This is a genomic window from Gilliamella sp. B2828 (assembly GCF_026537125.1).
Taxonomy (GTDB): domain Bacteria; phylum Pseudomonadota; class Gammaproteobacteria; order Enterobacterales; family Orbaceae; genus Gilliamella.
In genome coordinates this window covers 1-57,671 of record NZ_JAFNMU010000011.1, presented here as the reverse complement: position 1 = coordinate 57,671, position 57,671 = coordinate 1, and the positions used below count along the sequence as shown (strand labels likewise).

Annotated in this window: 46 protein-coding genes, 2 tRNA genes and 2 pseudogenes (1 of these 50 running past the window's edge); 29 read left to right on the top strand and 21 right to left on the bottom strand. The window is 34.0% G+C overall.

All coding sequences use genetic code 11. The features are described from left to right. The 6 genes from J3U19_RS09570 to J3U19_RS09545 form a co-directional block, all read right to left on the bottom strand. Positions 1-272, bottom strand: the 5' end (the start) of a protein-coding gene (locus J3U19_RS09570) for a PTS mannose/fructose/sorbose/N-acetylgalactosamine transporter subunit IIC (protein ID WP_267340922.1). The gene continues 535 nt to the left of window position 1, outside the view; 272 of the gene's 807 nt are visible here — the first part of the coding sequence; the start codon lies at positions 270-272; the stop codon falls past the left edge of the window. A gap of 41 nt (positions 273-313) precedes the next feature. Beyond that, positions 314-787: a PTS system mannose/fructose/N-acetylgalactosamine-transporter subunit IIB gene (locus J3U19_RS09565; RefSeq protein WP_267340920.1), complete on the bottom strand. Its 474-nt coding sequence runs from the start codon at positions 785-787 to the stop codon at positions 314-316. Positions 788-797: 10 nt separating this feature from the next. After that, positions 798-1,229, bottom strand: coding sequence for a PTS sugar transporter subunit IIA (locus J3U19_RS09560; RefSeq protein WP_267340919.1), 432 nt, complete (start codon positions 1,227-1,229; stop codon positions 798-800). A gap of 292 nt (positions 1,230-1,521) precedes the next feature. Beyond that, entirely contained in the window at positions 1,522-2,367 is an 846-nt protein-coding gene (locus tag J3U19_RS09555) for a MurR/RpiR family transcriptional regulator (RefSeq protein WP_267340918.1), read from the bottom strand. 250 nt (positions 2,368-2,617) lie between these two features. After that, positions 2,618-2,691 (bottom strand) — tRNA-Cys (locus tag J3U19_RS09550). Positions 2,692-3,534: 843 nt separating this feature from the next. Beyond that, a complete protein-coding gene (locus J3U19_RS09545; protein WP_267340917.1) occupies positions 3,535-4,416 on the bottom strand; it encodes a LysR family transcriptional regulator in 882 nt (293 codons plus the stop codon). Positions 4,417-4,430: 14 nt separating this feature from the next. Here J3U19_RS09545 and J3U19_RS09540 point away from each other — a divergent pair, with 14 nt between their 5' ends. From J3U19_RS09540 to J3U19_RS09495, 10 genes are all read left to right on the top strand, one after another. After that, a complete protein-coding gene (locus J3U19_RS09540) occupies positions 4,431-4,607 on the top strand; it encodes a hypothetical protein (protein ID WP_267340915.1) in 177 nt (58 codons plus the stop codon). Further along, positions 4,579-5,541 (top strand): aldo/keto reductase, encoded by a 963-nt coding sequence (locus tag J3U19_RS09535; protein WP_267340913.1) that lies wholly within the window; start codon positions 4,579-4,581, stop codon positions 5,539-5,541. The genes J3U19_RS09540 and J3U19_RS09535 overlap by 29 nt, the downstream gene beginning before the upstream one ends. Before the next feature lie 326 nt (positions 5,542-5,867). After that, positions 5,868-6,698 carry a MetQ/NlpA family ABC transporter substrate-binding protein gene (locus tag J3U19_RS09530; RefSeq protein WP_267340912.1) on the top strand — a complete coding sequence of 277 codons (831 nt, stop codon included), beginning with the start codon at positions 5,868-5,870 and terminating at the stop codon, positions 6,696-6,698. 768 nt (positions 6,699-7,466) lie between these two features. Next, positions 7,467-8,366: an endonuclease/exonuclease/phosphatase family protein gene (locus J3U19_RS09525; protein ID WP_267340911.1), complete on the top strand. Its 900-nt coding sequence runs from the start codon at positions 7,467-7,469 to the stop codon at positions 8,364-8,366. A 181-nt stretch (positions 8,367-8,547) separates the two neighbouring features. After that, a complete protein-coding gene (locus tag J3U19_RS09520) occupies positions 8,548-9,453 on the top strand; it encodes an endonuclease/exonuclease/phosphatase family protein (RefSeq protein WP_267340909.1) in 906 nt (301 codons plus the stop codon). A 659-nt stretch (positions 9,454-10,112) separates the two neighbouring features. Next, positions 10,113-12,014: an enterotoxin gene (locus tag J3U19_RS09515; RefSeq protein WP_324123821.1), complete on the top strand. Its 1,902-nt coding sequence runs from the start codon at positions 10,113-10,115 to the stop codon at positions 12,012-12,014. Positions 12,015-12,855: 841 nt separating this feature from the next. After that, positions 12,856-13,323 (top strand): ester cyclase, encoded by a 468-nt coding sequence (locus tag J3U19_RS09510; RefSeq protein ID WP_267340907.1) that lies wholly within the window; start codon positions 12,856-12,858, stop codon positions 13,321-13,323. A gap of 338 nt (positions 13,324-13,661) precedes the next feature. Continuing rightward, a complete protein-coding gene (locus J3U19_RS09505) occupies positions 13,662-16,022 on the top strand; it encodes a TonB-dependent hemoglobin/transferrin/lactoferrin family receptor (protein WP_267340905.1) in 2,361 nt (786 codons plus the stop codon). Positions 16,023-16,217: 195 nt separating this feature from the next. Beyond that, positions 16,218-16,343 (top strand): hypothetical protein, encoded by a 126-nt coding sequence (locus J3U19_RS09500; RefSeq protein WP_267340903.1) that lies wholly within the window; start codon positions 16,218-16,220, stop codon positions 16,341-16,343. A 127-nt stretch (positions 16,344-16,470) separates the two neighbouring features. Next, positions 16,471-17,103 carry a hypothetical protein gene (locus J3U19_RS09495; RefSeq protein WP_267340902.1) on the top strand — a complete coding sequence of 211 codons (633 nt, stop codon included), beginning with the start codon at positions 16,471-16,473 and terminating at the stop codon, positions 17,101-17,103. Positions 17,104-17,197: 94 nt separating this feature from the next. Here the strand turns inward: J3U19_RS09495 and J3U19_RS09490 are convergent, their stop codons facing one another. Continuing rightward, positions 17,198-18,523: an MATE family efflux transporter gene (locus J3U19_RS09490; RefSeq protein ID WP_267346143.1), complete on the bottom strand. Its 1,326-nt coding sequence runs from the start codon at positions 18,521-18,523 to the stop codon at positions 17,198-17,200. Between the two features lie 279 nt (positions 18,524-18,802). Here J3U19_RS09490 and rhlE point away from each other — a divergent pair, with 279 nt between their 5' ends. Beyond that, positions 18,803-20,107, top strand: coding sequence for an ATP-dependent RNA helicase RhlE (gene rhlE, locus J3U19_RS09485; protein WP_267340900.1), 1,305 nt, complete (start codon positions 18,803-18,805; stop codon positions 20,105-20,107). A gap of 26 nt (positions 20,108-20,133) precedes the next feature. Beyond that, positions 20,134-20,475: a YggL family protein gene (locus J3U19_RS09480; RefSeq protein WP_267340899.1), complete on the top strand. Its 342-nt coding sequence runs from the start codon at positions 20,134-20,136 to the stop codon at positions 20,473-20,475. A 64-nt stretch (positions 20,476-20,539) separates the two neighbouring features. Here J3U19_RS09480 and J3U19_RS09475 read toward each other — a convergent pair whose 3' ends face one another. Continuing rightward, positions 20,540-22,132, bottom strand: coding sequence for an ABC-F family ATPase (locus J3U19_RS09475; RefSeq protein WP_267346142.1), 1,593 nt, complete (start codon positions 22,130-22,132; stop codon positions 20,540-20,542). A 1,010-nt stretch (positions 22,133-23,142) separates the two neighbouring features. Here J3U19_RS09475 and J3U19_RS09470 point away from each other — a divergent pair. Then, complete coding sequence (locus tag J3U19_RS09470; protein ID WP_267340895.1) at positions 23,143-24,000, top strand: carboxylate/amino acid/amine transporter; 858 nt, start codon at positions 23,143-23,145, stop codon at positions 23,998-24,000. Here J3U19_RS09470 and J3U19_RS09465 read toward each other — a convergent pair. Then, complete coding sequence (locus tag J3U19_RS09465) at positions 23,997-24,941, bottom strand: AEC family transporter (protein ID WP_267346141.1); 945 nt, start codon at positions 24,939-24,941, stop codon at positions 23,997-23,999. The genes J3U19_RS09470 and J3U19_RS09465 overlap by 4 nt on opposite strands. 19 nt (positions 24,942-24,960) lie before the next feature. After that, the gene (gene yaaA, locus J3U19_RS09460; RefSeq protein WP_267346140.1) at positions 24,961-25,734 is read right to left on the bottom strand and encodes a peroxide stress protein YaaA; all 774 of its coding nucleotides are present in this window, start codon (positions 25,732-25,734) and stop codon (positions 24,961-24,963) included. A gap of 74 nt (positions 25,735-25,808) precedes the next feature. Between yaaA and J3U19_RS09455 the strand changes: the two genes are divergently transcribed. The 3 genes from J3U19_RS09455 (at position 25,809) to J3U19_RS11590 (ending at position 27,265) form a co-directional block, all read left to right on the top strand. Next, on the top strand, positions 25,809-26,036 hold the full coding sequence (locus J3U19_RS09455; protein WP_267340890.1) for a YccJ family protein: 228 nt from the start codon (positions 25,809-25,811) through the stop codon (positions 26,034-26,036). Positions 26,037-26,042: 6 nt separating this feature from the next. Further along, positions 26,043-26,960: a ribonuclease Z gene (rnz, locus tag J3U19_RS09450; protein ID WP_267340888.1), complete on the top strand. Its 918-nt coding sequence runs from the start codon at positions 26,043-26,045 to the stop codon at positions 26,958-26,960. A gap of 194 nt (positions 26,961-27,154) precedes the next feature. Next, a complete protein-coding gene (locus J3U19_RS11590) occupies positions 27,155-27,265 on the top strand; it encodes a winged helix-turn-helix transcriptional regulator (protein WP_416380294.1) in 111 nt (36 codons plus the stop codon). Between the two features lie 45 nt (positions 27,266-27,310). Here the strand turns inward: J3U19_RS11590 and argE are convergent, their stop codons facing one another. Continuing rightward, positions 27,311-28,474, bottom strand: coding sequence for an acetylornithine deacetylase (gene argE / locus J3U19_RS09445; RefSeq protein WP_267346156.1), 1,164 nt, complete (start codon positions 28,472-28,474; stop codon positions 27,311-27,313). Between the two features lie 254 nt (positions 28,475-28,728). Between argE and J3U19_RS09440 the strand changes: the two genes are divergently transcribed. From J3U19_RS09440 to J3U19_RS09430, 3 genes are read left to right on the top strand one after another with little or no spacing between them, the layout of a single operon-like run. Beyond that, positions 28,729-29,802 carry an HlyD family secretion protein gene (locus J3U19_RS09440; protein ID WP_267340886.1) on the top strand — a complete coding sequence of 358 codons (1,074 nt, stop codon included), beginning with the start codon at positions 28,729-28,731 and terminating at the stop codon, positions 29,800-29,802. Positions 29,803-29,815: 13 nt separating this feature from the next. Then, a complete protein-coding gene (rbbA, locus tag J3U19_RS09435) occupies positions 29,816-32,614 on the top strand; it encodes a ribosome-associated ATPase/putative transporter RbbA (protein WP_267346139.1) in 2,799 nt (932 codons plus the stop codon). Between the two features lie 5 nt (positions 32,615-32,619). Further along, positions 32,620-33,750, top strand: a complete 1,131-nt coding sequence (locus tag J3U19_RS09430; protein ID WP_267340884.1) for an ABC transporter permease — start codon at positions 32,620-32,622, stop codon at positions 33,748-33,750. 1,211 nt (positions 33,751-34,961) lie between these two features. Here the strand turns inward: J3U19_RS09430 and J3U19_RS09425 are convergent. From J3U19_RS09425 to J3U19_RS09415, 3 genes are all read right to left on the bottom strand, one after another. Next, positions 34,962-35,783, bottom strand: a complete 822-nt coding sequence (locus J3U19_RS09425) for a helix-turn-helix transcriptional regulator (RefSeq protein WP_267340883.1) — start codon at positions 35,781-35,783, stop codon at positions 34,962-34,964. A 117-nt stretch (positions 35,784-35,900) separates the two neighbouring features. Further along, positions 35,901-37,166, bottom strand: a complete 1,266-nt coding sequence (locus J3U19_RS09420) for a Y-family DNA polymerase (RefSeq protein ID WP_267340882.1) — start codon at positions 37,164-37,166, stop codon at positions 35,901-35,903. Beyond that, positions 37,163-37,609 (bottom strand): LexA family protein, encoded by a 447-nt coding sequence (locus tag J3U19_RS09415; RefSeq protein ID WP_267340881.1) that lies wholly within the window; start codon positions 37,607-37,609, stop codon positions 37,163-37,165. Before J3U19_RS09415 ends, J3U19_RS09420 begins: the two co-directional genes overlap by 4 nt. Positions 37,610-38,541: 932 nt before the next feature. On the opposite strand from J3U19_RS09415, the gene J3U19_RS09410 reads away from it, so the two are divergent. From J3U19_RS09410 to yegQ, 3 genes are all read left to right on the top strand, one after another. Beyond that, the gene (locus J3U19_RS09410) at positions 38,542-39,525 is read left to right on the top strand and encodes an AEC family transporter (protein WP_267340880.1); all 984 of its coding nucleotides are present in this window, start codon (positions 38,542-38,544) and stop codon (positions 39,523-39,525) included. Between the two features lie 1,064 nt (positions 39,526-40,589). Then, entirely contained in the window at positions 40,590-40,790 is a 201-nt protein-coding gene (locus J3U19_RS09405; RefSeq protein WP_267340879.1) for a hypothetical protein, read from the top strand. A gap of 356 nt (positions 40,791-41,146) precedes the next feature. Then, positions 41,147-42,490 (top strand): tRNA 5-hydroxyuridine modification protein YegQ, encoded by a 1,344-nt coding sequence (yegQ, locus tag J3U19_RS09400; protein WP_267340878.1) that lies wholly within the window; start codon positions 41,147-41,149, stop codon positions 42,488-42,490. 52 nt (positions 42,491-42,542) lie between these two features. Here yegQ and proA read toward each other — a convergent pair whose 3' ends face one another. The 4 genes from proA to gpt form a co-directional block, all read right to left on the bottom strand. Next, a complete protein-coding gene (proA, locus tag J3U19_RS09395) occupies positions 42,543-43,796 on the bottom strand; it encodes a glutamate-5-semialdehyde dehydrogenase (RefSeq protein ID WP_267340877.1) in 1,254 nt (417 codons plus the stop codon). Between the two features lie 701 nt (positions 43,797-44,497). Continuing rightward, on the bottom strand, positions 44,498-45,607 hold the full coding sequence (gene proB, locus J3U19_RS09390) for a glutamate 5-kinase (RefSeq protein ID WP_267340875.1): 1,110 nt from the start codon (positions 45,605-45,607) through the stop codon (positions 44,498-44,500). Positions 45,608-45,633: 26 nt separating this feature from the next. After that, positions 45,634-46,890, bottom strand: coding sequence for an esterase FrsA (gene frsA, locus J3U19_RS09385; protein WP_267346138.1), 1,257 nt, complete (start codon positions 46,888-46,890; stop codon positions 45,634-45,636). 17 nt (positions 46,891-46,907) lie between these two features. Continuing rightward, the gene (gene gpt, locus J3U19_RS09380; protein ID WP_025315517.1) at positions 46,908-47,441 is read right to left on the bottom strand and encodes a xanthine phosphoribosyltransferase; all 534 of its coding nucleotides are present in this window, start codon (positions 47,439-47,441) and stop codon (positions 46,908-46,910) included. Positions 47,442-47,591: 150 nt separating this feature from the next. Here gpt and J3U19_RS09375 point away from each other — a divergent pair, with 150 nt between their 5' ends. The 6 genes and pseudogenes from J3U19_RS09375 to serC all read left to right on the top strand — a co-directional run bounded on the left by J3U19_RS09375 (position 47,592) and on the right by serC (position 55,344). Beyond that, a complete protein-coding gene (locus tag J3U19_RS09375) occupies positions 47,592-49,055 on the top strand; it encodes an aminoacyl-histidine dipeptidase (RefSeq protein WP_267340872.1) in 1,464 nt (487 codons plus the stop codon). Between the two features lie 214 nt (positions 49,056-49,269). Further along, entirely contained in the window at positions 49,270-50,280 is a 1,011-nt protein-coding gene (gene argC, locus J3U19_RS09370) for an N-acetyl-gamma-glutamyl-phosphate reductase (RefSeq protein ID WP_267346137.1), read from the top strand. A 63-nt stretch (positions 50,281-50,343) separates the two neighbouring features. Beyond that, complete coding sequence (gene argB, locus J3U19_RS09365) at positions 50,344-51,123, top strand: acetylglutamate kinase (protein ID WP_267340870.1); 780 nt, start codon at positions 50,344-50,346, stop codon at positions 51,121-51,123. Between the two features lie 107 nt (positions 51,124-51,230). Then, positions 51,231-52,448 (top strand): annotated as a pseudogene (locus J3U19_RS09360) (argininosuccinate synthase); the annotation flags it as partial. 270 nt (positions 52,449-52,718) lie between these two features. Then, entirely contained in the window at positions 52,719-54,092 is a 1,374-nt protein-coding gene (argH, locus tag J3U19_RS09355; protein ID WP_267340868.1) for an argininosuccinate lyase, read from the top strand. 166 nt (positions 54,093-54,258) lie between these two features. Beyond that, complete coding sequence (gene serC / locus J3U19_RS09350; protein WP_267346136.1) at positions 54,259-55,344, top strand: 3-phosphoserine/phosphohydroxythreonine transaminase; 1,086 nt, start codon at positions 54,259-54,261, stop codon at positions 55,342-55,344. 64 nt (positions 55,345-55,408) lie between these two features. On the opposite strand, the gene J3U19_RS09345 is transcribed toward serC, so the two are convergent. Then, positions 55,409-55,768, bottom strand: coding sequence for a DUF4156 domain-containing protein (locus J3U19_RS09345; protein ID WP_267340866.1), 360 nt, complete (start codon positions 55,766-55,768; stop codon positions 55,409-55,411). A 213-nt stretch (positions 55,769-55,981) separates the two neighbouring features. On the opposite strand from J3U19_RS09345, the gene J3U19_RS09340 reads away from it, so the two are divergent. Further along, positions 55,982-56,058 (top strand) — tRNA-Ile (locus J3U19_RS09340). Positions 56,059-56,084: 26 nt separating this feature from the next. On the opposite strand, the pseudogene J3U19_RS09335 reads toward J3U19_RS09340, so the two are convergent. Together J3U19_RS09335 and J3U19_RS09330 are read right to left on the bottom strand one after the other, a co-directional pair. Further along, positions 56,085-56,292: pseudogene (locus J3U19_RS09335) on the bottom strand (hypothetical protein); the annotation flags it as partial. A 1,107-nt stretch (positions 56,293-57,399) separates the two neighbouring features. Further along, a partial coding sequence (locus tag J3U19_RS09330; protein WP_267346134.1) for a hypothetical protein occupies positions 57,400-57,671 on the bottom strand: 272 nt, incomplete at its 5' end.

The following is a 57,671-nucleotide window of genomic DNA, read 5'->3' as shown; positions in this document are numbered from 1 at the left end:
CCCGCAGCAATTCCACCTTGAGTCGCAATGCCTAACGATACACCAATTATTGAGCCTGCAACAATATCGGGTGCTGAATAAGCACCCACGTTACCAATACCCATCCACATAAGTTCAAGTGTGGCACTGATTGCAAGTCCTTGAATCAGATCGCCCATAATAATGCCAGCTATAGTTCCTGTTAATAATGGTCTACGTAACATTTGTGGACCAACGTCATCCAATGAACAAATTCCCGCCCATATGGCGACAAAAATAGCCTGTGTTAACATAGGTTAACCTCCAAATATAATCAATAAATAGCTAATTAAGATTAATTAATCAGTGTATTGAGCAAAACAACTGGATCTTTGGGAACCATTTGAACCTCAACAATCACATTTTTTTCAATGAGACTTTTGAATGCTTGTTCTTCTTCAGGTGTGACGGAAACAGCTCGTGATAATTGATGGCGTCCTTCTTGCATACGCATACCTCCCACGTTGAGCTTTTCGATCTCTAATCCTTCTGATACAAGCGTATTGACATCGATGCTGTTGGTGAACAATAACATAGTCCGTTTTTTGATAGGCGTTTTTTTGAGGATTTCAATAAATTGTTGAACGCCAAAAACTAACACTTTTAATTCTGGTGGGGCAGACATGGTTAATACCGATTGTTGAACTTTATCGTTAGCCACTTTATCGTTAATAATCAGGACTTGTTCTATATTGTAGTTTTTTACCCAAGTGGTGATAACTTGTCCGTGAATAAGACGATCGTCGATTCTTGCTACATGAATTGGCATATTGTTCTCCTTACAAATCAGCAAATTGTTCACGTTGTGAATTCAGTACTTGCGCAACGTCAACACAGCTTTGCGAAAAAACTTCTTCAATGGCAGATTTAACGTCGTTAAGGGAGCCTGCTCGATGATTTAGAACTTCAAGCAATACTGGAATGTTGAATCCACTAAAGAGTAGTACATTACCATGTTGTATTAAAAGTTCACCAGCAAGATTACATGGTGTGCCGCCCATGAGATCTACAAGAATAATAACACCGTCACCTTTATTTAGGCGCTGATAACTTTCTGCCATCTGTTGCCGAAGAAGATCGATATTGCTATCGACGAAAACTGTTATTACTTCGATGTCTTGCTGTTGTCCCATAAGCATTTGAGCACACTCAAGCGCGCCTTGAGCAAAGGGTCCATGACTGGCTAAAATAATGGGTAATTGTCGTTCCATTTTAAATTTCCTTCATTCAAACACATTTAATAAGATGTAATAATGTTACTTAAAATTATTTATTATTTAGTAATAAAATTACATCGAAGTGCAAATTAAGTCATCTTTTTTTTAAAAATTTTTAGGAATTTGTGAACTGGATCATGTTTGACTTGAAAAATTATTGAATAACATAATGTTATATTAATGATATGATTTATTGAGAAGGGAAAAGAAACAACATTAAAGTCGATACAGTAAATAGCACTAATGTATTTTCAAATGGTCATGGTCAAACTCTGCTTTAAAACCATTATTTATGATGGGGATATTTACGTTTTTCGCGACTTTGCGTTTGCTCAAGCAAATGCTCATCGTATTTTCTGATAAATAAATTGGTCAGTAACATATTCATAACCGATATTTGCGAAATTTTAGAGCGAATAGGAATCAGTCGAGAAGCATGCTCCATTGAGGTAGTATGTAAAACAATGTTCGCTAAGGACGATATCTGACTTTGCCCCATTTTAGTGATGGCAATGGATGCCACTTTTAAATTTTCAGCCAGTTTTAATAATTCCACGCATTCAGGTGTTTCGCCTGAATGAGAAATAATAATGATCAAATCATTTTTACCAAGTGTGCTGACAATATTTCGGCTGATGTGCGCGTCAAAATGACAGTTAACATTTTTTTTGATTTTAATGAGTTGATATTCCAATTCTTTTCCAACTAAACCGCTGCTGCCCACACCAAAAATAACGATTTTTTTACTTGCTATAATCAAATCAATAGCATTATCGAATGCTTTAAGATTTACCATTGAGTGTGTCTCATCGATAGAGGATTTTTCCATAGCCTGAACTTTTCTATTCACATCTTGCAAGGTGTCATTAAGATTAATATCATCTTGTAAAATATCGGAACTTAATTTTTGAGGTGATGACGAAATAAGATCAATTTTAAAATCGCTAAATCCACTGTAACCCAGTTTGTTGCATAATCTTAAAATTGTGCTGGTACTAACATGGTTGAGTTTTGCTAAAGTTTGAATACTCATATTTTTTACAGCTTGAGAATGGATCATAATGTACTGTGCAACTTCTAATTCTTTTAACGACAGATCATTTTTTACTTCCCTGAGTTTCAAATTAATCATAGCTCACCTCGAAATTGAAATATTTAAACGTCAGTATAGTAAATAAGTTCTAAAATTGAAAAATATTTTAAATTGCCTACAAAGAAGGTAAGAATCAACATTGAATCTGTTATTGACCCTAATAATACTTAGAGTAACAAAATTGATTGATGTTTATCTCAGTTTGATTCGGTTCCTTCATCTAAATAAAGAAAATAAATAATAACTCGAAGGAAGTGGGTATTAGTGATATGCTCTTTTGAGATGTTTGTGGAGGCGCGTCCCGGAGTCGAACCGAGGTAGACGGATTTGCAATCCGCAGCATGGCCACTCTGCCAACGCGCCGTAGTGCTCTGTCTCAACAGGCTGCAAATATTAGCATTGGCTTCATTAATCGTCAAGGCTAAATAGGCTATAATTACAGCAGTCATAATAAATTGATTTAAAATGAAGGTTTTTTTTGTAAAAAAACTTCAGGTCATGCCAACGTTTCATTAATTAATCAAGTTTGAGCCCCTAATGGCTGTTATCCTACCGAATCAAAAAATGGTTTTTCCGTTTATTTCAAATAAATTCACCCATTCTTTTACGGCAAACATGGATGATTGAGATAGTCAAAGTAAAATTATTGAATAGGAAGATATAAATATACGCTTTCTGGTTCATCTGAATTTTCAATAGTAAGCCCTGATATCCATTTTATAATGATTGGTAGATTAGATTTAAGTCAAAAATACGAATCAGAAGTGAGTAGTTTAAGGATTGAACATAATATTGTTAAAAATCTTTTTATGTCACTCTGTGAAATTGAAAATAAAAAATAATCCCCCAACTTGTCAAGTTAAACTGACTGCAATATAAATGATTCAGGGCTGTTTGTTCATGTGATGAAATCAGCAATTTTTTTATATAAAAAATTTAAAAACAGCGTATATCTACAACTTGAATGTAAAAAAAATAAAATGAAACGGTATAGACTCCTAAATATTTTTTACAGATTTATTTGTTACCGGAGTAGTTTAGTTTAAATCCTTGCCTAATGGGTTATGAACAATTAAACTTTATTGATGGTTTATTTAAATCATCGAAAAATCATAGAGTTGTATTAAGATTGTTTTGTTAAAAAGTTTCAGATTATATATACGTTTTAGTAAAAAATTGGATTTTTTTGTATTTAACGCTCATGATTTAGTCTTTCAATGCTTCTAACACAAGTTTGAATACATTTGAATGACCTTTTCGACTGGGATAATAGATATAAAAAGGTTCATAGGTGATGGCAAAATCCGTTAATAATTCAACTAAAGTTCCTTCAGCTAATTCTTTCTCAACTTCTCGCCGACCGACCCAAGTAATACCTAAACCGTCTAATGCAGCCTGTTTGCGAAGATGATTATTAAGAACTAATTGTGAAGAAGGCTGATAAATCACAGTGTTGCCATTGTCGTTAAATTCCCATGATAATTCTACACCATGATGAGAAGAGATCTTTAATCCTATCAATTTATGGCAATCTAATTCATTAATTTTTTTGGGTTTTGTTGTGTTTTTTAAATAATCTGGGCTGGCAACTAATGCCATTTTCAACGGTTCTGATATTTTTACCGCAACCATATCTTTAGCTAGATCGTTACCTATACGGCACCCCATATCAAAACCTTGCTCAACAATATCCACCCAATTATTGTCAGCTTGAATTTCAATCTTTATTTGAGGATATTGAATTAAAAAGTCGCGTAATTTGGGATATAGAATCGTTTCTACTGCAAGATTGGTTGCATTAATTCTAATGGTTCCCGAGGGTGTATCAAGAAAATTCGCTAAAGCATTGACTTCATCATTAATGGACTTGAATAATGGTGCAATTTGTTTAAATAATTGTTCACCTGCTTCGGTCAATGACATACTTCTGGTTGTACGATTAAATAATCGTAAATCAAGGCGGTTTTCTAAATTACGTATACTATGACTCAGTGCCGATGATGAGACATGCAGAGACTTTGCCGCTTTTACAAAACTATTTGTCTGGGCGATGGTGATAAAATAATTCAGTTCATTAAAGTTATACATATTGGGCAGAATTAATGAATTTTATTCATGATACTATAAATCAATACCCTGTTTATCTCAATAAAATTACTGTTTACAATCAGCTTATCAACACAATATTATTGGCTTTTATTGAAGCTAACGTTTACCTCAGTCAATTTAGTAGCAAGAAAGGAGGAAGTTATGGATTACATAAAACTTGGCACGTCTAACATTGAAGTGTCTCGGTTTTGTTTAGGGTGTATGAGTTTTGGCGATCCGGCCAGTCAAATGCATGCATGGACACTTAATCCTGATCAAAGTGAGAGCATTATTAAACATGCCCTTGATTTAGGCATCAATTTTATTGATACCGCAAATACTTACTCTGCTGGTACGAGTGAGGAATATGTAGGACGTGCAATTAAAAAAAATATTGCCCGAGACAAAGTCGTTATCGCCACAAAAGTTTATTTTAATGAAGGTCACCTTTCCAAAAAAGCGATCGAAACAGAGATCGATGGATCACTTAAACGTCTTGGTACCGATTACGTGGATTTGTATATTATCCACCGTTTTGACTACAGCACGCTGATAGATGAAACCATGGAAACATTACATAATTTGGTTAAAGTAGGAAAAGTTCGTGCATTAGGTGCGTCAGCGATGTATGGTTATCAATTTCATAATATGCAATTAGTGGCTAAGCAAAATCACTGGACGCAGTTTGTTTCTATGCAAAATCATTATAATTTATTGTACCGGGAAGATGAACGTGAACTCATTCCCGTTTGCAAACAATTTAATGTTTCATTAACGCCATATAGCCCTTTAGCCGCGGGCAGATTATCACGTTTAGAATGGCAGACTGATACATTACGCAGCAAAACCGATAAAACCGCGGTTGCTAAATATGACCGTTACCAAAAAACAGATGCCAACATTGTACAAAGAGTACATAAAATTGCTGAAAATTATGATGTCACTATGACACAAGTGGCTTTAGCATGGCAGTTTGCTAAAGGCGTCGCATCACCTATAATTGGTGCAACGAAAACTCAATATCTAGACGATGCAGTAGGAGCATTGAAGATTAATTTAACTCAAGAAGATGTCACTTATCTTGAGGAACTTTATGTGCCACATCCTATCGTAGGCGCTTTATAATTCGAATCAATTGATTCAATGCGTTACCCCTATCAGGGTCTGATATCATTTTAGGGGTAATGATTAACTGAATTGAAATAAGTAAGAAAAGTCATTGGACAAGGGTTAAAGGGTTTTGGGTACAATTATAAATTATTGATAGCTGTAGCGTTTGTTGAAATGTGACTCTATTTATCTAAACCAGTTCTAGTTCCTATATATCCAATTCGCATAAACATATCATTTTTTGGTATTAACTTATTGCTGTATTACTCATTATAATGTCAGCTATAGAAATAATAAATATCATAGTATAGATTTAATCTACGGAAATATAAGGATTAATAATGCGAATACCGTTTAATTTGGTCATTTCAATGATGATTGGTTTCTTTTTATTTGGTTGTGAGCAAAAATCAATTACTGAGCAAACCAATAATATTGACAAAAAAGAAATTGCAGTGGGTTTACCGCCGAGTATGCACAATATTTTGATGGAGCGAGTAGTAAAACCAGAGCTCGAACAGAAAGGCTACGTGGTTAAACTGGTTAATTTCAGTTCTTTAAGAGATTCAAATACGGCTTTAGTTGAGGGAAGTATTGATATGAATGCGGCTCAGCATCAAGCGTATTTAGATGTTTATAATCAAGAAACAAATAACAATTTAGTATCATTAGTGCATATTCCATCCATTTCAGCTGCACTGTTTTCACAATTGCATGATTCAATTAATGAGATTGCACAAAATCAAATCATTGCAATCCCTAATGATCCCTCCAATACAGCGAGAGCGCTATTATTATTGCAAAAGTTAAATTGGATCACACTTAAACCTGACACAAAATTTGGTACGGCAACGATTAATGATATCGCTGAAAATAAGTATGATTTGAGATTTAAATTATTATTATCCGAAATCATACCGAGAACCTTAGGTGAAGTGGATTATGCCATTATGCCTGGTGGTGTAGCATGGTTAAGTAAGATACCCGCTGAGAATGTTTTATTTCAAGAACAGTTATCCCCTAATTTGGAATTAATGGTAGTTGTAAAAAAAGACAATGTAAACGCGATATGGGCTAAAGATGTTAAAGCGCTTTATCAATCAGAGATTTTAAAAAGATTTATCAATGAAGATCCTGATGCTAAAGGTCGATTCATTTGGCCTCAGCAGTAGATTAGATCATTGAAACTTTTTTGAAGAAGTTGCGTGATGATTAATAGTAAAATAGAGACTGAATCATTTTTTATCTATTTTGTTTTTTTTCAATCGTTTAAGAATGACCTGATTTTGTCAAGGTTAGAGGTGAAAAGTCCTATCATGCGCAAACAAGTAAATTAAATGGTGACTAGGATTTCCTTGCTACAATGAATTTGAAAAGACAGATGAAAAAATGATTTTTCTATACTCCTAGACAGTTTTCCGAAATCAAAAAAACAGGTATTATCAACAATTGATTTAGATAAAATTGAATCTAAAGAGCGTTGCGAAGTTATGATTTTGCAACCAAATGGTTATCATGAATTTTATTCTACAACAGATCGTCAATCCGGTAATGTTTATTCACAGTTAACTTCACGCGATACTTTCCATAAATCCTAAAATAATCAGGAGTTGTTCAATTGGAGGTGAAGACCTTAAACACAGTTTTCAATTGGCGATCAGAATTCACTCAATGGGCATAAATCAGTTTAAATTTATGCCCATGTTTATTTAACCTTATTAAATCCCAGTCCGTTAAATAATCATCCAGTAATATTTAAAAAATAGGTTTACAGTATTCCTGAATTTAAGGCTTGAAGTGAAAGTTAAATAATCCAACCAATCCGATGTATTTTGAATAAAATTATTGAACTGTATCACACAAATTATAAAAAAAGATTCCTTTATAAATCATTCAATATAATATCTATGAAAAGTATAAATAAATGAAAGGAATAACGTATGATTAACATTAAATTGAAATTCGCGGCTATTATCGGTGCTATTATTCTGAGTTCTTCGGCAGCTTTCGCATCAATTGAAGAAGCAAAAGAATTAAAAATCATTAGCTATAATGTCTATAATGGCATGAAATTGGATGAGTCAAAAGGGAAACAAAAATTCATTGATTGGGTCAAAATGCAAAATGCCGATATTATTGCTTGGCAAGAGATGAATTTTTTTACTCGTGAAAAATTGGAAAAATTTGCAGCGAGTTATGGACACAATTACGCCGTACTATTAAAAGAATCACCTAATGATCCTGCTGTCTTCCCTGTAGCGATCACTTCAAAATACCCAATTGTTAACGTCAATAAAGTTGTTGATAATCTATGGCATGGTGCTTTGTATGCGGATGTGGGTAACTATCATTTTGTCATAACGCATATGAATCCATTTTGGACTTCAAAAAGAATAGATGAAATCAATTTAATTATTGATTCAATCAAATACAGTTCCGATCCTAAAGGAAACTGGATTATTGCTGGCGATTTAAATTCGTTTTCACCGGCAGACAAAATTGAATATGACAACAGTCATTTATTGGAAGATATCAAAGAGAAACAAAAGAAACGTCCAATTTTAGATAATCTTGTTAATGGTCAATTAAGTTACACTGTGCAACAAAATCTACTTGATGCGGGTTTTATTGATGCTTTAAAATTGAAAAACAAATCATTCATTTCAACTGCGCCAACTAAAGTATTTTATGATCAGGCATCAACACCATTGCGCTATGATTATATTTATGTATCTGAGAAACTTAAAAATAATGTCATTGATGTGAACGTTTTGAAAGATGAATTTACTGATACTTATTCCGATCATTATCCAGTACAAATGACAATTTTTAATAAATAATCTTAAGTCCATTTAAATTGTCAATACGCCATGCTGCAATAGCATGGCTATTTTTAGCTACGTTAATTTTAACACTAAAAACGTTGGGTTGTGATAAAAATCTCAAAAACAAACTATCATTTAACGTAATATAACTATTGAGTAATTTTAACTCGCTGAATCTTTTATAAGGATAGTTAACGTGAAAAAAAATTTTTTGATAGTTACTTTTATGGGGTTGTTTTCATTCTGTTTTAATGTTTATGCCGATGAAGATCTGGTGAAAACACAATTTCAAAGTTCGCCTAATAAAATTTATGCAGAAGGTGAACAACCTCAAATAACCGTTGCCAATTACAATATTGCAGGTGGACTAAGAAAGCACAAAGTTGATCTGGATTTAGTCGCTAATGCCATTAAAGCCATGAATGCTGATATTGTCACACTTGAAGAAGTTGATCAAAAAACCTCTCGTAGTAATGGAGTAGATCAGGCAAAAGTTTTAGCTGAAAAAACCGGAATGCATTATGTTTATGGAAAAGCAACGGAAATGAAAGGAGGAAATTACGGTAATGCGATTTTGTCAAAATATCCTATCGAAAAAAATAAAGTTTTTTTGTTGCCATCCGGTTCTTATGAGCAAAGGTCTCTTATGCTTAGCAAAATTAATGTACCGGGCTTTGATTCACCTGTTTATATCTTCAATAGCCATTTTGATTGGCATGAAGAAGAAGAAGTGAGAATGTCACAAGCTCGATTTATTAATAGTATCGTTTTTGATGATCTTGATTTAGACAATGAATTCCCTAATCTAGCTAGTGGCATTATGATCTTGCTAGGAGATTTTAATTCTGTTGAAAGTGACAAGGTTATTAAAGAATTGGGTAAATATTGGAATCGAGTTAAAAAAGAGGGTGTTGATACTCGCACTTGGCCAGCGGGTAATCCTGGATTAGATCTGGATCACATCTTTACCAGTCGTAATCAAATATGGCATGTAGATCAATTGATCATCCCTAATGATGGTAATGAGTGGAAGGGCATCAAATGGCCATTAGTCAGTGACCATATCCCCGTGATAGCTAAGTTAAAATTATTAGAACAATGATAAATGGGTTATGTGCCCATTTTTATTTTTTTAAAGTATCGATTATTCGCCATCATTTAACAATTAAATGATGGCAATTTGATGTTTTCCAGAAAATTTTTTTGGGAGTTTACGTAACAACTGTGTTTTTTTTAAAAGAAGAGTAATTTATCGCTCATCAAAAAGAGAGCCGTTTATTTTTACTCATCGGTAAATCCTAGTATTAGGGGTTACAGGCTAAAATGACAGATACTTTTTATTAGCAAAAATTATCTTCAGCTTGAAAATGATGATCAGAATATTGAGCGTATTTTAAACCAATTGGATCAATGTAATTTTTTAAAATGAGTATGCTGACTGATTCTAAAATTTTTATATTGTGAGGTTCATCACATTGCATGATAAAAGTAACGGTGTCTTTGAAAATTTAAAAGGCTTGCGTTTTGTTACTTTTTTAACTCACGGTAAATTAATTAAATTTCTTCTATCCACTATTTATTAGGTTAGGTTCACTCTTTCCTTTTGATATACACAAAAGTCTTTCTGAGAAATGTTAACAAATTACAAACTGCTATCACGATCACAATTTAAGTGTTCTAACCGAATTATACTGATTATTGAATTTGTTAAATTTTTCTTTAAGTTTTATTGTCAAACGTGAGGGAGTAATGAAAAAATATATGAAAAATTGGATAACAGTCGGGGTATTATCGGCTCTGTGTTTGCCTGTCTATTGTGCTTGGGCTAAGGACTATCAATTATCCGGAGAAAATACTATCATCAAGATTTCGGAGAGTGACGTTAAAAAAAGTATTACTTCTTTAGATTTTATTAATGTTAAAAATAGTCATCAAATCAAAGTTGATACTTTATTTGAAATTACATTAAGTTCGGGTGAAAAACTGACTGATAAAGATTTTCAATTAGAACAATTTTATCAGAAAGATAATAACATGACATTAATGTACACTGGTCATGATATTGATGTTCAAACAATATTATCTTTAAATGATAAGCATCATTTTGCGAGTTTTGAACTGCAAATCACCCCTAAAAGCAAACCGCTTTCAATGACGGCTGTTTCATTAATGCCGTTCCATTCACAGTCGCCTTTTGTTTATGGTTCTGTAGTGAGTTCACCAATAATAAGTGACACTTTTTTTATTATTCCTGAAAATCCGCTTACCCATACCATTGCTTACGAGGGAGGTGTATTGCAAAAAATTCCTCAGGCAATTCCTTTACAAATAAATCATACTTTAAGTTACAAAACGTATATTGGTACTTTTGAAATGGGTCAGCTAAGACGTCATGTTAACCAATTTATTAATGCTGTACGCCAGCGGCCTTATGCACCTTATTTGCACTATAATTCTTGGCTTGATATTGGTTTTTTTAATCCTTATACCGAAAAAGAAGCATTATTACGTATCAATCAGTATGGACAAGAATTGGTAGAAAAACGACATGTCAAACTTGATGGTTATTTATTTGATGATGGATGGGATAACTTAAAAGGTAATTGGGGGTTTAGTATCAATTTTCCTAACGAGTTTAAAAAACTAAAAAGTGCTTCTGAAAAATATCATGCTGCACTTGGTATTTGGTTATCACCCTGGGGAGGGTATAACAAACCTAGAGATACTCGTGTTAAAAATGCATCTGAGTTTGGTTATGAAACCATGGATGGAAAATTGGCACTATCCGGTCCTAACTATTATGCTAATTTTCATAAACGCATTCTTGACTTAATTAATCAACAAAATATCAACATGTTCAAACTTGATGGCACCGGTAATGCTGATAAAGTTATTGCAGGAAGTCAATTTACCAGCGATTTCGATGCTGCGATTGATCTAATTCAAGATATGCGTCGAGCTAATCATAATTTATATGTCAATTTAACAACCGGTACACAAGCCACACCATCTTGGCTGTTTTATGCTGATTCAATATGGCGAGGAGGCGATGATGTGAACTATTATGGTCCAGGTACAAAAGTTCAACAATGGTTGACGTATCGTGATGCAGAAACTTATCGTTCAATTATTATGAAGGGTCCTTTATTTCCATTAAATTCATTAATGTTACATGGCATTGTCTATGCAAAACAGGCTAAACATCTACAACACGAAAGCGATACGGATTTTGCTGATCAAGTATGGAGTTATTTCGCAACCGGTACCCAATTGCAAGAAATGTATATTACTCCTGAATTACTTTCTACCACAAATTGGGATACTTTGGCTCAAGCGGCAAATTGGGCGAGGAATCATCAACATATATTATTTGATACGCATTGGATAGGACAAGATCCTACTAAACTGGCTGTTTATGGCTGGGCTAGCTGGACTAAGGATAAATCAATTGTTACCTTACGCAATCCCTCTGATAAACCGCAAGTTTACTACCTTGATTTACGAAATGATTTAGAACTGCCTGCCAATGCCGTTCAAGATTTTCAAATCACGATTGATTATGCAAGCCAATTTCATGCAGATAAACCTGCCACAATTGAAAAAACCGCAATGATCACTTTAGCACCATTTGAAACCGTTATTATGTCTTTAACACCTCAGTGAGAATAAAATATCTTACCTTATTTTTGTTAAGGTAAGATGTTATTTTTTAGGCTATTAAACCACGTATTTATCGAGTTTGAAATATTCGCTAATCTATATAACTTCGTTGAATTATTAACAATGGTTAATAGGTAGTTTATCAACATCAGAATAAAGAAATATCCCTTCTAATAGTTTCATTACGCCCTGCTGAGAGGGAAAACAATGCTTTATCATATTAGGGAAAAAGTTTTAGCGAGAAAGTAAGGTAAATAAGTTAAAATTTGCCCGCTTGGTTGTCCGATTATCCAAATGATTTTTTAAAAACAGCTTTTTATCTACTTTTGTTCTAACAAGGTAAAACTTTATAATGAGTTCTATGGATAAGCGTATTGGTTGGTATTGAACAGGATCGTCCTAAATTTGATTAAGCATACACAACACCGGATGAAACTTTGGCATCCCTCTTTTTACAATCTAACCATTTTTTCCGGAGGTCTTATATAGGAAAGCAGATTTGTTGAGAAATACCACCAAATTTCACTGTAACACATTAAAACGTATAGTTTCGTTATCAAATGTTTTTTAGATTATTTAACTTGATTGGTCCACCTTCTCAGGATCGCATTACGAATCAGATAAGGATGATCAAATTGGACTGGAATGTGATTAAATCATTAGGTTATTTAACTCTATTTTCTCCTAATAATTTAAAGCGTCACATTAAATCGACCATAGCTGCACTATGGTTATTTATTGTTTTCGTCCAATTTTACTGTTACCATTTAATGAGTCTACATCATAGACTAATAGCAATTAATCACACGAATTCTTTGGTTTAAATAATTATTTAGGAGTCGATATGAGTATAGTAAAAAACGGTATTATCGCATTATCATTATTATTTATATCAAGCACTACAATAGCCATTGACAAACCAAGTCGTGATATTGTCCAAGAAGAAAAAAACAGAACATTGGTCATTAATTTTTATAATGATTTTTTTAATAAACATCAAACTAACGGAGCGATGAATCTTCTTCCTGAAGATTATAAACAGCACAATCCTTATGTTCCAGATGGTCGAGCCCCATTTATTGCTTACTTTTCCTCATTTTTTAACGAACATCCGCAATCGAGTGCACGCATTATTCGTACAGCTGTTGATGGAGATCTTGTTTGGCTTCATGTTCATATCAAAGAAGATGAAAAAGATCCTGGCAAAGCTGAACTTGATATATTTCGCGTCAAAGACGGTAAAATTGTTGAACATTGGGATGTAATTCAAAATATTCCTTCAACTGCTGCAAATTCTAATACCATGTTTTAATTAATACCATGTGGTAGCAATATTTAAATTTAATAAAAGCACTTAATGGGTGCTTTTATTCATTTTCTTTGCCAGATTCTATTTTTGCACTAAATGAATTCTTCACTACTTAATATGTCGAAATGATATAAAAATATTCATTTTTCGCTGGATTCAAAAACTCCATCATAACTTATTTAACAAGCTCAAACAGCGATATTTTTCTTTTCATTTGTCACTAAACCGAATATACTTTCCAACTTATTGAATGATAATAATTATCATTATTAATTGCGTGGTTAATAGTTAATAATTATTTATCATCTAAATATTGATTAATTTTATGGAAGGAATTAAATATGAAATGTAAAAAGGCAGGTATAATCGTACTCTTTGTGAGCTGTTCCCTCCACGCCGAACCATTAATAGGTGAGAATCTCACGCCAGATAATGATGAAAAGCAATCAAAAGTAACCAATAAATCTCGTTCATCTAAGTTAAATAAAACGGACTCTTCGAATGATGATATTGACGATGTTATAACCGTTTTTGCTCGATCGACTACTCAAGATGAACGGAAAAAGATGAACAGTGTTATTGCTGGGCGTTCTACACTCTCCTCAGGGTTAATTGAACAAAAACAGGCCGATAATGTAGCGGAATTACTTAATACATTACCTGGTGTTAGTTCTGCTGGTTCGGTAAGACCAGGTGGACAAACTTTGAATATTTGGGGATTTGGCAAGGTTGAAGATGTCAAAATTATTGTCGATGGTGCCCAAAAAGGCTTTCAAAAATATCAACAAGGTTCGGTGTTTGTTGAGCCGGAATTGCTGAAACAAGTTGAAGTGAATAAAGGTCCGCATGATGTAAAGTTTGGTAATGGCGGTTTTGGTGGTGTGGTTACAATGGAAACTAAAGATGCAATAGATTTGCTTGATCCTGACCAATATGTAGGTACCTTGGTAAAATACAGTTTTCATTCTAATAATCATCAAAATATGGTGACAAGTGCCGTTTATGGGCGAACGCAAGATGATAGGTTTGATGGTCTGGTTTATTATACCAATCGAAATAGCGGTAATTTCAAACGACCTGATGGCTCCAGATTTGTTTTTTCTCAGGACGATATGGATACGTATATGGGAAAGTTAAATTTTAGACCCAATGAAGAACACACGTTTACAGTTTCCGGTATTCGATCTCAACGTGATTCATGGCAACCATGGGCTGCAAAATATGTCGAAAAAATGACGCCACCCACATCCGATCAAATTAAAAAATATGGTTATAAAGCTGCATGGTTACGAAAGTTGGTGAAACGTGATCAACAAGACGAATCTGCACAATTTAAGTGGAATTATCAGCCAACTTATAATCCGCTAATCAATTTGACGTTACACGCCACGTATTCAAAAACAAAACAACATGATACCCGCCCTAAAAAATATAATCCGGTGGCTTCGTTAGGGACAATGGGTAATGAAAGTTGGGTGAGTTATACCGACAAAACTATCGATCTTGAAAATGTGAATCTATTTAATACCGGTGCTATCGATAATGCATTAAAAATTGGATTGCAAGCACATTTACATGATCGTGATACGTTAATGTATTACAAAAATTATGCTAAAAAACCAAATTATAACTATGGATATTTTCAACCCGCTTATATGCCATCAGGTAAACAACAAAACTATGGTTTTTATATACAAGATGAGCTTTCAATTGATACTTTTGTTCTCACACCATCGCTTCGTTATGATTATGTTCGTAATCACGGTAAGCAAAATTATGCCTCAGCTTACAATGATCCAGAACCGCGTTTTGGTCATGACTATTCACCTGTAAATTATTCAGGTTGGACCCCAAGATTTGGAGCCTATTGGCAAACAACACAAAATGTCGGTTTTTTTAGTGATATGAGTTACGCTTGGCAAGCGCCGACAATAGATGAGACTTATGAGGTACAATTTACACCTAAAAATGGCGGTTCGGGTAAAATTAGTGCAACGAGTCGTAATTTAGAAAAAGAGCGTAACTTGTCAATCCGAGTGGGTAATATACTCGATTTCAGTAGTCTGTTTTCAGAAAACGATAAACTACAAATTAGGAATACTTTATTTAGACAGCAAGTTAAAAACGAAATTTTTGTTACCCGTGGCTTTAATGGTTCAATTTGTGGTCCTCATAAATTATGTCCACTTGGTCAATCCAATTATCACAATGTGCCGGGGAAATTAGTGATACAAGGTTTTGAATTAGAAGCTTTTTATGATAGTAAATATTGGTTTGCTAGTGCCACATACTCTATTCAAAAAGGGGAACGCGATTCAACTCCACAGGCACCATGGATGCATAACAAAACTTATGTGGCAACAATTGCCCCACGCACCGCTACACTAACAACCGGTATTAAAATTCCAAAATGGAATGTCAGAGCCGGGTGGAATGCCCAATTTGTACGCAAACAAGATCGCACAGGATTAGAAGATAGAAATCATGACGGATTAAATGATCTGGGCGCTTATGGATTAGGGCGATCGTCGGGGTATTCAATACACAATCTTTTTGCGAGTTGGCAACCGACTTTTCTGCCTAAAGCCGAAATTAAGTTAACCGTTGATAATCTATTTAATAAAGATTATCGACTTTATTTAGGCGAAAACACCTATGGACTCGCCCGAAATTTTAAAGCAAGTGTTTCATACCGGTTCTAAACTTTATTTCAATTTGGATACTGCCAGTTTACTGGCAGTGTTTAGAGAATAAAAAATTGAATATTTCTTTTCTCAAATATTGATCAATTTTTATTGGTTACCATATGTGTTTATAAATTAATATGTTATTATTTTTTTTAGGTAATTTAATGCTCTAAAATGAAAATTAGTTTTAGTAATAAATGGTGTTTCTATATGAAAATGATTGATGAAGAATTTGTAAGAAAAATAGATGATAAATTGATCGGCGATGGTGTGATTTTGCATGCAAGAATTTTGCGTGTAGCAGTAGAATGGATGAAGGAAAATAAAATAAAATAAAATAAAAGCTAGCCCTTTAGATGATAATATAATTACCTCAATTGAATTGATCTATAAATCGTTATATCCTTCAGGTAACTTTTCATTCCCTCCTTTAATCTCAGCAGGCGTTGCGGTTAGAGATAGAATGTATCTTGTCAATATAAACTTAGTTTATGGCATCTATGCAATTGACCCTTTAAAATCAATCGATATATCCGAAAAAGAACTTAACTATGTGTATCATCATCATCTAAAACAATTTAACAAAGCATTTTTTGGTGCATGTGATCTTTGGGATTTTGCTTATAGTATTCAAGAAATTCTTACGATAGGAACTAATAAAGAAGCAGAAGCATGTTTTCAAAATGCTCACGAACAACTTTCTGCAACAAGTCGTATTTTGATTCATAATCCTAATAATACATCTTCTATTCAAAGTGCTTATCTCGCTGCAGAACTTAGCCTTAAAGGCGCACTTTTCTATTTTAATCAGAAAAAAGAAGATTTTAAAAAAAAGATAAGAAATAGTGGTCACAATTTAGTTGATGCTGCAAATTATTTAATAAGTATAAAACCTACCAAGTATGATGAACTCTTAATTGAAACTTGTGAAAAATTTCCAAATTATGTTCAAAGTCGTTATTCTTCAAATGATTTGAGCTGTATTGAATTAATGAATTTAGCAATGAGATCAATATTTGTAGCAGCAGAATCCGTCAGGCGAATTACTGACCGATATATTGTAGGAGATGAATATTTATTACGACCTAAATTATAATGTGATATCTAAAAGAATTATTGAATAAGATGTGTTAATCAATATTGAAAAACAGTAAATAGAATGAAATCCATTTACTGCTGGTTTAGTTAAATCAACGCATAAAATATTGTTTCGATCGATTAATCCAAATCACTAAAAAGAGTGTGCGTCCTAAACTAAATAAAATATAGGAAAACCACAAACCGTTATTGCCCCATATTGGTACAAAAATAGATTGAGCGATTAACCAAAGTAAAAGGGCAAGGATCATAGAATCACGAATAGAAGATGTATAACTGATGCCTGAAAACACCCCGTAATAGATCAATCCACCAGCAACCACAACCGGAAAAATAACTAACCAATAATGGTATTGTAGACAAAGATTAATGATGTCATTTTGATTGGTTAATAATCGGATTATCGCGGTATCAAAAGCAAACCAGATGGCAATTAATATCACCGGACAAATCACACACGCTTGCAGTGACCAACGCAAGGTTTGTTGGTATAACGCCCTATTTTGCGTGCCTTTAGCTTTACCACTAAAGACACTTGACGCATTAGCAAAGCCATCAAATAAATACGCCATTAAGTAATGGATTTGAAACAGTACCGCATTAGCCGCCAATACTTCAGTACTAAAACTTGAACCAATCGAAATAAAATGATTGGTCACAACTAGCAGGCAAATGGTTCGAATCATTAAATTGGTATTAACAAATATCACACCTTTTATTGACTGCCAAGAAAGGATCGATTTCAAATCCGTTTTTTGTTGTGATTGGGGTAAATAGCGACCAATAAACCCGATCCCTAACAACGTACAAATCACTTGCGCACTGAGTGTTGCAAATGCCACGCCTTGAATATTCCAATGAAAGCCCCAAACAAAAATTACCGCCATAATAATATTGAGTAAATTAATCAATACTTGCAAAAACAGTACGGCTTTTATTTTTGACATCCCCATTAACCAACCAATCAGCACATAATTAATCAGTACAAACGGGGCGCCCCAAATTAATATCGAAAAATAGATATCTGCATAATGCCTAACTTCTTCATTCGGCTTGATGATTTGCATTGAAGCACCAAAAATAAATTGCCGAAAAACAATAAATAACATGCCTAACACAATCGCAATAAACAGGGGGCGAATTAACGAAGAACGCAGTAATAGGGGATCTTCTAATGCTTGTGCCGCAAATCCGGTGGTACTCACACGTAAAAAACCAAATAACCAATAAATGGTATTAAAGATCACCGCGCCAACGGCAATGCCTGCAATAAAAGCAGGATTGGGTAGATGACCGACCAACGCAGTATCAACCACGCCTAGTAAAGGGGTAGTGATGGTTGAAATGATAAATGGTATAACTAAAGCTAAGTAGTCTTTAAAACGGTACGGTTTATTTATATGGTTTTGAGTTTTCATTATTAAAAACCTGAGATGGATTCTAAAAGATGTTTAAGAAATACTATTTAACGCAATTCAGATTTGGTATTGTATCAATTTGTTCAAATATTTGTCCTAAATAAAAGAATTAACTTGGTTACGTTCAAAAAATGTGGTAAATCAATGTAGATAAAAAGGATTACTGTATCTCATTATTTTCAAACTTATACTCATCATTAAATAATCAGACAATTATTATTAAATTGCTCTATAATAGGGATGTTTATTTTATCTTTTGTTTATTTTAGGAATCAATACATGTCATTTGACTCTCTTGGTTTAGATGCCAAGATTTTAGAAGCAATTCATGAGCAAAACTACACCAAACCGACACCCATTCAACAACAAGCCATCCCAATTATTTTATCAGGAAAAGATTTAATGGCCAGTGCCCAAACAGGGACAGGTAAGACAGCTGGCTTTGGCTTACCAATTTTGCAGAAATTAGTTGAACAACAAGCGAAGACAAGCAATAGATCTGAACCTAAAAAAGGAAAACGTCCATTATATGCATTGATCTTAGCGCCAACCCGCGAATTAGCAGCTCAAATAGGAGAAAATATTCGTGATTATAGCCGATATTTACCAATACGTTCTTTAGTGGTATTTGGTGGGGTAAGCATTAATCCTCAAATGATGAAATTGCGCGGTGGCGTGGACATTTTAATTGCTACTCCTGGTCGTTTACTCGATTTGGTTCATCAAAACGCAGTGGATCTATCATCGGTTAAAATGTTAGTATTAGACGAAGCGGATCGCATGTTAGACATGGGCTTTATTCATGATATTCGCCGCGTGATTGCTAAATTGCCTAAGAAACGTCAAAATTTAATGTTTTCGGCGACTTTTTCCGATGAAATAAAAGCGTTAGCGCAAACCATTTTAAATGCACCTGAATCTGTTGCTGTTGCGAAAACCAATAGTGCGTCAGAGCAAATTACTCAATATGTGCATCGGGTTGATAAGCGTCGTAAACGTGAATTGCTATCTTATATAATTGGTCGAGATCAATGGCAACAAGTTCTTATTTTTACTCGGACCAAATACGGTGCCAATCATTTGGCCGATCAATTAACCAAAGATGGCATTAAAGCAGCTGCGATTCATGGTAACAAAAGCCAAGGAGCTCGAACTAAAGCCTTAGCGGATTTTAAAAATGGTCAAATTAGAGCTTTGGTGGCAACCGATATTGCGGCCAGAGGTTTAGATATTGAGCTATTACCTTACGTTGTCAATTATGAACTACCGCAAGTGGCAGAAGATTATGTGCATCGTATTGGTAGAACCGGACGAGCCCAAAATCAGGGACAGGCGATATCATTCGTTTGTGTTGATGAGCTTGCTCAATTAAAATCAATTGAAAAATTGATAAAAAAAACGATTCCAGAAATTTTTACTCAAGGATTTGAAGTCGATCCTCGAATTAAAGCGGAGCCAGTAAATAAAGCGACAGCCAAGCGTGCTCCAAAAAAAAGAAGACGTGTTGATAAGACTCGAACTTCTAAAAATAACCAGAATAGTATGAAGCAATCTAACCATCATACATATTCTAAAACTCACTAAATTATTCAAAGTAGAAGGATATTATTATGGCTAAGGTTAATCGCAGTCGTCGTTTAAGAAAAAAATTACATATTGAAGAGTTTAAAGAATTAGGTTTTACCGTAAGTTGGTCTTTTGACGAAGGTACCAGTGAAGAAACCATCGATAATGTTGTCGATCAATTTATCGTTGAAGCAATACAAGCAAATGGTTTGGCTTATGAAGGAAGTGGGTATTTAAGTTGGAAAGGTATCATTTGTACGCAAAAATTGGGTAATTGTACCGAAGAGAATCGTGATGTTGTCACTAAATGGCTTGAAGGTCATGGTCTAAAAAACGTTAAAACCAGCGAATTAATTGATATTTGGTGGGATGAATTAGATTTCTAACCTCTAAACGGTTGATAAGAAAATAGCCACATCAGTGGCTATTTTTATGGGGCGAAACCTGATTTTAATTAATCCCTTGACTTCGCAAGTAATCTTCATAATTACCGGTATAATCATTTACTTTTTCAGGGGTAATTTCGACAATTCGTGTCGCAAGTGAGCTAACAAATTCACGATCATGCGATACAAAAAATAGCGTTCCTTGATAAAGCTCTAATGCCATATTTAACGATTCTATGGACTCCATATCCAAATGGTTGGTTGGTTCATCCATCACGATAATGTTTGGACGTTGCATCATTAATTTACCAAACAGCATTCGTCCTTTTTCACCACCAGATAGGACTTTAACTTGTTTTTTAATGTCATCTTGTGAAAATAATAAACGACCTAAAATGCTGCGCACTGCTTGTTCATCATCGTTTGGTTGTTTCCATTGACTCATCCAATCAAATACAGTTAGATCTTCTTCAAATTCATACTCATGATCTTGTGCATAATACCCGATATTGGCATTTTCTGACCATTTGATATCCCCTTGTTCTTGGACTAATTCGCCCATTAAGGTTTTCAATAATGTCGTTTTACCAATACCATTGGTACCTAAAATAGCCACTTTTTCACCAACTTCGACCATTAAATTGAGGTTTTTAAATAGAGGTCCGTTATCAAATCCTTTGGTGAGATTTTCAACGACCAGAGCATTACGAAACAGTTTTTTATCCTGTTCAAAACGAATAAACGGATTTTGTCGGCTCGATGCTTTCACTTCTTCTAATTTGATTTTCTCAATCTGTCTTGCCCGGGAAGTCGCTTGTTTTGATTTGGATGCATTTGCACTGAAACGGCTAACAAATGATTGAAGTTCACTAATTTGGGCCTTTTTCTTCGCATTATCAGCTAATAAACGCTCTCTGGCTTGTGTTGACGCGGTCATATAGTCATCATAATTACCCGGATAGATACGCAACTCTCCGTAATCCAGATCCGCCATATGAGTACAAACCATATTCAAAAAGTGCCTGTCATGCGAAATGATGATCATGGTGCTTTCACGTTCATTTAAAGTATCTTCTAACCAACGTATGGTATCAATATCTAAATTATTGGTTGGTTCATCTAATAATAAAATATCGGGATTAGAAAATAGCGCTTGGGCTAAAAGTACCCGTAATTTCCAACCGGGAGCGATTTCGCTCATTAATCCATAATGTTGTTCTATTGGAATACCAACACCAAGCAATAATTCACCCGCACGAGCTTCGGCACTGTAACCATCCATTTCGGCGTATTGGGTTTCTAGATCGGCAACTTTAAAACCATCCTCCTCGCTCATTTCCGAAAGCGCATAAATCCGATCTCGTTCTTGTTTGATTTGCCATAATTCTGTGTGTCCCATAATCACAGTATCAAGAACAGTATATTCTTCAAAAGCAAATTGGTCTTGGCGTAATTTACCTAATCTTTCATGTGGATCTAATGCAATATTTCCCGATGAAGGCACTAAGTCGCCTCCGAGAATTTTCATAAAAGTTGATTTACCACTACCATTGGCGCCAATGAGTCCATAACGATTGCCATTACCAAATTTAACAGAAATGTTTTCAAATAAAGGCTTACTGCCAAATTGCATTGTGATGTTATTTGTACTTAACACTAAAATTTTCTCTCGCTTTAAATACATTTTGCTCGAAAGATAACTATCAATCTAAGCAAAACCGTTGAAATGTGATTTGGCGCATATTATGCCATAAAATGGCTTTCTTTAGGATCTTTGATTTATTAATCAGTACGGGTTATTTGTGGTGCTATGATGTCTAAAGATTGCATATATATAGAGTACAAAGTATTTATTTATGTGAAATGATCACTTTTTTAACGTTCTGTTTCAATATCACACAGTTAGTCACAATATCTGAAATCTTTTTCAGTCTTTACAGTGTTTTTTACTATTAGCAACATTAAGTTTAATGGAGTAACACATTTTAAAGATTTAACCGTTTAATGAGTCGCACTGCGATCAAATTCCGAATAAGCGGATTCGATGTTGATTATTGAGTATGTAGTGGCAATCCAATTGAATGTGATTGGAACAAGGATAGAATGAAAATTAAGTGTTTTTATATGTCTTATTTTGATAACACTTGAGCTCAGGTATTTTTATTCAAAATTAAGCCAGTAGCAGGTATGAAGTTTTTTGAAAATAAGTCCAAGCACGGAGTGATGAATTACTTTCTTTGATCTTAGATGACAAAAAACAGGGAACCAATTCTCATTGACCATGAAAGAACCGGCATTTTTTTGTTTGATGAAGGTCAAAAATAGATATTGAATATAAGAGACAAAGGTAATGAGCAATGAATCATTTTTAAAGCTGAAACACCAATTGATTGATGTGCTCTCGATCAATTCAGTGTATTACATTTTAATTAATAGAAAAAAATAATACATGTTTGCTTAAATTGGGTTGAGATTATTTGGGTGATCCGAAGGGTAACTTTAATCATGGAGACGATAAAGACTTTTATATTGAAAAAACATTTAATCCATGGATAAGTAATGACTTAATTTATGCAATTGTAATCAATTCAGATTGCAAAAGGTTTACAACTGATAATTGAATTGTTACGATGCGTGCCTATTTATTACTACTTAACTCATTAAATTATGTTTTATCTTATCTTTGTGACCTTAGTTTGGTCATTCTCGTTTAGTTTCATTGCTGTGTATTTAAGTGGTCAGGTTGATACTTGGTTTGCAGTAGTGATGCGTGTTTTACTTGCGTTCGTTACTTTTGTGCCTTTTTTACGCTTCAAAAACATTAAATTACCAGCGATGTTACTTTTGATGGGCGTTGGTGCTTGTCAATTAGGTATCATGTATTTTTTTTATTATAATTCCTTTCAATATATTTCAGTCCCGGAAGTGTTACTCTTTACTATTTTCACGCCAATTTATGTCACGGTTATTTATGATTTATTGCAACACCATCCGTTAAGGATCAGTTATCTTTTTACCGCTATGCTTGCCGTAATTGGCGCGGCTATAATTCGTTATGACCATATCAGCACAAACTTCATCATTGGATTTTTATTGATTCAGGGTGCTAATATTGTTTTTGCTTTAGGGCAGGTTGGTTATAAAAGAATTATGGAAGTTTACCCATTACCACAACATCAAGCTTTTGCATGGGTCTATTTAGGTGCAGTCATTGTTGCCACAATAGGTTGGTTATTATTTGGTGATGCATCGAAATTACCCACGACTAATGTACAATGGGGAATTATTATTTGGCTTGGGGTGATTGCTTCAGGATTGTGTTATTTTTTATGGAATTACGGTGCAACCCAAGTCGATTCTGGAACATTAGCCATTATGAATAATGTCATTATTCCAACTGGCATTTTAGTTAATGTAGTGATTTGGCATCAGTCACTCGATTGGGGGCGCTTTATATTCGGTAGTGTAGTGATTATTTTAGCATTAATACTACACTACCAAATTAAAACTCGCTCTCATCACTAAGATAAATGGGTCATAATTGATAATATCAATGGTGTTGTCACAGAAGATAATGCCGTTGATATAAGCAAACTTGAAGCAATAGGACCCTGTAATACCTCAAATTGTCTGGCCATCATGTAACAATTGATGGCAATGGATACTGAACTTAATAGAACTACAACTTGCAATTCTAACGTTGGTAATCCTAAAAGTTTGCCAACAATATAGGTCACAATCGGTAGAATGACTAATTTTAATATACAGATTGAACCGGTTATCAATAGTTGATCTCGAATTTTATATTCCGCAAGTCCCATTCCTAATACAATAAGTGATAGTGGCGCAGTCATATCACTGACCATTTTTGTCGATTGATTGATAAAATTTGGAATTGGTAAACGCAGGTAATTGACGATAATTCCCGTAAAAATTCCAATAATAATCGGATTTCTTGATACATTTTTTAGTGCTTTGATAAAACTGCGGCCCGAAAGTTTACCCATTTGTACAAATTCAATTGATACCGTAGCCAATGTCCACAAAATTAAGGCATTAAATATAACAATCATGGCGACAATGGGAATTGCGTGATCGCCGAGCAACATTTTTATAATCGGAATACCAACAAATACTGTATTGGTATAAATGCCTCCCATTGCAAATAACGTGCTCTGAGAACCATTTAATTGGAACACGTTCGATGCTATAAGGCAACCAATAGCAAATACAATAAACGATCCACCAAAAAATACCAGTAACAGTTTGATATCAATTTCCGACTGTTCAGAAAAGTGACTCATAATCTGAAATAACATTATTGGAAATGCAATATAAAAAGTAAATTTAGTTAAACTGTCAGTTACAGTTTTTTGCCATCGACCTAATTTTACAGCTAAAAATCCGAGCAATATTAAAATAAATAAGGGCAGAGTAGATAAAAATTGTGCCCACAACGTTATCAAAAAATTCATAAAGATTAGTTTATTGATGATTACGAATAAAGTACCAATTTAATTCAGTTGACCGTTTCGAGTCAAATTGATAACCCGAAAGATTAAAATCTTTAATATCATCACTGTTATCTATGCCATTTTTAATAATATAACGGCTCATAAGCCCTCGAGCTTTTTTGGCATAAAAACTAATTACTTTGTATTCGCCTTTGCTTTGATCTAAAAAAATTGGTTGTATAATTGTTGCTTTCAACTGTTTAGATTTGATTGCTTTAAAATATTCATTCGACGCTAAATTAATTAAGGTGGGATTAGTGGATTTACTGAGTTCCTTATTTAGATAATCGGTTAGTTGATCACCCCAGAATTGATAAAGGTTACGGTTATTGCCATTTTTCAAACCAATGCCCATTTCTAAACGATAAGGTTGTATTAGGTCAAGAGGTCTTAATACACCATAAAGTCCAGACAGTATCCGTAAATGTGATTGAGCAAATTGTAGATCGTCATCATTAAAATCTTCTACATTAAGCCCTTCATATACATCGCCTTTAAAAGCTAATATAGCTTGTCTAGCATTATTTAAATTAAAATCAATCTGCCAATTTTGAAAACGTTCATGGTTGATCTCAGCTAATTTAGGACTAATAGACATCAATTTAGCTAAATCATCAATCGTTAATTTTTTACAGTCTGTAATAAGTTCCTTCGATTTCGAAATAAATTGTGGCAAAGTATGTTTTTGCGTCATTAATGGGCTTTGATAATCAAGCGTTTTGGAAGGAGAAATAATTGTCAGCATAAACGATGGACCTATTGTAATTTGCATAATTTGGGGTTATTTTACACCTAATCAACCAAAAGAGGAGTAATAAAATGAATTCAACCAAAAAAGAAATACATGACATTCGATCTTGGGCAAATATTCGTGAAACTTCCATTGAGATAGCTGAAGCTATTTTTGAATTAGCTAAAAATGATGAAACACTTGCTGAGCAAATTTGGGAAGAAGGTAGCGATGAAGTCTTAAAACTCGCTTTTTCCAAAACTAAAGCAGACAAACTCTTTTGGGGTGAACAAACCATTGAGCGCAAAAACGTTTAATCTTTTATGAAATTAACTTTTTTAGGAACGAGTGCTGGGGTGCCAACAGCTGAACGCAATGTTAGCAGTATTATGCTCGATCTCCGGCAGGAAAGAGGGCGTTTATGGCTTTTTGATTGCGGCGAAGCAACTCAAATGCAAATGCAAAAGACTAAATTTAGTCTGGCTAAATTAGAGATGATCTTTTTAACACATTTACATGGTGATCATCTCTTTGGTTTACCTGGCGTGTTAACAACGCGTTCTTTGATGCAAAACCAATCGCCATTGACCTTAGTTGGTCCAAAAGGCATTCAACAATTTATTCAAACTGTTATTGATATTAGTTACTCTTGGCTGACCTATCCTTTAAATATTATTGAACTTGAGCAAGATGGTTTGGTTTTTGAGGATAATAAGTTTCGCGTTGAAGCCAAATTATTGGCGCATCGTGTCCCGTGTTTTGGGTATCGAATTATTGAAAAAGATTTGCCAGCGTCATTGGACATTGATAAGTTAAAAAAGGATAACATTCACATCGGTTCTTTTTATGGCGATTTAAAAGAAGGTCGAACCGTTACGTTAGAAGATGGTAGGATCATTCATGGTAAGGACTATCAAGGTCGTATTAAAAAAGGTAAAAAATTAGCCATTTTAGGCGATACCATTCCTTGTCAGGCCTCAATTGACTTAGCCAAAGATGTGGATTTATTAGTTCATGAAGCAACCCAAGAACAAGCCCTTGAAGAAAAGGCGCTTGAGCGAGGACATTCCACAACTGTACACGCCGCAACTATTGCCAAACAAGCTCATGTTAGGCGTCTTATTATTACGCATATTAGTCCTCGCTATACCTTGAATGACAAAACAAAATTAGTCAATGAGGCTAGGAATATTTTTGCACCTACTGAAATCGCAACTGACTTTGCTACTTTTCAAGTATAGTAAAGTGAACCGATCTTATTTTGTAGGAGTTAGCTTCTTTCGTAAAAATCATTAATCTTAAAAATCCTCGATTTTTGTAAAAAATATTGAGGAGTCTATACCGTCTTATTTTTCTTTAAAGAATAAAATGAATAAATCTTATTGGGAGGTTTTGGATGAAGTGGTATATAAGGGGCATGAAATAATATCCACAAATTCCCCCTAAAGTGGAATATGGGTTATTAGACCGAGATAAGTCTTTGGTACCGATTTTAGATAGGCTTTGCCAATGGGGAAATAACCATAAAGATGACAAATTATCCTAATTTAAAGTAACTTCATTCGCCGACGATGTCGGCGTTTTTATATGATTAAAGACAAAAATCTTTGATCAAATTTTCTATCGTTAATTTTGTTGGTTTTATAAAGTCCATTGCAATAAACTCGTCTGGTTGATGAGCTTGTTCAATAGAGCCAGGTCCTAAAACTATGGTTGGTGCAATTTGATTTAAATAAGGCGCTTCAGTACTGTAATTGACAGTTTGTGCTTGATGACCCACTAAATTTTCAATGTGTTGCAATGCGGGATGGTCTTTTTTACATTCGTATCCCGGAATGGGGGATACTTCATATTGTACTGAAATACGATTAGGGTATTTATCCATAACAGGTTTTAAAGCTTGGCATAGTGCATTATAAAGTGAATCAACATCATTATCCGGTAATACTCTTATATCAATAATTAATTCACAACAACCACATATACGGTTTGCTGCATCACCGCCATGAATTACACCTAAGTTAAGGGTGGGATAGGGTACACTAAAACCTTCATTATGGTATTGTTCTTTAAATTTTTGTTTAAGGATTAATAAACGTTCAATGACCAAATGCATAATTTCGATAGCGTTAATGCCTTTGTCTGGATCACTTGAGTGACCTGATTTTCCAATCACTTTTATTGAATTGGAGATAAATCCTTTATGAGCTCGTATAGGAATTAACGATGTAGGTTCTCCAATGATTGTGCAATCGGGTTGTAATTGCGTTTGTTTGGCAAAAAATGATGCACCAGCCATTGAGGTTTCTTCATCTGCGGTAGCTAGTACATAAATTGGTTTGGTGAGTTTTTTTAAATCAATATCTCGCAAAGCATCTAGAATAAAAGCAAAAAATCCTTTCATATCGGCGGTACCCAGTCCATATAACTTATTATTTTCTTCAGTTAATTTGAAAGGATCTTTTGTCCATTGACCCTCATCGAAAGGGACTGTGTCACTATGCCCACTGAGCAATAATCCACCTTGAGTCCTATTTTCATCATTGGAATATGTTGCTAACAAATTGTATTTATTGCGAGTATTTGGAACGGGTTGTATATCGATACTAAAGCCTAAATCTGAAAACCACGACGCTAATTTGTCGATGAGCAGCTTATTAGAATAATCTAATTTTTCATTAGTAACATTGCTAATTGTTGGGGTAGATATAAGTTCATTATATATCGTTAAAAAAGATGGAAGAGTCATAAAAATCACCTTTAAAAAATAGTCAATATGTCCTTTTACATTATTATAAGAATAGCATTTAGATGATTCTTTGACTATCAAGGTATTTAAAATACTATTTTAAATTCAAATTTTTAACATTTTTTGCTGTTAATTGTTGTGTTTATTTTATTTATAAAAAACTTTTGTTATTATTTAAACAATATGGATAGAGGTTATAGAATTTATTATTCATTTAGTCTTAATAAAAAAATTAATTATATACAAATAAGGCATTATTCATGAAAAAAATTAGCAAGAAATGGATCATTATCATACTTATCCTTGTCGCATTTGGTTTTATTTTGTATCAACAGTTCGCAAGCGATGGTTATGGGTCAGATTTTACGAGTGGTAATGGGCGTATTGAAGCAACTGAAATTAATATCTCTGCTAAGTTAGCCGGTAGAATTGAAAAAATCAATGTTGATGAAGGTGATTTTGTTACAGCGGGTCAACCTTTAGTAATTATGCAAACGGATACGTTACAAGCTCAGTTAAATGAAGCCCAAGCTCAACATCGACAAGCAATGAGTAATGAAGCGACTTCTAGAGCTCAAGTTGCCTTAAAAATGAGTGACAAAGTGGCGGCTTTAGCCGGTGTTACTCAAAGAGAAAGTGATTTAGACATTGCCAATAAACATTTAGAACGCACCGCAGCACTTTATAAAAAAGGGGCTATTTCAGTTCAACAATTTGATGATGACACCGCTAAAGTAAATAGTGCAAAAGCAGCATTAGACTCTGCTAAATCACAAGTTACCGCTGCTGATGCGGCCATTGAAGCTGCGCAAGCTGGTGTGGAAAGTGCTAAATCTGCTATAAATGTAGCGCTAGCCAATATCAATCAAATTCAAGCGGATATTGATGACAGTACATTAACTGCACCCGTTGATGGACGTATTCAATATCGTATTGCCCAACCAGGTGAAGTTCTACCTTCAGGTGGTAAGGTGTTAAATCTGGTTAATCTGTCAGATGTGTATTTAACTTTCTTTTTACCGGAAATGATTGCTGGTAAAGTGGGTATTGGTGACGAAGTAAGATTGGTTCTTGATGCTTTACCCAATAAAGCAATTTCAGCCAAAATTTCATTTGTCTCAAGCGTTGCGCAATTTACGCCTAAAACCGTTGAAACTAAAGATGAACGTCAAAAACTCATGTTCAGAGTGAAAGCACAATTAAGCCCAGAATTGTTAAAATGTTATATAACTCATGTTAAAACCGGCCTTCCAGGTGTGGCTTGGGTAAGACTAGATCCTAATACGGAGTGGCCTTCAGGTTTATCTGATGTTGCAAAATGCCAAACTAAATAATTGGAGATAGCATATGTCAGAGTCAAATAAAAAGGATTTGACGTTACTTGCTGAAGGTAAGGCCATTGATGATGCGGTTGTAAATGTAAGTCATGTCACCTTACATTATAAAAAAACGTGTGCGCTTAATGATGTTAGTATTGCCATCCCGCCTAGATGTATGGTGGGACTGATTGGTCCTGATGGTGTTGGTAAATCTAGCTTATTATCATTAATAGCAGGCGCACATGTCATTCAAGAGGGATTAGTTTACGTTTTAGATGGTGACATGAAAGATAAATCCCATCGTAAAAACGTCTGTACCCGTATTGCTTATATGCCACAAGGATTAGGGAAAAACCTTTATCCTACACTTTCAGTCGAAGAAAATTTGCAATTTTTTGCTCGTTTATTTGGTAACGATGCTGCTGAAAGGCGACGTCGTATCGATGAGTTAACTAAAAGCACTGGGTTGTATCCTTTTTTATCTAGACCCGCAGGTCGCCTTTCTGGAGGGATGAAACAAAAAGTCAGCTTATGTTCTGCCTTGATTCATGATCCTGATTTACTTATTCTTGATGAACCAACAACAGGGGTAGATCCTCTTTCTCGCGCGCAATTCTGGCAATTAATCAATAAAATTCGTGAACAACGACCACAAATGAGCGTGATTGTTGCAACCGCTTATATGGATGAAGCGCAAAACTTTGATTGGCTGGTTGCAATGTATGGCGGTAAGATTCTTGAAACAGGCACGCCTCAAGCATTATTAGCCAAAACAGGTAAAGATAATTTAGATGATGCCTTTATTCAATTGATGCCAGAAGATGCTAGAGAAGGTTATGAATCGGTTGAAATTCCCCCATTAGATTTAAATAAAGATTTACAAGTGGCGATTGAGGCAAAAGGTTTAACCAAGCAATTTGGTGATTTTGTTGCGGTTGACCATGTTAACTTTTCAATCAAACAAGGCGAAATATTTGGTTTTTTAGGATCGAATGGTTGCGGTAAATCCACAACGATGAAGATGTTAACAGGGTTATTACCAATATCATCAGGTGAAGCTTGGTTATTTGGTAAACCGGTTGATGCAAGTGATATTAATGTTAGACGTCATTTAGGTTATATGTCTCAGGCTTTTTCGCTTTACAGTGAATTAACGGTTGAACAAAACTTAGTTTTACATGCCCGTCTATTTGGTATTGAAGAAAGCAAAATTCCAGCAAGAGTTGAGGAGTTAGTTAAGCGTTTTGGCTTGGAAAATGAATTAAAAAGTTTACCAGATAGTCTACCGTTAGGGGTTAAGCAAAGACTTTCTTTATCTGTTGCGGTGGTTCATAATCCTGAAATTCTTATCCTAGATGAACCGACTTCCGGGGTTGATCCCATTGCTCGGGATGACTTTTGGCGTTTAATTATCGAACTTTCCCGAAAAGATAAAGTTACGGTATTTATTACTACCCATTTTATGAATGAGGCGGCACGCTGTGATAGGATTTCACTCATGCATGCTGGTAAAGTATTAGCCAGTGATACTCCTGATAATATCATCCATTCCAAAAATGCTAAAACGCTGGAAGAAGCTTTTATTCGTTATTTAGTTGATGCTGGTGCAGATGATACCCATAGTGATGAAAAAGCAAGTGAAGAGCCTAAAACTTTAACCAATAAACAAGCTAATACAACGCAAGATGCTCACCTACAGGGATTTAGCTTAACTCGGATGATTGGGTGTATGTGGCGTGAAACTTTAGAGCTATCGCGCGATCCATTGCGAGCTTTGTTAGCATTTTTAGGTTCAGCTATCTTAATGTTGGTTATGGGCTATGGTATCACCATGGATGTAGAAGATTTAAATTTTGCGGTGTTAGATCGTGATCAAACTATTACCAGTCAAAATTATATTACCAATCTTTCTGGATCTAAGCGCTATTTTATCGAGAAACCGCCAATCCTTGATTATGATGATATGGATCATAGGATGAGAAGTAATGAGATAGCATTAGCTATTGAGATTCCACCAAATTTTGGTCGAGATATTCAACGTGGTGATCCGGTTAGTATTGGAATATGGATTGATGGTGCAATGCCTTTGCGTGCCGATACGATTAAAGGATATGTACAAGGAATGCATCTTGCTTGGTTAAGTGACAAAATAAAAACAACCACCGGAACGGCATCGAGTTCATTAGCAAATATTGAAACTCGATATCGTTATAATCCCGATATTAAAAGTTTACAAGCTATGGTACCGGCGGTTATTCCTATTTTATTATTAATGATTCCATCGATGTTAGCGGCACTATCCGTAGTACGTGAAAAAGAGATGGGGTCGATAATTAACTTATATGTTACGCCTGTTACCAAAACTGAATTTTTATTAGGTAAGCAGGTTCCATATATTGTGATTTCGATGCTTAGCTTTTTATTATTGCTGCTTATGGCGGTGACAATATTTGGCGTACCAATTAAAGGCAGCTTGTTGACTTTGTGTTTGGCTGGATTAGCTTATTGTATTATTGCAACAGGTTTTGGATTACTTGCTTCGACAGTAACACGCAGTCAAATTGCGGTTATCTTTTTAACCTGTGTTGGTACGATGTTACCTGCGATACAATTTTCTGGTTTACTTAATCCGGTTGCATCTTTAGAAGGTAGTGGACGATATATTGGTGAAGTTTATCCAACCACCCATATGCTTATTATTGCTCGAGGGGTTTTCAATAAAGCATTAGGACTTTTTGATTTACATAACTCTATATTTGCCTTGCTGATCACCATTCCGATTATACTGTGCGCAAGTATATTCCTACTCAAGAAACAAGAAGGATAGATATTATGCAAAGTTTTATTAATATTTATCGCTTAGGCATTAAAGAGTTATGGGGATTGATTCGTGATCCAATTATGTTGCTGTTAATTGCCTACTGTTTTACGCTTGATATCTATACTGCAGCAACAGCAACTTCAGACTCGCTTCATCATGCGTCGATTGCGGTAGTTGATGAAGATGATTCGCCATTATCCAGACAAATTATTGCGGCGTTTTATCCACCCATGTTTAACCAACCGGTAAAACTAAACTCTATGGATGAAGTTGATCGAGGTATGGATACCGATAGTTATACTTTTGCATTGAATATTCCACCTAACTTTCAACGCGATGTGTTAAATAATCAAAGTCCAGAAATTCAACTTAATATTGATGCAACACGAATGGGGCAGGCTTTTGTTGGGAATGGTTATATTACCCAAATTGTGACCAACGAAATAACAAAATATTTCAATCAAATCGATAAACCCACCAGTTTGCCGGTGAATATTGAAGTTCATGCTGCATTTAATCCAAACTTGACCCGTTCTTGGTTTGGTTCCGTTATGGAAATCATCAATATTGTGACCACGTTGTCGATTATTTTAACTGGCGCAGCTTTAATGAAGGAACGTGAACATGGTACTATCGATCACTTGCTTTCAATGCCAGTTACACCACTTCAAATCATGATATCAAAAGTTTGGTCGATGGGACTTGTCGTGCTTGTTTCAACATGGGGGGCACTCTTAGTTGTTGTTCATGGTTGGCTAAATGTTCCAATTGAAGGCTCGATTACCTTGTTTTTAATTGGGGCAGCTCTACATTTATTCGTGACAACGTCACTTGGAATCTTTATGGCGACTGTTGCCAAATCAACAGCACAATTTGCCATGTTATTTATTTTGATTCTTCTACCTTTACAGATGCTTTCTGGTGGTAGTACACCACGTGAAAGTATGCCTGAAGTAGTCCAAAATATCATGTTGTTTGCACCAACAACGCATTTTGTTGAATTAGGGCAGGCAATTTTATATCGTGGAGCGGGTTTAAGTGTTGTTTGGACATCTTATGCTTGGTTATTAGCTATTGGTAGTGTGTTCTTTCTTATTGCGCTTAAGCGTTTTCGTAATTCAATTGTTAATATGGGATCATAAGATCCCATATCTGCTATAACATGGAGCATCATTTTGTCTATTTTTGACTGGTTATTATCTTCATTGATGCAATAGACACATCTTTTATACAAGCTAAAGGTCTTTATACTGAATAAAACTTTAGATACTCATAAAGTAGTACAATTGCTTTATAAGAAGAATTGAGTCAGCCATTAATGACAGTATAATTAAAATTCCACAATAAATTTAGTCTTTGCAACTTAGTTTTTACAATTAAGGTAACTTAAAAGTTTTGTGCCACAAAGCGGACACTATCTTGATTACACAAATGTAAATGTAATTTTGGGGATAAGTAATAATATCCAATATGAAGACCTTATTTGTATCTATTATGAAAAAAATAATGGATCATGGTTTGAATGGAAATGTTATTAATTTGTGCAAATTAGTAATAATAAAACCAATCCATTATGTCCTCTAACTACATAGATAAGTGAATGTTTTTAATCGTTATCAATAAGTAATGATGAAAAGCTATATCATAGCTTTTCATTATATCATGCCACTAATGCCGGCTTAGTAAACTTAATTCTTAATATTGTGTAAGTAATTTGAAATATTTTGTTAATAAAATGAATTTAATTGTCATTTTTTTTACATAATTACTTGTTATAATTTAGCCATATATTACAGATGAGGTTGAGTATTCAATTATATCATCATCGTAGTTTGGGATGGAGTGTTTACAATTATACTATCAATTTATGGATATTTTGATAGTGTAAAAATCAGTATTTATACTTTTAGTGCTAAAAAGAAATGGTCCTAAATAAAAATATCTGATTTAAGTGGTACCAAAAGTAAAGGTTATTTTTGACTTATTGCTCATGGAAGATTTGGCATCACTAAAAATTTTTGCAATTTTGCCAAGGAGGGCATTATTGCAAACTCCAATTTTGTTGTTTTAATGTCCATTAACGCTTTTACACAAATCCAAAACTCTCAGGTACTATTTCTATAAAGCATCGATATTAACTGTTTTTAAAATAAATCGTCTTAGTCCAACATAAAAATAAAGTAACTTATAGATAACTGAGTTCCAGTTATCAATTTGTACTTGATAATTCATCTTAAAAATACCGATATATTAAAGTGATAAAAATTGCTACTTGAAGTGGCTTCATACGAAAAATCGTATATTTTTCTAAAATAATTCCCAATTTAATGGGAATTTTTATATAAAAAAACGATTAATTTCGTTTGGTATTTTTTAATTCTTTTGGTGATAATCCAAAATAGGCTCTAAATCGTTGAGAAAATCGAGCTGTGGATGAATACCCAACCATTGTGGCAATATGTTCTGTTGAAAGGCTCGATGTTTGTAATAAGTGAAGCGCTCGTCCCATTAACACTTTTTCTTTTATTTTTTGGATATTTTCCCCTTCAAACTTTAATTTGCGATATAGTGTCGCTTTACTCATACAGATTTCTTTGCTCACGTCATCTATAGTTATTTTTTTATTGTCGTTTCTTTTAAATATTTCGATAACTTTTTGGGTTGTTTCTTTTTGACTGGGGAGGTAAGCTAAATTTTGATATCCTGAACTAATCAATAAGTTGATGATCTCTTTTCTTCGGTTTTCTAATATATCTTCTGTTGCCCAATCTAAACATTCAACCAGTTGAGATATGCATTTGTATAAAGCGCTATTAGCTTTACCAAATGTGTATATTTCAGATTTATTCGTGTTATTATTGATTAAGTTATTATCAAAATCAGAAAATTCAAATTCAACGAGTACCGCAAGATAATTGGTATTGGCAGGGATATTTCGCATACTCATTGTTTGTACATCGGTAAAAAAAACAAAATTACCTACATTGCACGCGATTTTAGTTTCATTACCAACGATTTTACAACCATTTAATACAACAACAAGCAGGGGTTTTAATATAGGTATATTAGAGAGATCCTGTTGTTTTATTGATTTATAAGTGGAAACACATTTTTTATGATTCAATGTAGTACTTAAAGTTTTGAGTCTTTCTATTTCTAATTCTGTATTTTTCATCCTAATCAATCCGTTCTTATGTTGTGGTCACTCATTAAGGATATACAATATCCATCGCTAGAATATATGTTACTCTTTTACTTATTATATATAATAACGGTTATTATTTTTAGTTATTTATTTCACCAATGGCAATTCATTCCAATGAGTAGTATAACGTTTGCTTAATAATTCACGTTTTATCTGCCAAGGAGCAGATTTTTGTATTCCTCCTAATTGGATCGTATTTTTCCCCATTTTTTGATTGATTATATCAATTGTCTTCATAAGTTTATCATTTTTATGCAGTGATGGATTTGTCAACGATGTAGTAAAAAAATCTGGTTGGAAATGCCCGTTTTTATTTTTCAGATCCAGCAACATTACCCCTGATTTCATAAATAAAAGATCTTGTTTATATATTGCCAGCAACCCTTTTTGTGCTGCGTGAATAATTAATCGTGAGTCATCCGTTGGAAAAGAAAGTGGTACAACAATTGATGGATGATATTGATTTGAATTGACACAAAAGCGATCAGTTTTTAAAAAGACAAGAATAGCACTAGCGACAGATTGTTGTTGTCTAAGTTTTTCAGTTGCACGGCTTGCATGCAGACGAATCGCTTCTTGTAAATCAAATAGTGCGCTTGTTAAACGACCAAAACTGCGTGATATCATGATGTTTTTCTTCGGAGCGGCTAGGTCATCTAACTCAATGCAGTTAATTCCTTGTAATTCTAATACTGTTCGTTCTAGCGTTACTGAAAAGTTATTTCTAATATATTTTATATTGGCCTGGCGCAGGTCCCATGCAGTATCAATATTGATTCTGTTTAATTTGTTTGCAATATGTCGACCAACACCCCAAATGTTATTAACGGGAAAGGTTTTTAATAAATTTTTTTGTAATTTTTCATCTGTAGGTAAACAATAAACATTTTGATAAATAGCGTGTTTTTTTGCTATATGATTAGCTAACTTTGCTAATGTTCGAGTGGGCGCAATACCAATACTAACAGGAATGCCTGTATCTCGTTTTACAATATTTTTTATGTTTAAACAATGTGCTGTCATATCCGCAAATCCATCTAATTGAATAAAGGCTTCATCAATAGAATAGAGCTCAATACTAGGAGTATGATTTTGTACAGTATCAAAGACTCGCTGACTCATATCACCATAGAGTTCATAGTTTGAACTGAGCAAAATTATTTGTTTACGAATTTTAGATGGGATCTGATAAGCCGGCATCCCCATAGGTACTAATGGTTTTAATTCATTTGAACGAGCAATGACACAGCCATCATTATTGGACAAAATCCCAATGGGTTTTCCTTCTAATTTAGGATTAAAAACGCGCTCACATGAGGCATAAAAGTTATTACAATCAATTAAACCTATCATACATGCGCTCTTTTTCGTAATGAGTGAATAGTATGTATAACAATGCCCCAAATATGCACATCTTTGCCTATTAAGGGAATGGGTGGATAAAGAGAATTACCTGATAATAAATGATGTTGATCGTCAAATATTCCGAGACATTTGCATGTTAATTCACCATCAACTGCAGCAATTACAATGTCACCCATCTTAGGCTCTAAGGAACGATCAACAACTAATAAATCACCACTAAAAATACCATAATCGATCATAGAATCGCCTACGGCTTTAATATAATATGTTGCGCTAGGATGCTTTACTAAATGTTCAGTCAAATCAAGTTTAGTTTCCAAATAATCATCAGCAGGGGAAGGAAATCCAGCTCTTACTGGTGTATCAATTAAAGTTAAGTAATTTTTATCGGCAGCATTAACCATGCCAAGTACAATACAATTATTACGCAAGTATGTTCTCCTTAAAATTATCCTATAAATCTATTTTGTGTGTTATAGAGATAGTAAAAAACGAATACATGTATAAATATACAGTATAAAGTGATTGATTCAAAAAATTTCGACTGTAAAAAAATTGAAATTGAACAAAAAAGCAATAATCGTTAAGTCTCAACAAAAATTATCGGTCTTTTCGATTTTTATAGGATTAAAAATAGCAGGGCAAATATAAATAGGGTTTAACTTAAAAATAGTCCAAATAATCGTATCGATTTTGTCAGGTTACATAAATTACTTACATTGAATTAATCATTCATTGATATTTTGAAAACATAATTCACTATCTATTATGTTAATTATTTATTTGAATAATATAAAGAGCAGCAGTCAAGTGACATTGTTATACCTTTATATATACGATTTAAATCATATTGTTAACTATAAAATTAGCAGTGTTTAGTTGTTTACAAATCGCATTAAAAAATATTAAAATAAAAGGTTTAATGGCTAAATTAACTTTTACCATAATTTAACACACGTTTTCTGAATGATCTTATTCATTGATTTTTATCAAATAAAACTTTGTTATTTAGGGGCATTCAATCAAAATTGAATGGTTTTTTGATCTTTTTAAGAGAGCTAGTGGATCTTGCTTCACACAAGTTAAAAAAGAATAAGTATAATACCGCGCAATTTACAGTATTTTCCATTTGAAATAACAAAGGTTGACATATTAACAATGTATTCAGTTAAGCTTACATCATGTAAAACAGCATTTAGCAATATAAAATTTCAAAAAACAAACATGCACTTTTACATGTAATAAATATATTCAGCTTTGTTATCCGCTTTAGCTCGGTCTAAAAAATAATATCTAATCAAAAGTTACCGAACAATTACCGATTTTGTATTTCAAGTAATATTATTTTAGGAGTTTTAAAAAAATGAATCTGATCTGGTCTGCAGTTGGGCAAGTAGTAAGTTCTTGTCTTCCGGTGTTTTTACTTATTTTTCTTGGTTGGTTGTGTGTACAGCAAGGAATATTTACAAAAGATTCTAAAAAGTTGTTATCAGGACTTGTATCTAACTTTGTATTCCCAGCATTACTATTTGTGCATACATCGCATGCTAAACCATCGCAAATATTCAATGGTATTTGGATGATTGCTTTTTTCTGCACAATGTCATTTTTATGGATTGTTTGTTTTTTAGTTAATAAATACATTTTACATAAAGATCTAAAATCAACTGCCATGAGTTCAATGTTATGCTGTTTCCCAAATATGGGGGGAATGGGTGTTCCATTCTTAACTTTAATGTTAGGTGCCTCATCCACAATTTCTGTTGCAGTTGCTAACTTTGTTGTGGCATTGTCATTAATTCCTATGACTATTTTTCTATTAGAATTATGTGACACCAAAATATCAGGTGGTAAAGTAACGGGTGGAATGGTTTTTAGTGCAGTAAAAAGTTCACTTATGAAACCAATGTTCTTAGGCGTTATCCTTGGTTTAATTGTGAGTGTAACAGATGGTACCACTTGGATGCCACACTTTATATTTAATACCTTTGATATCATGTCTAATGCTTGTAACTTTATCTCGTTAATTGCGGTGGGTGTAGGTATTTATGGTGTGAAATTAAAAATGACAAAACCACTTATGATCAATGTGGTTTTAAAAAGCTTCTTTACACCAATTGTTGCTTTAATTGCTGTACATTTATTTGGTATTACAGGAATGGAAGCAGAAGAGTTAGTCTTCTTACTTGCAATGCCAACGGCATCAACAGCGGTTATTTTGGCTTATAACTGGAATGTTGAACAAGAACATGCATCAAGCATTTTCTTTGCTTCAACAGTTTTATCAATCTTTATTTTACCTACTTTACTACTCATTATGGAATATACCATTCCAGGTGTGCAGTAAGTCTTTCAATGGATTCAAAAAGCCTCATTTAGCCTGTCTAAATGAGGCTTTTTATTGGTTTTATTATCACTCGAAAAACGTCATTTCTTAATTGTCTTTGCCTTTTTATTCGTTTTCTTAAATTTTTTATTGTAAATAAAATCATTTACAAGTCGTCAGAATTTTTTATCATGTGTGTAACTGAGTATTAAAAGAACAATACAAATAACAAAACATGAAAAATAATCATTTTAGTAATCAAAGTTGCAAAATAATTGCCTAACCATAAAAAGTCTGAACAACAGAGACCGGCATCTTATATTATTTTACCCCAAAAGTTATGACTGTTACCTTTACTCGTAATAATAACGTTCAACAACAAATGATTTAGATGCGTTAACTCTTTTGAAATGAGTAAAAAACGTCAGTTTTACTAAAACAAAGGTATTGCTATTGAAAACTTTTAAAGTCTAATATGCCAAACCTCTTTGGCAAGAGAACAAAATAATGGAAAATTGTATCAATACAATTCATTTAATTATCGGTTATTTTTATAAAACTGTTTTTTAGGTTGTCGAAATAACTAAGAACAAGCAAAAGCATCCATAAAACCCAAGACAATAAAAATGAATGGAAATGTATTTGCATGATGTAAAAGGAGATCTACTAACAGAATGCATTTAAACTCAGTAGCCGTTTATTAATATGATTTATAGTTATAAATTCAATGAAAGTGAAAAAAGAAAATGAAACGGTATAGACTCCTGAATATTTTTTACAAAGAATAGTTAAAATTGTAGTTTTATTCAATGACAAATGTGGTAAATATGGTCAAATTATCAGCAAATTCTTCAAACAAAAAAGCAATGATGGAAATTTCACGATGAGTGAATTCTGGCTAAAGATTGATCTGCATAATAAAATCATTTTTTTAAATGATTTACCTTCTTTATCCACAAATTTATTCAGTTTTTTTGGGGATAACAATTGCGTGATTTTTTACCAATGAAAGTGAAAAAGAATAACTATTAAGCAAATCATATGCAGATTTCATTTAATTCTTAGATTTTTTATTAGGGTCTATTATGAGTTATTTTAATTATCATGCGAAAGCAAAAAAGTTAATTAAGGATGGCCATTTAGTTGGGTATGAGTTTGTTGAAAATTGGAATGGCATAAAGCCAGCATTAGTACTCTATTTTGATGAGGCAAATCCAATGCCGATTCGAGAATATCGCTGGCAAGAATATTTACCATTACTCAATAGTGATGAAGAAAAGTGGTAAGTTTGAAATCATGCAATGTTAGTTAAAACTAATACAGCTAATAGCATTGCTTTTATCACTTATTTGATTATAACTAAATTCATTTCTATAAGATTTTTATTGAAGAATAAAATCAGAAGAATTTTTATATAAATAAAAAATTAAAAAATTTAATACGTATCTGTTACATTAAACTATTAACAATTTGATCATATTAAGCAACCTTAACATCCAATTGATGCAAATAAGCTTTGTGTGGCCTACATTGTTGATACAATAAATTTGCCAATCGCAAGGCTTAAGCGTAAAATGCCAACCTATTTTTGCTTAACCTATTACATACAGTAATACTGACTTGAAATCAGAGGCATTTTTGAATGACACTTTTATATGCAAAACCAGAGTTACTTTCTCCTGCTGGTTCCCTTAAAAATATGCGTTATGCGTTTGCTTATGGCGCAGATGCGGTTTATGCCGGACAACCTCGATATAGCTTACGTGTTCGAAATAACGAATTTAATCATGAAAATTTAGCCATAGGCATTAACGAAGCACATGCGCAAGGTAAAAAGTTTTATGTTGTTGTTAATATCGCCCCACATAATTCTAAATTAAAAACCTTTATTCGCGATTTAGAACCCATTGTCAACATGAAGCCAGACGCATTTATCATGTCCGATCCGGGTTTAATTATGTTGGTTCGTGAACATTTCCCTGAAATGGAAATTCATTTATCCGTACAATCGAATGCGGTAAACTGGGCTACTGTAAAATTTTGGCACAAAATTGGATTAACACGAGTGGTGTTATCACGTGAATTGTCACTGGATGAAATTGCTGAAATTCGCGAAAAAGTACCGGAAATGGAACTGGAAGTATTTATTCACGGTGCGCTTTGTATGGCATATTCTGGACGTTGTTTGCTTTCTGGTTATATCAATAAACGTGATTCAAACCAAGGTACTTGTACTAATGCTTGCCGCTGGGAATATAAAATTGCGGAAGGCAAAGAAGATGAAGTAGGGCAAATCGTGCATAAATGTGAACCGATCCCAGTTCAACAAAGAGAACCAACTTTAGGTATAGGTTCCACTACGAATAAAGTGTTTATGCTGGAAGAATCTGGACGTCCTGGCGAATATATGCAGGCTTATGAAGATGAGCATGGCACTTATATCATGAACTCCAAAGATTTAAGAGCAGTTGAATTAGTTGGTGATTTAACTAAAATTGGAGTACATTCATTAAAAATAGAAGGTCGTACTAAATCTTTTTATTACTGTGCTAGGACCGCTCAAGTGTATCGTCAAGCAATCGATGCAGCAAGTGAAGGAAAACCTTTTGATCCACGCCTATTAACCGAGCTTGAGTCTTTAGCTCACCGTGGTTATACGGAAGGATTTTTACGTCGTCACAAACATGAAGACATGCAAAATTATGTGCATAGCCATTCAGTATCAGACAGACAACAGTTTGTTGGTGAGTTTAGTGGAGAGCGTTTAAATGGTTTGGCTGAAATCATTGTTAAAAATAAATTTTCAGTGGGTGACAGTGTGGAAATGATGACACCGAAAGGTAATAAGACTTTTATTATTGAACGTATGGAAAATAAGAAAGGGCAACCTGTACCTGCTGGATTAGGGGATGGACATATTGTTTATATTCCTATTGCTGAAGATATTGATTTAAATTATGCATTATTGATGCGGAATTTTGATTAACCTAAACTAAGTAAAACTGTTCGGATATGCCGAACAGTTACCTTGATTGTCGTTATTGACGAATCAAATCATCACCATAACCAATCCATTTATACGTGGTTAATGCTTCAAGCCCCATAGGTCCACGAGCATGTAATTTTTGTGTACTAACCGCAACTTCAGCACCTAAACCAAATTGTCCACCATCGGTAAAACGAGTAGATGCATTGACATAAACAGCCGCAGCATCGACTAAATGGACAAACTTTTCAGCGTTCGCTAAATCACGTGTTAAGATGGCTTCTGAATGACCACTGCCATATTCACGAATGTGCCCAACCGCAAATTCAAGTGAATCGACAATGACTATATTCAAATCTTTTGATAGCCATTCTTGACGTAATTCTTCCTCTTCAACAGGGAACACATTTGCGACGCCCGTTTCTAAAATTTTGAATGCATCAGTATCGGCATGTAATATAACATGGTTGTCAGCCATAATTTGACTAAGTTTTGGTAAAAATGTATTGGCAATTTTGGTATGTACTAACAATGTTTCCAAGGTATTACAAGTACTAGGGCGTTGAGTTTTAGCATTTAAAATGATTGGATATACTTTATCAAAATCAGCACTTTCATCGACAAAAATATGACAAACGCCAATTCCGCCGGTGATAACAGGTATGGTTGAATGTTCACGACACAGTTTGTGTAAAGCTGCGCCTCCACGAGGAATAATCATATCAACATATTTATCAAGTTTAAGAAGTTCATTGATGTATTTGCGATCGGGATTATCAATGAATTGTATTGCTGTTTTAGGCAAACCTACATGCTCTAATGCTTGTTGGATAATTGCTACGGTTGCACGATTGGTATGAATGGTTTCCTTACCCCCTCTTAAAATAGCTGCATTACCCGTTTTAAGACAGAGTGTGGCAATATCAATAGTCACATTAGGACGAGCTTCATATATTACCCCTATAACACCTAATGGGACTCTATAACGTTGTAACTTTAAATCATTTTCTAAAGTGGCTCCATCAATAATTTGACCAACAGGATCGGTTAATGAAATGACTTTTCGCACATCATTGGCAATTGAGGATAATCGTTGTGATGTTAACAATAATCGATCTAAGATCGCTTCATTTAATCCTTGTTCTTTGGCTATTAGGATATCTTTTTCATTAGCGGCAAGAATTGTTGTACTGTGTTTTTCTAATAAATCGGCGATAACAGCTAACACTTTATTTTTAATCGTAGTAGAGCATTGTGCTAATTGATAAGAAGCAAGTTTCGCCTCTTTTCCTATTTGAACTATCATTTTTAACCTTTATTAATTTGATTCACAAATTTCTTTAAATAAATTGAAGTTACCTAAAAAATTCCTTCATTGAATACGGTATTATGTATAATAGAAAAAACCGGTTACTCAAATACAACGGATAATTGTTTTTTTTAGTTAAAGAGATTAACTTTACATAAAAAATAAATGATATAAACCCAAATACCTATTCATTATCAGGTGAAAAAATACAAGATATGTATTTGAATTTGTATTTTTTCTTTCAGCCACTCATTGGTCAATGTTTCATTCTCTTTCAGAGAAGCATGTAAAGTATCTAACAGTTTAAATTTAATAATATTATTGAAACAAAATCTGTAGATTTTCAATCTGTTTTCTGTCTTATTTATTGCAATGTAATAAATTTATATACACATATTTGTTATTTCGATTGGATTTTATATCTTCAAAAATCATGTTTTATCATCTTTTAGAAGAGCTGATGATGGAGAATATAAAATCTTAACCAATGACCATATAAACCATCCTATACTAAAAATAAGATCTAATAAAGGGGTTGTAATCATTGTGATTCATGACTATTTTATTTCTGGTCATGTTAATATGATAATGATTTAAATGACTCTATCACTGTTGATGGTTATCAAAAACTCAGCGCATAATGTTTTTTTATTATTTGCTGTTGTGATTCCATTCTTTATTTTTATATTAATAATTTATTATTTTATAATCATATCATTACGATGTACGGCGACAGAACCATATTCATAACCGATAATTTGGCTGATTTCTTGTGAATGATGTCCGGCAATCTGTTTTAATGCATCGCTATTATAACGACTTACTCCACGAGCTATGCTTTTGCCTGATTTATCACAAATATCAATAACCTCACCACGAGAAAAATTTTGTTCAACTTGTAAAATTCCTTTGGGCAAAAGTGAACTGCCATTATTTAAAATAGCATTTACTGCACCATCATCTAACAAAACTTTACCAGCTTTTGGTGCACCAAATAACCAATGTTTACGATGCTCTAAAGGGGTTTTTGGCGGGATAAAACGTGTACCAACCGATTGGTTGTTTACCGTATCAATAATGACATTAGGTTTATTACCTGCTGCAATAATAACCTCAATCCCAGCACTTCCTGCTACTTCGGCAGCTTGTACTTTGGTGCCCATTCCACCAGTACCAAGCCCAGAAACACTATCTCCAGCTATACTACGTAACTTATCATCAATATGATTGATTTCATGAATTAATTTAGCATTTTTATCTGATCTTGGATCTGCGGTAAATAAACCTGCAATATCCGTTAATAAGATCAATTTGTCGGCTTCCGCTAAAATAGCTGCTAAAGCAGATAAATTATCATTATCACCCACTTTAATTTCAGCCGTTGCCACTGCATCATTTTCGTTGATAATGGGTATAATGTGATTGTCCAACATGGCTTTTAAAACATCTTGTGCATTTAAAAATCTTTCACGATCCTCAAGATCGGCACGTGTTAATAACATTTGACCAATATAAATTTTATAGATGGAAAAGAGTTGTTCCCAAAGTTGTATTAATTTACTTTGACCAACTGATGCAAGTAGCTGTTTTGAGGCAACGGTATTAGGAAGAGTAGGATAATTAAGATATTCACGACCTGCGGCAATAGCCCCTGATGTAACAATAATAATTTTATGTCCATCTTGATGTAAAATAGCACATTGCCTGATGAGTTCAACAATTTGTGCACGATCCAACTGTTTGGTACCACCCGTCAAAACACTGGTACCTAATTTAACAACGACAGTTTGTTGTTTTTTAATGGTCATAATATACTCTTATTTTAAATCAGGTCTTACACAATTGACTCCATCCATTTTACAGACTGAGTCAACCCATCATGCAAGCTCTTTTGTAATGGTGTTTTATGTATGGTTACTAATTTATTTTGTTTAACTGAACGAATCAATTTTGCTTCATTCACATTACTTAAAAAATCATCTTCAACAATAATATTCATGACAGGAACAGGACAAGCATGAGTTAATAATCCTTGATTTTTGAGTGAAAAGTAATTTAATTCGGCCGCTAATTGTGCATTAGATATGGAAGGTAAACCAAGGCGACTGGCCAACATATCTTTGTAAATAACTGGTAGATTCTTTTGCAAATCTTTATCTACAAAAATTTGATGAACAAAAGGTGTAAAGTTAAATAACCCTTTAATCTTATTTGGCATCACATAAGCTAACCGTGTTGCAAGATGGGATCCAAATCGAAATCCGGCTAAAATAACGCGACTATTGTCAACCCATGGAACCGATGAAAGTTGTTCTAATATTGCTTGATGAATTTTACTGCTATTTTGATTTAAAGCAAAATGACGACTATGTCCGACAGACGGTAGATCAACCGTTAACATAGCAAATCCACGAGGAGCTAAATATTCTCTAAAATAACGATAATAATCAATTTGTAAACTGCCCAAAGCATTACATATGAATACAACAGGGCAAGTGCTGTCTGTTTTTGGTAAGTGCAACAATGTTTTAACACGACGATTCTCAATTTTAAATTCCAGCTCTTTGACTGTAAAAGGAGAATAGTTAAGCGCTTTTAAATAAGCTTGATAAGCACAAGTTTGTGCATACATAGCTAGTTCATCATTTTTAAAATGTGGGTAACTGGCAATGCTGGAATATTCACTAGCGATAAGAAAATAATTATGTAAATTAACTCTATCTTCGTCCCTAAAGTTTTCTTTATCTATTAAATCAGCTTTAGACTGCCACAATGCAGCTTGATTTAAAAATTCATAAACCCAATTTCCCGATTGATAACCGATAACTGTATCTAACCACTTTTCATTGGTGTGACGTTTTGTTGAAGCGGCAATTTTGGACAAAAGCGCTTCAACTTCTAATTTGGGTAATCCTCGCCAAAACCATAAAAAAGGATTAATGATCCGATACCATCTTGAATCAATTTCACCATCTAAAGGACTAATACTACTACCGTCACTACTATCTATACGTTTAATCAGCGTTGATGTCTCAGGATAATCAAACTGTGGTTTAAATATCTGAGCAGATAAATTTTCGGTAGTAGTCATGATCGTTTTAAATATCCTTATTGATGATCGCTAATCGGTTTAACAAACATTACACCTGTATCCCAAGGTTGCTCAATCCAAGTATCTTGCTCAATGTCAACAATATAATCATCAACAAGCGGTTTACCAGCGGGTTTAGCAAAAATGGTAACAAAACGAGCTTTGGGATACATTTCACGGATAGTATGTGCGGTGTTGCCAGTGTCGACTAAATCATCAACAACAATGAAGCCTTCACCATCGCCATTTGCTTGTTTTAAAATTAGTTTTTCACGTTGATGATCATGATCATAACTTGAAATGCACACCGTATCAACGTAACGAATACTCAATTCACGAGCCAAGATAGCAGCAGGTACTAATCCTCCGCGGCTGACAGCAATGATACCTTTCCATTGGTTTGCAGGTAACAATCGTTTGGATAGTTGGCGCCCGTAAGATTGTAACATTTCCCAAGTGACATTAAATTTTTCTTTTTCAGCGATAAGTTCGGCTTTATGCTGTTTTTGAGCTTTGATTTCTTCTTCTGTTAAAGTTTGTTCTATTGACATGAGTAACCTGCAATTTTAATCGAATATACGAATTTAATAAATTAATATTAATGGACTAAAAATAGATGTAAAATTGCACCTTATTATAATGTGATTACACAAAAAAAACTACTTATTAATTTATTACTGAGACAATATTGAGGTTAAATTATGCTTTCTACTTTAAAGCCAAATTCTATTTGGCAGATTTTTAATGATATTTGTAAAATTCCACATCCATCTCATCATGAACAAATGATCACTAAATATATTGTCGATTTTGCAAATACTCATCACATTCACTGTGAACTTGATAAAGTTGGTAATATTTTATTAACTAAACCGGCAACTAAAGGCATGGAAAACTGTCCATCTATTGCACTACAAGCTCATATGGATATGGTACCGCAAAAAAATGAAGGAACCGTTCATGATTTTACTACTGATCCAATTCAACCTTATGTTGATGGTGAATGGGTGAAAGCGAAAGGTACAACTTTAGGTGCAGACAATGGTGTAGGATTAGCTTCTGCTTTAGCTGTGTTAATCGATCCCACTATTGAACATGGTCCTATTGAAGTTTTAGTCACAACGTCGGAAGAGACGGGTATGCATGGAGCATTTGGTCTGCAATCTAATTGGTTAAAAAGTCATTATCTAATTAATACCGATTCAGAAGATGAAGGAGAGATATTTACAGGATGTGCAGGTGGTGTTGACTTTACTTCAACTTTTGCCGTTGCTTACGCAGTTATTCCAGAAAAACATGATTGTTATGTAAATATCTCGCTTAAAGGTTTAAAAGGTGGGCATTCCGGTTGCGATATTCATTTAGGGCGTGGTAATGCAATTAAATTAATGGCTCGTTTTTTAGCTGAATATGCGCAAGATATTTCATTTAGATTAGCGGATATAAAGGGCGGTTCGTTGCGTAATGCCATCCCTAGAGAAGCTTTTGCTCAAATCACTTTGAGTAAACAAGATTTACCTCAACTTGAATCTATTGTAAAACAATATCAAACAACCTTAAATAATGAATTAGGGCACGTAGAACCTTCGATACAGATAAATTTTTCAGAAGTAACTTCCGATGAAGTTAAACGTGTTTTAACCCTAGAACATCAAAATAAAATTATTCATTTTTTGCATACTGCACCTAATGGGGTGGTACGTATGAGCGATCAGTTACATGGTATTGTCGAAACTTCACTGAACTTAGGTATTGTCAATATTGTTGAAAACCAATTCAATACGCATTATTTAATTCGTTCACAAATTGATAGCGCAAAAGATGCAGTAGTCTCAACGTTAATATCGCTCAGTCAATTAACCAATGCCAATTATGAAATCAGTGGAGGATATTCGGGTTGGGAGCCGAACTTGAATTCGAGTCTTTTACAATTGGCTAAAGATAAATATTACGAGATATTCTCACAAAAAGCGAAAATTATGGTGATACATGCTGGACTAGAATGTGGATTATTTAAACAAACTTATCCAAATATGGATATGATATCAATCGGTCCAACAATTGTTTCACCCCATTCTCCAGATGAAAAAGTAAATATCCAGAGTGTTATTCGATATTGGGAACTGCTTATAGCGATATTAAAATCAGCAAATCAATTGAAGTAACCTATTCATTTTTATGCCTGCTGATGGTTAATGGTAGGCATAGCTAACTTGTTTTTTTGTCTAATTTTTTTACTATTCATTTTCCTTAATATCAATAGCGTCAGTTGAAAATAAATTCATAAAAAGTGAATAAAAATTCATTTTTTGCTTGTGCAGATTTGATAAATAACCTACTATATATAACATTGTTGCATTGAAATAAATTAGGATAGACATGTTGAAGTCAATTATTGTTGGAGCGAGTGGTTATGCAGGTGCAAAATTAGCTTATTATTTAAATAAGCATCCACATATTGAGTTAATCGCATTAACAGTATCGCAAAACAGTCAAGACGGCGGTAAACTTATTTCTGATAATGAGTTATATCCACAATTAAAGGGGATAATAGACCTACCGCTTATAGCCACATCTGATTATTCGAGCTATATCAATGATGTTGATATCGTCTTTTTAGCAACAGAACATTCTGTTAGTCATACCATTGCTCCTTATTTTTTAGAACAGGGTTGTACTGTTTTTGATTTATCTGGTGCTTATCGCGTTAATTCTCCTAAGTTTTATACTGATTATTACGGTTTCACTCATCAACATCAGAAATGGCTAAATAATGCTGTTTATGGTTTGGCTGAATGGAATCATGAAAAGATAAAACGCGCACAATTAATAGCTGTACCTGGTTGTTACCCTACCGCCGCACAATTACCGCTTAAACCTCTTATTGAAGAAAATTTATTAGATAATACTCAATGGCCAGTAATTAATGCGGTTAGTGGCGTGAGTGGTGCTGGTCGAAAATCGACAAATAATAACAGTTTTTGTGAGGTAAGCCTACATGCTTATGGACTGTTTACTCATCGCCATCAACCCGAAATTGCCACCCATTTAGGTCAACAGGTTATTTTTATACCTCATTTAGGTTGTTTCAAACAAGGCATTCATGCCACTATTACATGTCGAGTTAATGAGGGTGTTACCTCGCAAGATATCCTTAATGCATTAAATAAATACTATAAAGATAAACCATTAGTTAGAGTTTATGAAAAAGATTGGCCTGCTTTGAAAGCAGTGATCGACCTACCTTATTGTGATATTGGTTTTGCTCTAAACGATCGTCATTTGATTCTAATTTCGGTTGAAGATAATTTATTAAAAGGTGCTGCAGCTCAAGCTGTTCAATGTATGAATATTCGTTTTGATTATGAGCAAACCACATCGTTATTTTGATGTTTAGGTAAGCAAATCAAATTTTGGATAAACATCCAAAATTAAAACTAATAGGAAATAGAAATGAAACCATTAATTATAAAACTTGGCGGTGTAATACTTGATAACAAAGATGCTTTAAATAATTTATTCGTTATTATTTCTAACTATAAAAAAAATTATCGTCGATCATTAATCATTGTTCATGGTGGGGGTAGCGTTGTTGATTCATTAATGGACCGCTTATCCATGCCAGTTGTTCGCCGTAATGGTTTACGTGTTACACCTGCTGACCAAATTGATGTAATTGTTGGTAGTCTTGCTGGTAGTGCAAATACCCGATTATTATCAGAAGCAAAAAAGCAACAGATAGCAGTTGTTGGACTGTGCTTAGCTGATGGTAACAGTGTTGAAGTTAAACAAATCTCTGAAGACTTAGGTTACGTAGGTGAAGCTAGAGCCGGTGATCCGACTTTGATCAATTTATTAGTAAATGCAGGCTACTTACCTATTATTAGCTCAATTGGCATTACTGAAAATGGACAAATGATGAATGTCAATGCTGATCATGCTGCGGTAGCTTTAGCCAAAACTTTGAATGCGGATTTAATTTTGCTTTCTGATGTGGTTGGTGTTTTTGATGAAAACAAACAGCTGATTGAATCTTTAACCCAATCGCAAGCCGATCAACTCATTGCAAACGGCGTAATTACAGATGGTATGATTGTTAAAGTCAATTCAGCTTTTGAGGCGGCAAAAGCATTAGGGCGACCAATTGATATTGCAAGTTGGATGCAATCCGATAAATTAATTGAATTATTTAATGGAAATTCAGGTATAACTGGCACAAGAATTATTGCTTAAATAAAATACAAAAAGCATATTAGACTGGTTAATAATTTTTAACATATTGAAAGTATATAAACTTTAGCTCATTTAATTATTGTTAGTTATTATAAAAAGGGTATAGCATGAAAAAGAGTAAAACAAACAAAGTGGTATTGGCTTATTCAGGTGGTTTGGATACATCAGCGATTATTCCTTGGTTAAAAGAGAACTATGGGGGATGTGAAGTTTATGCGTTTGTGGCTAATGTTGGTCAAGATCCAAAAGAATTAAAAGATGTTGAAAAAAAGGCTAAGGCATCAGGAGCGATAGCTTGTAAAGTTGTCGATTTACGAGAAGAATTTGTCAAAAATTATGTTTATCCGGTATTAAAAACGGGTGCCTTATATGAAGGTACTTATTATCTAGGTACCTCAATGGCTCGACCAATTATTGCTAAAGCTCAAGTTGAATATGCTTTAGAAGTTGGTGCAGATACACTTTGTCATGGAGCAACGGGTAAGGGTAATGACCAAGTTCGTTTTGAAACAACTTATACAGCTCTTGCACCACAACTTAAAGTAATTGCCCCGTGGCGTGAATGGGATTTACGTTCGCGTGAAGCTTTAATTGATTATTTAAAAGTTCGTAAAATTCCAACCACAGCAACAGTTGAAAAAATTTACAGTCGTGATGAAAATGCATGGCATATCTCTACAGAAGGCGGTGTTCTTGAAAGCACTTGGAATCAATCTAATGCGGATTGCTGGGCTTGGACTGTATCACCAGAAGATGCACCAAACAAACCAGAATTGGTTACTATCGGTATTGAAAAAGGTGAAGTCGTTTCAGTAAATGGAAAACAATTATCTCCATATAACTGCGTAGCAACATTAAATAAAATTGGTGCCAAACATGGTGTCGGCCGTGTCGATATCATTGAAAATCGTTTGGTTGGCATTAAGTCTCGAGGTTGTTATGAAACTCCAGGTGGAACCATCATGATGACCGCTTTACGAGGTTTAGAGCAATTAATTTTAGATCGTGATAGCTTCAAATGGCGTGAACAATTGGGCTTAGAAATGGCATATGTTGTTTATGATGGTCGTTGGTTTGCTCCTTATCGTCGTTCAATCCAAGCTGCTGCTGATGTTTTAGCCGAAGATATGACTGGTGAAGTTGTGGTTAAACTTTATAAAGGTAATGCAACTGCTGTACAAAAGAAATCACCTAATAGCTTGTACAGTGAAGAATTTGCTACATTTGGTGAAGATGAAGTTTACGATCATAGCCATGCAGGTGGATTTATTCGTTTATTCTCATTATCATCACGCATTCGTGCTATAAATAGAGAAAAACAAAAACAGCCTAGTAAAAAGAGCAAAAAAACTGCAACTAAAATCGATAATAAAGGAAAAAACGACAACTAAAGTCAAAAAAATCTAAAGCGAAAGAGAAAAAGTAATTTCTGAATCGTCGTTAAAATGAATAAAGTAACGAATATATACAGGCAATGTCCTGTATATATTGCTTTTATGCTTGATTAAATTTAGATTTATTATAAAAATATAACGCATTCACAACGATAATTAAAAATCGTAATACAAATAATCAAAGAGAGTATTGAGGTAAATATGGCATTATGGGGTGGGCGTTTTAGCCAAGCAGCAGATCAGCGATTTAAGCAATTTAATGATTCATTGCGCTTTGACTATCGTCTTGCAGAGCAAGATATCATTGGATCAATTGCTTGGTCAAAAGCATTGGTTACCGTTAATGTCTTGTCTTATGATGAACAAAAAAAACTTGAAAAAGCGTTAAATGAATTACTTAACTCAGTCCAACAAAATCCGCAGCAGATTTTACATAGTGATGCGGAAGATATTCACAGTTGGGTAGAACAAAACTTAATAGAAAAAATTGGTGATTTGGGTAAAAAGTTACATACCGGTCGAAGCCGAAATGATCAATCCACCACCGATCTTAAGTTATGGTGCAAGGCTGAAATATCGCAATTAATTAATACGATTAATCATCTACGTCAGGCACTGGTTACAACAGCAGAACAATATCAAGATGCCGTTATGCCTGGTTACACTCATTTACAACGCGCCCAACCGATTACTTTTGCACATTGGTGCTTAGCTTATTTTGAAATGTTGACACGAGATATAAGTCGATTACAAGATACGTTAAAACGGTTGGATGTCAGCCCTTTAGGATCTGGGGCATTAGCCGGTACGGCATATCCAATGGATCGCGAAGAGCTAGCACATTGGCTTGGTTTTGCTCGTGCAACCAATAATAGTTTAGATTCGGTATCTGATCGTGATCATATACTAGAATTACTTAACAATGCTTCAATTGGTATGGTGCATTTATCACGTTTTGCTGAAGACCTTATTATTTTCAATAGTGGTGAAGCAAATTTTGTTGAATTATCCGATCGGGTAACTTCTGGATCTTCACTTATGCCACAAAAGAAAAATCCTGACGCATTAGAACTTATTCGCGGTAAAGTAGGGCGAGTGGTTGGAGCATTGACTGGCGCTATGATGACGTTTAAAGGTCTGCCTTTGGCTTACAATAAAGATCTCCAAGAAGATAAAGAACATTTATTTGATGCTCTCGATACATGGCAAGAATGTTTAGATATGTCAGCTTTAGTATTAGAAGACATTAAACTTAATTATGAAAATTGCCAAGAAGCAGCAAAACAAGGTTATTCAAATGCAACTGAACTTGCTGATTATTTAGTCGCTAAAGGTATACCTTTCCGTGAAGCTCACCACATTGTTGGTGAAGTTGTTGTTGCAGCTATCGCAAAACAAAAAGCCTTGGAAGAACTTTCATTAGAAGAATTAAAATTATTTAGCCCAGTTATAGATAAAGATGTTTATGAAGCACTATCGTTAGAATCTTGTCTGGCAAAACGCTCAGCTAAAGGCGGTGTATCACCAAAACAAATTCAAACTGCTATCGAAAATGCTAAAGAGCAGTTATCCTGATACCTAAATTAATTTTCCTAATTATCTGATACTTTGCCGACAACCAGTCGGCATTTTTATACAAATCTGACTATTAAACAAATAGTTTTACAAATAATCTGATTGTATATATTTTAAGAGAATGTAAAAATAGGATTCCTTTTTAAATGGATTGAAGTGAATTGTAATGAGTAAAAGTTATAACTTTAGTGCTGGTCCAGCCAAATTACCGGCTGATGTATTAAAACAAGTACAAAATGAACTATTAAATTGGCATAATACCGATGCTTCTGTGATGGAATTAAGCCATAGAGGCAAAGATTTTGATGCGTGTGCTATTGAAGCGACTGAAGATCTGCGTGAAATATTAAATGTACCCCAAAATTACAAAATTTTGTTTTGCCAAGGAGGTGCTCGAGCACAATTTGCGGCAGTACCATTAAATATTTTAGGTGATAAAACCATCGCTGATTATATAAATAGCGGATATTGGAGCCAATGTGCCGCCAAAGAAGCCAGTAAGTATTGTCGAATAAAAGAACAAAATGTGGTTGTAAAAGAACAAGGTATAACCTCTGTTAAACCTATGTCTGAATGGAAGTTAAGCGATGATTCTGCTTATGTACACTACTGTCCAAATGAAACTATCGATGGTATTGAAATTTTTGAAGAGCCAAATTTTAGCAAAAAAACAGTTGTGGCTGACTTTTCATCTTGCATATTATCGCAACCAATTGATGTCAGTAAATATGGCATTATTTACGCGGGTGCGCAAAAAAATATTGGACCATCAGGTATTACAATTGTTATTGTTCGTGAGGATCTTATTGGTTATGCGCAAAAAATCTTACCATCGGTGTTAGACTACAAAATTTTGCAAGATCATGATTCGATGTTTAATACACCTCCAACGTTTGCTTGGTATATGTCAGGATTAGTCTTTAAATGGATTAAAAATCTTGGTGGATTGAACGCAATGCAAAAGCTCAATCAAGCTAAAGCGCAATTGCTTTATCAATTTATCGATCAATCTGATTTTTATCGTAATACAATTGCACCAGCTAATCGATCAATAATGAATGTCACCTTCTTATCACCAAATGAAGAACTCGATAAAAAATTTGTAAGCGAAGCAACACAGGTGAACATTATTGGCATTAAAGGACACCGAATTGCTGGTGGGATGCGAGCATCGATCTATAATGCAATGGATATTGAGGGTGTGAATTACTTAATTGATTTTATGAAGCAATTTGAAAAACAACATGGCTAAGTAAAGTTTGAATTTGATCAAAAAAAGGGAGAATAAGATCTCCCTTTTTTTATTAAACTGACTCTTATTTGCAGCTATAAACATCACCGACCATGACAGCATCCATTGGCGCAATATCAGAAATATATTGTTGTGAGGCATCTTGCGCATTATAAATTATATTACCGCCCATTGCCGCTGCATTATTTCTGAGTTCAGATGCGGCATCACGAATAAGCTCACTGTGGGTTTTTAAACCAGAAAAGAAAGTACTACGATGCCCCTCTGCTTTACCTAAAAATTGACAGTTTGCAGAAGGTTTAGTATCAATAAACTGAACTTGACTACCTCCAGCCGTAGGTTGATAGTTAGAACCACTACAAGCATTTAAAAAAAATGCTGTTGAAATGGTTGTACTAATAAGTAATAATTTTTTTAATGACATAATATTCCCTCAACCAATAAAGCAACAAAAATAGACCCAACTATTGTAGCAGGATAATTAAACAAAAAATATCAGATCTTACAACTGAACAAAATTCAATAAAATAAAGTTTAATAAATAAGCGAATCAACCTATTTTATTAATTTAACTATAGCAAATTTCATTTAACTCTATTATAATCGCAACCCTACTAAGTCAGTAGCACATCTAAATGGCCCCTTAGCTCAGTTGGTCAGAGCAGTCGACTCATAATCGATTGGTCACTGGTTCAAGTCCAGTAGGGGCCACCATTAAACACCTTGATTTATATAAGCATTTAACTGCTACTTACATTTATTTCATTGTTGCTGATTGGGCTTTGTGCCGTAAATGTGACATTATTTGCAAATTCGAGCATATGATCGGCATTAAAATGAGCGTACTTGTTGATCATCTCTAAGGTCTCCCATCCACCAGAATTTTTGAGTGTATAAAGTGGTGTGCCAACTTGCCCAAGTATGACGCAAGTCATGGAAATGAAAATGATCAATTCCAGATGGCTCATATGCTTGTTTAAAGTCTCTCCGATCACTATCGTAAACACGTCTATCAGTTGAGTGAGTAAAGTTGAGTGAGTAAAAACGTATTCACAATTGTTTCTAAATCTTAGTTTTCTCATTAATTTGATGGTATCATTAATTCAGTAATAATACTCTGACTTTTATTAAGTTATTGTCTGCTATTTTATTTATTGGTAGGTTTTTTAGTGATTAATTGTTGAGGGTAGGGAAGTGATTTTTTACTGCGGCTTATATCGATTGATTCAACTATTGCCATGGCGGATTGACATAAATTAAATTATATTTTTATGTGCAATAGCCCCAATATCTTAGCTCGTCCGTAACCTGATAGGACAAACTAACCTTTATTTAATGAGATTTCAGTATGTTTGGGTTCCTATTGTGAGCCAGATTAATATTAATAGAAACGCATATATTCCAACAAAACTATAATTTTTTACTCGCTTCTTGTTTGCACTCATTAATCAGTGAAGAAGAAGAGGTGACAATGTTATTCTAAACGTTGCTTTTTAGTCATTAGCAATAAGGGAAGATATAAACAGAGCTAAGGCTTAACAATAAATCTTTGAGAAGTGTTAGTTAATGTCCATTAACGTCATCATGCTCCTTTTTAGCTTAAACTCTTTTTGTTAGCCATCAAATTTGCTAGATCCTGAATATGCACAATTCTGGGTGCTTTTATCCTGAATCCAACCGAAAGGATGGTATTGCTAGTTCTAAGCAATTTGTAATCCGTATTCATTAAATGCATTTTTTTAAAATTATAAGATCAAAGTCGTTACATCGAGAATAAAACGGAATCTTATCATTATTTTTACATTAATTTGTTTTATCAATCAGTTAGTTGAGGACTTTTTCCAAATTTGATTACAATAATTCAGCAATATGCGTTTATTCTTCTCAGAAGATTGTCTCCTCTACCAATCCAATGTTGATTGACTAGTTGTCTGTTTTGATAAAACTAAGTGGGACCTTTATTTAAATCGCCAATACAACCGGGTATTTGTGGGCGGTATTTTGATGCCATGTTAACTCCTTATTCCTTATTATATAGCGTTATATCCAAGCTTATTATGACGCTTCAACATTATACTTTTGTTTAATGTTTGTCAGCTCCTCATGCGTGGTGGCATTAAATGCTTCGACCATCCAGTCGGGCCAACCTTGACCTTTTATAATCTCTTTTTTAAATTGGGTTTCTTGTTCCCATTTGTATTTGCCATCGTTCAAGCTGATTAAATCGTTCGCACACATAAAGTTATTAACCCAACCCCAGACCTGATAACTACCAATGCCATTGCGTAGCGGATCTAACATAATATGGTCGATGGTTTTATTGGTAT

What these genes read in the sequence shown, in the direction of transcription:
- proA (WP_267340877.1), bottom strand. Translation starts at nt 43,796, where the DNA reads ATGATAGTTCAAATAGGAAAAGAGGCGAAACTTGCTTCTTATCAATTA.
- frsA (WP_267346138.1), bottom strand. Translation starts at nt 46,890, where the DNA reads ATGACTACTACCGAAAATTTATCTGCTCAGATATTTAAACCACAGTTT.
- J3U19_RS09495 (WP_267340902.1), top strand. Translation starts at nt 16,471, where the DNA reads ATGTATCTTGTCAATATAAACTTAGTTTATGGCATCTATGCAATTGAC.
- argH (WP_267340868.1), top strand. Translation starts at nt 52,719, where the DNA reads ATGGCATTATGGGGTGGGCGTTTTAGCCAAGCAGCAGATCAGCGATTT.
- proB (WP_267340875.1), bottom strand. Translation starts at nt 45,607, where the DNA reads ATGACCATTAAAAAACAACAAACTGTCGTTGTTAAATTAGGTACCAGT.
- rbbA (WP_267346139.1), top strand. Translation starts at nt 29,816, where the DNA reads ATGTCAGAGTCAAATAAAAAGGATTTGACGTTACTTGCTGAAGGTAAG.
- J3U19_RS09430 (WP_267340884.1), top strand. Translation starts at nt 32,620, where the DNA reads ATGCAAAGTTTTATTAATATTTATCGCTTAGGCATTAAAGAGTTATGG.
- J3U19_RS09515 (WP_324123821.1), top strand. Translation starts at nt 10,113, where the DNA reads ATGAAAAATTGGATAACAGTCGGGGTATTATCGGCTCTGTGTTTGCCT.
- J3U19_RS09535 (WP_267340913.1), top strand. Translation starts at nt 4,579, where the DNA reads ATGGATTACATAAAACTTGGCACGTCTAACATTGAAGTGTCTCGGTTT.
- argC (WP_267346137.1), top strand. Translation starts at nt 49,270, where the DNA reads ATGTTGAAGTCAATTATTGTTGGAGCGAGTGGTTATGCAGGTGCAAAA.
- J3U19_RS09345 (WP_267340866.1), bottom strand. Translation starts at nt 55,768, where the DNA reads ATGTCATTAAAAAAATTATTACTTATTAGTACAACCATTTCAACAGCA.
- J3U19_RS09530 (WP_267340912.1), top strand. Translation starts at nt 5,868, where the DNA reads ATGCGAATACCGTTTAATTTGGTCATTTCAATGATGATTGGTTTCTTT.
- J3U19_RS09410 (WP_267340880.1), top strand. Translation starts at nt 38,542, where the DNA reads ATGAATCTGATCTGGTCTGCAGTTGGGCAAGTAGTAAGTTCTTGTCTT.
- gpt (WP_025315517.1), bottom strand. Translation starts at nt 47,441, where the DNA reads ATGTCAATAGAACAAACTTTAACAGAAGAAGAAATCAAAGCTCAAAAA.
- J3U19_RS09555 (WP_267340918.1), bottom strand. Translation starts at nt 2,367, where the DNA reads ATGATTAATTTGAAACTCAGGGAAGTAAAAAATGATCTGTCGTTAAAA.
- J3U19_RS09560 (WP_267340919.1), bottom strand. Translation starts at nt 1,229, where the DNA reads ATGGAACGACAATTACCCATTATTTTAGCCAGTCATGGACCCTTTGCT.
- J3U19_RS09405 (WP_267340879.1), top strand. Translation starts at nt 40,590, where the DNA reads ATGAGTTATTTTAATTATCATGCGAAAGCAAAAAAGTTAATTAAGGAT.
- rhlE (WP_267340900.1), top strand. Translation starts at nt 18,803, where the DNA reads ATGTCATTTGACTCTCTTGGTTTAGATGCCAAGATTTTAGAAGCAATT.
- J3U19_RS09470 (WP_267340895.1), top strand. Translation starts at nt 23,143, where the DNA reads ATGTTTTATCTTATCTTTGTGACCTTAGTTTGGTCATTCTCGTTTAGT.
- J3U19_RS09440 (WP_267340886.1), top strand. Translation starts at nt 28,729, where the DNA reads ATGAAAAAAATTAGCAAGAAATGGATCATTATCATACTTATCCTTGTC.
- argB (WP_267340870.1), top strand. Translation starts at nt 50,344, where the DNA reads ATGAAACCATTAATTATAAAACTTGGCGGTGTAATACTTGATAACAAA.
- J3U19_RS09565 (WP_267340920.1), bottom strand. Translation starts at nt 787, where the DNA reads ATGCCAATTCATGTAGCAAGAATCGACGATCGTCTTATTCACGGACAA.
- J3U19_RS09455 (WP_267340890.1), top strand. Translation starts at nt 25,809, where the DNA reads ATGAATTCAACCAAAAAAGAAATACATGACATTCGATCTTGGGCAAAT.
- J3U19_RS09375 (WP_267340872.1), top strand. Translation starts at nt 47,592, where the DNA reads ATGCTTTCTACTTTAAAGCCAAATTCTATTTGGCAGATTTTTAATGAT.
- J3U19_RS09525 (WP_267340911.1), top strand. Translation starts at nt 7,467, where the DNA reads ATGATTAACATTAAATTGAAATTCGCGGCTATTATCGGTGCTATTATT.
- J3U19_RS09505 (WP_267340905.1), top strand. Translation starts at nt 13,662, where the DNA reads ATGAAATGTAAAAAGGCAGGTATAATCGTACTCTTTGTGAGCTGTTCC.
- J3U19_RS09420 (WP_267340882.1), bottom strand. Translation starts at nt 37,166, where the DNA reads ATGATAGGTTTAATTGATTGTAATAACTTTTATGCCTCATGTGAGCGC.
- J3U19_RS09545 (WP_267340917.1), bottom strand. Translation starts at nt 4,416, where the DNA reads ATGTATAACTTTAATGAACTGAATTATTTTATCACCATCGCCCAGACA.
- J3U19_RS09510 (WP_267340907.1), top strand. Translation starts at nt 12,856, where the DNA reads ATGAGTATAGTAAAAAACGGTATTATCGCATTATCATTATTATTTATA.
- yaaA (WP_267346140.1), bottom strand. Translation starts at nt 25,734, where the DNA reads ATGCTGACAATTATTTCTCCTTCCAAAACGCTTGATTATCAAAGCCCA.
- J3U19_RS09490 (WP_267346143.1), bottom strand. Translation starts at nt 18,523, where the DNA reads ATGAAAACTCAAAACCATATAAATAAACCGTACCGTTTTAAAGACTAC.
- yegQ (WP_267340878.1), top strand. Translation starts at nt 41,147, where the DNA reads ATGACACTTTTATATGCAAAACCAGAGTTACTTTCTCCTGCTGGTTCC.
- J3U19_RS09480 (WP_267340899.1), top strand. Translation starts at nt 20,134, where the DNA reads ATGGCTAAGGTTAATCGCAGTCGTCGTTTAAGAAAAAAATTACATATT.
- J3U19_RS09425 (WP_267340883.1), bottom strand. Translation starts at nt 35,783, where the DNA reads ATGAAAAATACAGAATTAGAAATAGAAAGACTCAAAACTTTAAGTACT.
- J3U19_RS09540 (WP_267340915.1), top strand. Translation starts at nt 4,431, where the DNA reads ATGAATTTTATTCATGATACTATAAATCAATACCCTGTTTATCTCAAT.
- J3U19_RS09500 (WP_267340903.1), top strand. Translation starts at nt 16,218, where the DNA reads ATGAAAATGATTGATGAAGAATTTGTAAGAAAAATAGATGATAAATTG.
- serC (WP_267346136.1), top strand. Translation starts at nt 54,259, where the DNA reads ATGAGTAAAAGTTATAACTTTAGTGCTGGTCCAGCCAAATTACCGGCT.
- rnz (WP_267340888.1), top strand. Translation starts at nt 26,043, where the DNA reads ATGAAATTAACTTTTTTAGGAACGAGTGCTGGGGTGCCAACAGCTGAA.